The 57,671-nt window shown below is 74.5% G+C and carries 47 protein-coding genes and 1 pseudogene; 29 read left to right on the forward strand and 19 right to left on the reverse strand.

The annotated features are described in order from the left end of the window. The 4 genes from BM093_RS21955 to BM093_RS21970 form a co-directional block, all read left to right on the forward strand. The coding region (locus BM093_RS21955; protein ID WP_143105479.1) for a 3-oxoacid CoA-transferase subunit B at positions 1–648 on the forward strand (648 nt) is incomplete at its 5' end. Continuing rightward, positions 641–1,852: an acetyl-CoA C-acetyltransferase gene (locus tag BM093_RS21960; RefSeq protein WP_093348127.1), complete on the forward strand. Its 1,212-nt coding sequence runs from the start codon at positions 641–643 to the stop codon at positions 1,850–1,852. The genes BM093_RS21955 and BM093_RS21960, both read left to right, overlap by 8 nt. Further along, entirely contained in the window at positions 1,852–3,069 is a 1,218-nt protein-coding gene (locus BM093_RS21965; RefSeq protein ID WP_093348132.1) for a CoA transferase, read from the forward strand. Before BM093_RS21960 ends, BM093_RS21965 begins: the two co-directional genes overlap by 1 nt. 10 nt (positions 3,070–3,079) lie before the next feature. Beyond that, positions 3,080–3,370: a FadR/GntR family transcriptional regulator gene (locus BM093_RS21970; RefSeq protein WP_093348455.1), complete on the forward strand. Its 291-nt coding sequence runs from the start codon at positions 3,080–3,082 to the stop codon at positions 3,368–3,370. 27 nt (positions 3,371–3,397) lie between these two features. On the opposite strand, the gene BM093_RS21975 is transcribed toward BM093_RS21970, so the two are convergent. Beyond that, the gene (locus tag BM093_RS21975) at positions 3,398–4,063 is read right to left on the reverse strand and encodes a TetR/AcrR family transcriptional regulator (protein WP_093348136.1); all 666 of its coding nucleotides are present in this window, start codon (positions 4,061–4,063) and stop codon (positions 3,398–3,400) included. 122 nt (positions 4,064–4,185) lie between these two features. Here BM093_RS21975 and BM093_RS21980 point away from each other — a divergent pair, with 122 nt between their 5' ends. Continuing rightward, positions 4,186–5,328: an acyl-CoA dehydrogenase family protein gene (locus BM093_RS21980; RefSeq protein ID WP_093348141.1), complete on the forward strand. Its 1,143-nt coding sequence runs from the start codon at positions 4,186–4,188 to the stop codon at positions 5,326–5,328. Between the two features lie 31 nt (positions 5,329–5,359). Further along, positions 5,360–7,148 (forward strand): annotated as a pseudogene (locus BM093_RS38385) (AMP-dependent synthetase/ligase). A gap of 37 nt (positions 7,149–7,185) precedes the next feature. Here the strand turns inward: BM093_RS38385 and BM093_RS21990 are convergent. Beyond that, positions 7,186–9,981, reverse strand: a complete 2,796-nt coding sequence (locus tag BM093_RS21990; protein ID WP_093348145.1) for a type II toxin-antitoxin system Rv0910 family toxin — start codon at positions 9,979–9,981, stop codon at positions 7,186–7,188. 115 nt (positions 9,982–10,096) lie between these two features. On the opposite strand from BM093_RS21990, the gene BM093_RS21995 reads away from it, so the two are divergent. Then, on the forward strand, positions 10,097–10,720 hold the full coding sequence (locus BM093_RS21995; protein ID WP_177238633.1) for a TetR/AcrR family transcriptional regulator: 624 nt from the start codon (positions 10,097–10,099) through the stop codon (positions 10,718–10,720). A gap of 15 nt (positions 10,721–10,735) precedes the next feature. On the opposite strand, the gene BM093_RS22000 is transcribed toward BM093_RS21995, so the two are convergent. Together BM093_RS22000 and BM093_RS22005 are read right to left on the reverse strand one after the other, a co-directional pair. Then, positions 10,736–11,143 carry a hypothetical protein gene (locus tag BM093_RS22000; protein WP_093348155.1) on the reverse strand — a complete coding sequence of 136 codons (408 nt, stop codon included), beginning with the start codon at positions 11,141–11,143 and terminating at the stop codon, positions 10,736–10,738. Positions 11,144–11,230: 87 nt separating this feature from the next. Beyond that, a complete protein-coding gene (locus BM093_RS22005) occupies positions 11,231–11,836 on the reverse strand; it encodes a TetR/AcrR family transcriptional regulator (protein WP_218162866.1) in 606 nt (201 codons plus the stop codon). A gap of 76 nt (positions 11,837–11,912) precedes the next feature. On the opposite strand from BM093_RS22005, the gene BM093_RS22010 reads away from it, so the two are divergent. Next, positions 11,913–12,533 carry a hypothetical protein gene (locus BM093_RS22010; RefSeq protein WP_177238632.1) on the forward strand — a complete coding sequence of 207 codons (621 nt, stop codon included), beginning with the start codon at positions 11,913–11,915 and terminating at the stop codon, positions 12,531–12,533. A gap of 38 nt (positions 12,534–12,571) precedes the next feature. Here the strand turns inward: BM093_RS22010 and BM093_RS22015 are convergent, their stop codons facing one another. Next, positions 12,572–13,351 (reverse strand): GAF domain-containing protein, encoded by a 780-nt coding sequence (locus BM093_RS22015; protein WP_143105481.1) that lies wholly within the window; start codon positions 13,349–13,351, stop codon positions 12,572–12,574. Between the two features lie 121 nt (positions 13,352–13,472). On the opposite strand from BM093_RS22015, the gene BM093_RS22020 reads away from it, so the two are divergent. Next, on the forward strand, positions 13,473–13,775 hold the full coding sequence (locus BM093_RS22020; RefSeq protein WP_143105482.1) for a hypothetical protein: 303 nt from the start codon (positions 13,473–13,475) through the stop codon (positions 13,773–13,775). A gap of 43 nt (positions 13,776–13,818) precedes the next feature. On the opposite strand, the gene BM093_RS22025 is transcribed toward BM093_RS22020, so the two are convergent. The 3 genes from BM093_RS22025 to BM093_RS22035 form a co-directional block, all read right to left on the reverse strand. After that, the gene (locus BM093_RS22025) at positions 13,819–14,607 is read right to left on the reverse strand and encodes a carbon-nitrogen hydrolase family protein (RefSeq protein ID WP_093348179.1); all 789 of its coding nucleotides are present in this window, start codon (positions 14,605–14,607) and stop codon (positions 13,819–13,821) included. Further along, on the reverse strand, positions 14,607–16,268 hold the full coding sequence (locus BM093_RS22030; protein WP_093348184.1) for a flavin monoamine oxidase family protein: 1,662 nt from the start codon (positions 16,266–16,268) through the stop codon (positions 14,607–14,609). Before BM093_RS22030 ends, BM093_RS22025 begins: the two co-directional genes overlap by 1 nt. A gap of 94 nt (positions 16,269–16,362) precedes the next feature. Next, complete coding sequence (locus tag BM093_RS22035) at positions 16,363–17,199, reverse strand: SDR family NAD(P)-dependent oxidoreductase (RefSeq protein WP_093348189.1); 837 nt, start codon at positions 17,197–17,199, stop codon at positions 16,363–16,365. Positions 17,200–17,309: 110 nt separating this feature from the next. Between BM093_RS22035 and BM093_RS22040 the strand changes: the two genes are divergently transcribed. Then, entirely contained in the window at positions 17,310–18,449 is a 1,140-nt protein-coding gene (locus BM093_RS22040; protein ID WP_218162867.1) for a cysteine--tRNA ligase, read from the forward strand. On the opposite strand, the gene BM093_RS22045 is transcribed toward BM093_RS22040, so the two are convergent. Beyond that, positions 18,424–19,071, reverse strand: coding sequence for a class I SAM-dependent methyltransferase (locus tag BM093_RS22045; protein WP_342743032.1), 648 nt, complete (start codon positions 19,069–19,071; stop codon positions 18,424–18,426). The genes BM093_RS22040 and BM093_RS22045 overlap by 26 nt on opposite strands. A 41-nt stretch (positions 19,072–19,112) precedes the next feature. Further along, positions 19,113–20,567, reverse strand: coding sequence for an MBL fold metallo-hydrolase (locus BM093_RS22050; RefSeq protein ID WP_245773704.1), 1,455 nt, complete (start codon positions 20,565–20,567; stop codon positions 19,113–19,115). A 337-nt stretch (positions 20,568–20,904) separates the two neighbouring features. On the opposite strand from BM093_RS22050, the gene BM093_RS22055 reads away from it, so the two are divergent. After that, on the forward strand, positions 20,905–21,084 hold the full coding sequence (locus tag BM093_RS22055) for a hypothetical protein (RefSeq protein WP_093348199.1): 180 nt from the start codon (positions 20,905–20,907) through the stop codon (positions 21,082–21,084). Between the two features lie 32 nt (positions 21,085–21,116). On the opposite strand, the gene BM093_RS22060 is transcribed toward BM093_RS22055, so the two are convergent. The 7 genes from BM093_RS22060 to BM093_RS22090 form a co-directional block, all read right to left on the reverse strand. Further along, a complete protein-coding gene (locus tag BM093_RS22060; protein WP_093348203.1) occupies positions 21,117–21,944 on the reverse strand; it encodes a sulfite exporter TauE/SafE family protein in 828 nt (275 codons plus the stop codon). Then, a complete protein-coding gene (locus BM093_RS22065; RefSeq protein WP_218162868.1) occupies positions 21,941–22,759 on the reverse strand; it encodes a GntR family transcriptional regulator in 819 nt (272 codons plus the stop codon). The genes BM093_RS22060 and BM093_RS22065 overlap by 4 nt, the downstream gene beginning before the upstream one ends. Before the next feature lie 156 nt (positions 22,760–22,915). Then, on the reverse strand, positions 22,916–27,421 hold the full coding sequence (locus BM093_RS22070) for a Pls/PosA family non-ribosomal peptide synthetase (RefSeq protein WP_218162869.1): 4,506 nt from the start codon (positions 27,419–27,421) through the stop codon (positions 22,916–22,918). Positions 27,422–27,530: 109 nt separating this feature from the next. After that, a complete protein-coding gene (locus BM093_RS22075; RefSeq protein WP_093348208.1) occupies positions 27,531–27,950 on the reverse strand; it encodes an STAS domain-containing protein in 420 nt (139 codons plus the stop codon). 101 nt (positions 27,951–28,051) lie between these two features. Beyond that, positions 28,052–29,467, reverse strand: coding sequence for a YlbE family protein (locus tag BM093_RS22080; RefSeq protein ID WP_093348212.1), 1,416 nt, complete (start codon positions 29,465–29,467; stop codon positions 28,052–28,054). Further along, complete coding sequence (locus tag BM093_RS22085) at positions 29,464–30,966, reverse strand: AllF/FdrA family protein (protein ID WP_093348217.1); 1,503 nt, start codon at positions 30,964–30,966, stop codon at positions 29,464–29,466. The genes BM093_RS22080 and BM093_RS22085 overlap by 4 nt, the downstream gene beginning before the upstream one ends. Next, the gene (locus tag BM093_RS22090; protein WP_245773705.1) at positions 30,963–31,673 is read right to left on the reverse strand and encodes an oxamate carbamoyltransferase subunit AllH family protein; all 711 of its coding nucleotides are present in this window, start codon (positions 31,671–31,673) and stop codon (positions 30,963–30,965) included. The genes BM093_RS22085 and BM093_RS22090 overlap by 4 nt, the downstream gene beginning before the upstream one ends. 36 nt (positions 31,674–31,709) lie before the next feature. Between BM093_RS22090 and BM093_RS22095 the strand changes: the two genes are divergently transcribed. The 15 genes from BM093_RS22095 (at position 31,710) to BM093_RS22165 (ending at position 52,336) form a co-directional block, all read left to right on the forward strand. Then, positions 31,710–33,068, forward strand: a complete 1,359-nt coding sequence (locus tag BM093_RS22095) for a PucR family transcriptional regulator (RefSeq protein ID WP_093348226.1) — start codon at positions 31,710–31,712, stop codon at positions 33,066–33,068. A gap of 274 nt (positions 33,069–33,342) precedes the next feature. Continuing rightward, positions 33,343–34,755 (forward strand): uracil-xanthine permease family protein, encoded by a 1,413-nt coding sequence (locus tag BM093_RS22100; protein WP_093348471.1) that lies wholly within the window; start codon positions 33,343–33,345, stop codon positions 34,753–34,755. Next, positions 34,752–35,576, forward strand: a complete 825-nt coding sequence (locus tag BM093_RS22105; RefSeq protein ID WP_093348231.1) for an FAD binding domain-containing protein — start codon at positions 34,752–34,754, stop codon at positions 35,574–35,576. The genes BM093_RS22100 and BM093_RS22105 overlap by 4 nt, the downstream gene beginning before the upstream one ends. Beyond that, a complete protein-coding gene (locus tag BM093_RS22110; RefSeq protein ID WP_093348236.1) occupies positions 35,573–36,193 on the forward strand; it encodes a (2Fe-2S)-binding protein in 621 nt (206 codons plus the stop codon). Before BM093_RS22105 ends, BM093_RS22110 begins: the two co-directional genes overlap by 4 nt. Next, on the forward strand, positions 36,190–38,568 hold the full coding sequence (gene cutA / locus BM093_RS22115; protein ID WP_093348241.1) for an aerobic carbon-monoxide dehydrogenase large subunit: 2,379 nt from the start codon (positions 36,190–36,192) through the stop codon (positions 38,566–38,568). The genes BM093_RS22110 and cutA overlap by 4 nt, the downstream gene beginning before the upstream one ends. After that, the gene (locus tag BM093_RS22120) at positions 38,565–39,287 is read left to right on the forward strand and encodes an SRPBCC family protein (RefSeq protein WP_093348246.1); all 723 of its coding nucleotides are present in this window, start codon (positions 38,565–38,567) and stop codon (positions 39,285–39,287) included. Before cutA ends, BM093_RS22120 begins: the two co-directional genes overlap by 4 nt. Beyond that, on the forward strand, positions 39,284–40,687 hold the full coding sequence (locus BM093_RS22125; protein ID WP_245773706.1) for an amidase: 1,404 nt from the start codon (positions 39,284–39,286) through the stop codon (positions 40,685–40,687). The genes BM093_RS22120 and BM093_RS22125 overlap by 4 nt, the downstream gene beginning before the upstream one ends. Before the next feature lie 87 nt (positions 40,688–40,774). Then, positions 40,775–42,853, forward strand: coding sequence for a hydantoinase/oxoprolinase family protein (locus BM093_RS22130; protein WP_093348251.1), 2,079 nt, complete (start codon positions 40,775–40,777; stop codon positions 42,851–42,853). Continuing rightward, positions 42,850–44,808 carry a hydantoinase B/oxoprolinase family protein gene (locus BM093_RS22135; RefSeq protein WP_245773707.1) on the forward strand — a complete coding sequence of 653 codons (1,959 nt, stop codon included), beginning with the start codon at positions 42,850–42,852 and terminating at the stop codon, positions 44,806–44,808. The genes BM093_RS22130 and BM093_RS22135 overlap by 4 nt, the downstream gene beginning before the upstream one ends. A gap of 1,065 nt (positions 44,809–45,873) precedes the next feature. Beyond that, positions 45,874–46,494 (forward strand): NAD(P)H-binding protein, encoded by a 621-nt coding sequence (locus tag BM093_RS22140; protein ID WP_218162870.1) that lies wholly within the window; start codon positions 45,874–45,876, stop codon positions 46,492–46,494. A gap of 122 nt (positions 46,495–46,616) precedes the next feature. After that, the gene (locus tag BM093_RS22145) at positions 46,617–47,570 is read left to right on the forward strand and encodes a carbamate kinase (RefSeq protein ID WP_093348261.1); all 954 of its coding nucleotides are present in this window, start codon (positions 46,617–46,619) and stop codon (positions 47,568–47,570) included. 11 nt (positions 47,571–47,581) lie between these two features. Further along, positions 47,582–48,685 carry a barbiturase gene (gene bar, locus BM093_RS22150; protein WP_093348266.1) on the forward strand — a complete coding sequence of 368 codons (1,104 nt, stop codon included), beginning with the start codon at positions 47,582–47,584 and terminating at the stop codon, positions 48,683–48,685. 46 nt (positions 48,686–48,731) lie between these two features. Then, complete coding sequence (locus tag BM093_RS22155; RefSeq protein ID WP_245773708.1) at positions 48,732–50,330, forward strand: carboxyl transferase domain-containing protein; 1,599 nt, start codon at positions 48,732–48,734, stop codon at positions 50,328–50,330. 48 nt (positions 50,331–50,378) lie between these two features. Further along, complete coding sequence (locus BM093_RS22160) at positions 50,379–51,338, forward strand: NADP-dependent oxidoreductase (RefSeq protein ID WP_093348271.1); 960 nt, start codon at positions 50,379–50,381, stop codon at positions 51,336–51,338. Between the two features lie 29 nt (positions 51,339–51,367). Further along, positions 51,368–52,336 (forward strand): TIGR03557 family F420-dependent LLM class oxidoreductase, encoded by a 969-nt coding sequence (locus BM093_RS22165; RefSeq protein WP_093348276.1) that lies wholly within the window; start codon positions 51,368–51,370, stop codon positions 52,334–52,336. Between the two features lie 32 nt (positions 52,337–52,368). Here the strand turns inward: BM093_RS22165 and mscL are convergent, their stop codons facing one another. Then, positions 52,369–52,929 carry a large-conductance mechanosensitive channel protein MscL gene (gene mscL, locus BM093_RS22170; protein ID WP_143105483.1) on the reverse strand — a complete coding sequence of 187 codons (561 nt, stop codon included), beginning with the start codon at positions 52,927–52,929 and terminating at the stop codon, positions 52,369–52,371. Positions 52,930–53,055: 126 nt separating this feature from the next. Beyond that, a complete protein-coding gene (locus BM093_RS22175; protein WP_093348281.1) occupies positions 53,056–53,781 on the reverse strand; it encodes a FadR/GntR family transcriptional regulator in 726 nt (241 codons plus the stop codon). A 49-nt stretch (positions 53,782–53,830) separates the two neighbouring features. On the opposite strand from BM093_RS22175, the gene BM093_RS22180 reads away from it, so the two are divergent. The 3 genes from BM093_RS22180 to trpA all read left to right on the forward strand — a co-directional run bounded on the left by BM093_RS22180 (position 53,831) and on the right by trpA (position 57,338). Continuing rightward, a complete protein-coding gene (locus BM093_RS22180) occupies positions 53,831–55,054 on the forward strand; it encodes a CynX/NimT family MFS transporter (protein ID WP_245773709.1) in 1,224 nt (407 codons plus the stop codon). 230 nt (positions 55,055–55,284) lie between these two features. Continuing rightward, a complete protein-coding gene (gene trpB / locus BM093_RS22185) occupies positions 55,285–56,535 on the forward strand; it encodes a tryptophan synthase subunit beta (protein ID WP_425439190.1) in 1,251 nt (416 codons plus the stop codon). Next, positions 56,532–57,338, forward strand: coding sequence for a tryptophan synthase subunit alpha (gene trpA, locus BM093_RS22190; RefSeq protein ID WP_093348285.1), 807 nt, complete (start codon positions 56,532–56,534; stop codon positions 57,336–57,338). Before trpB ends, trpA begins: the two co-directional genes overlap by 4 nt. The last annotated feature ends 333 nt before the right edge of the window (positions 57,339–57,671 follow it).

The following is a 57,671-nucleotide window of genomic DNA, read 5'->3' on the forward strand; positions in this document are numbered from 1 at the left end:
ACGCGTGAGGAGATGGCGGCGCGGGTCGCCGAGGAGCTCCCGGACGGCTCGTATGTGAACCTGGGGATCGGGATGCCGACGCTGGTGCCCGGCTACATCCCCGAGGGCCGCACGGTGGTGCTGCACTCGGAGAACGGGATCCTCGGGGTCGGCCCGTACCCGGCCGACGACGAGGTCGACGCGGACCTGATCAACGCCGGGAAGGAGACCGTGACCGTCAACGACGGCGCGGCCTACTTCGGCTCGTCGGACTCGTTCGGCCAGATCCGGGCGGGCAAGCTCGACGTGGCCGTGCTCGGCGGGATGGAGGTCGCGGCCAACGGTGACCTGGCGAACTGGGCCGTCCCCGGCAAGATGATCAAGGGGATGGGCGGGGCGATGGACCTCGTGCACGGCGCGAAACGGGTCATCGTGATGATGGACCATGTCGCCAAGGACGGGTCGGCGAAGATCGTCGAGCGGTGCAGCCTGCCCATCACCGGGCTGGGCTGTGTCACCCGGATCGTCACCGACCTGGCCGTGATCGACGTGACCGGGGACGGGCTCGAGCTGGTCGAGACCGCCCCCGGCGTCAGCGCGGACGAGGTCCGCGAGAAGACCGCCGCCCGGTTGTCCGGGCGCCGAGACGAGGAGGCCGTCCGTGCGTGACGCCGTCATCTGTGAACCGTTGCGAACCCCGGTGGGTGGATTCGGGGGTGGGCTGCGTGATGTTCCCGCGCACACCCTGGCCTCGACGGTGATCAAGGCGGTGCTCGAGCGCACGGGTCTGGACCCGGCCGCGGTCGACGACGTGCTGCTGGGGCACTGCTACCCGACGATGGACGCGCCGGCCATCGGGCGGGTCGCCGCGCTGGACGCCGGGCTGCCGGTGACCGCGACCGGGCTGCAGATCGACCGTCGTTGCGGGTCGGGCCTGCAGGCGGTGCTGTACGCGGCGATGCAGGTCCAGGCGGGCACCTCGGAGGTGGTGCTGGCCGGTGGTGCGGAGTCGATGTCCTCGGCGTCGTTCTACTCGACGTCGATGCGCTGGGGGGTGAAGGGCGGCCCCGGGGTGATGTTGCACGACTCGCTGGCGCGGGGCCGGGTCACCGCCGGTGGGGAGCACTACCCGGTGCCGGGCGGGATGCTGGAGACCGCGGAGAACCTGCGCCGTGACTACGCGATCCCGCGCGCGGAGCAGGACGAGTTCTCGGTGCGCTCGCACCAGCGCGCGGCCGCGGCACAGGAGCAGGGCCGGTTCGCCGACGAGATCGTGCCGGTGACGATCAAGGGCCGTAAGGGTGACACGGTCGTCGACGCCGACGAGCACATCCGGCCGGACTCGAACGTGGAGAAGCTGTCCACGCTGCGTCCGATCCTCGGCAAGAACGACGACGAGGCCACCGTGACCGCCGGGAACGCGTCGGGTCAGAACGACGGGGCGTCGGTGTGCGTGGTGACCAGCCCGGAGAAGGCCGCCGAGCTGGGCCTGCGCCCGCTGGTGCGGCTGGTGTCGTGGGGCCTGGGCGGGGTCCCGCCGAAGACGATGGGCATCGGCCCGGTCCCGGCGACGGCGAAGGCCCTGGAGGTGGCGGGGCTGTCGCTGGCCGACATCGATCTCATCGAGCTGAACGAGGCGTTCGCCGCCCAGGTCCTGGCCTGCACCCGGGAGTGGAAGTTCACCGAGGCGGACTTCGAGCGGATGAACGTCAACGGCTCGGGCATCTCGCTGGGGCACCCGGTGGGCGCGACCGGGGGCCGGATCCTGGCCACGATGGCGCGGGAGATGGGCCGTCGTGACGCCCGCTACGGGCTGGAGACGATGTGCATCGGCGGTGGCCAGGGTCTCGCCGCGATCTTCGAGAAGGCCTGATGGCGCGCCCGCTGGACGGCCTGCGGGTCGTCGAGTGCGCCAGCTTCGTCGCCGGCCCCACCGGCGGCATGACCCTGGCCCAGCTCGGGGCGTCGGTGATCCGGATCGACCCGATCGGCGGCGGCCCCGACCACGGCCGCTGGCCGGCCGCGCACGACGGCACCGGCGACTCCTACTACTGGGCCTCGCTGAACAAGGGCAAGCAGTCGGTCACCGTCGACATGCGCTCCGACGAGGGCCGCGAGCTCGTCCTCGCGCTGGCCACCGCCCCCGGTGACGACCGCGGGGTGCTCGTGGACAACGTCGTCGGGCGCCGCTGGATGGCCAACGAGGCGCTCGTCGCGCGCCGCCCGGACCTGATCCACGTGCGGGTGCAGGGCTACGCCGACGGGCGCCCGGCGGTCGACTACACGGTCAACGCCGAGGTCGGCATCCCCGGGATCACCGGCAGCGAGGAGGGGGCGACCCCGGTCAACCACGTGCTGCCGGCCTGGGACCTGGTCACCGGGCTGAGCGTGTCGACCGCGGTCCTGGCCGCGCTGTACCAGCGCTCCCGTACCGGTGCGGGCGTCTACTCCGAGATCGCCCTGGCCGACGTGGCGCTGGCCGGGGTGGCGAACCTGGGCTGGCTGTCCGAGGCCGAGGAGGCCGGGCACGAACGGCCCCGGCACGGCAACCACGTCTACGGCAGCTTCGGTGTCGACTTCGCCTGCTCCGACGGCGACCGGGTGATGGTCGTCGCGCTGACCCCCGGGCAGTGGAGCGCGCTGGTGTCGGTGACCGGGACCGGTGAGGTGTTCGCCGCCCTGGAACAGGCCCTCGGTGCCGACCTGACCGACGAGACCGAGCGCTACCGGCTGCGCGACACCATCGCGGCGGTGCTCAAGCCGTGGTTCCTGGCGCGGGACTCCGCGACGGTGGAGGAGGAGCTCAACCGGGCCCGGGTGCTGTGGGGCCGCTACCAGGGGATGACCGACGTCGTCACCGCGCACCGCGCCGGCGCGCACCCGCTGCTCGCCGACCTGGCCCTGCCCGGTGGCGCCACCGGCATCACCGCCCGTTCCCCGCTGCGCTGGAACGGCGACCACGGCGACGTGGGCCGGGCGCCGCAGCTCGGTGCCGACACCGACCAGGTCCTGTCCGAGGTCCTGGGCCTCGGCGAGGCCGAGATCGGTGGCCTGCACGACCGGAGCGTCGTCGGTGGCAAACGCGGCTGAGCACCTCACCGTGAGGGACGGGCCGGACGGGCCGGACGAGCAGCACCGGGTGCTGGCCGAGCTCCTGGCGATCGTGCGCAGGAGCAAGCAGGGCGACCGGCTGCCCGCCGAACGACGGCTGGCCGAGCAGCTCGGGGTCGGGCGTTCCGCCGTCCGCTCCGCCCTGCGCGAGCTCAGCCACCACGAGCTGATCGCCACCCGGCGCCAGGCCGGCTCGTTCGTCACCTCGCCCGGCCCGCCGGGCCGCCCCCTGTCGGGCCGGCCTCCGGCGGGCCGGGCGACGGCCGGTTCCCGCGGCTGACCGCACCGTCCACCGACCGGCCACCGGTCACATCCGCGCCGCCGCGGTGAACAGGGCGGTGAGATGGTCCAGCAGCGGGTCCAGGTCGAGGTCAATCTCGTCGGTCATCGGTGCCGGCGACCCGGCCCGGCTCATCAGCAGCTCGATCAACCCGCCGGTCAGCACGGTGGCGCTGGTCGCCAGCTCCTCGTCGCGAGTGCCGGCCCCGTCGCGAGTGCCGGCCCCGTCGTGAGTGCCGGCCTCGTCGCGCAACGGCCGCATGAGCCGCGCGGCGAGCGTGCTGAACGACGCGACGAGCTCGTGCCGCTGCCGGCGGAACTCCGGGGTGGCCAGCGACTCGACCAGCGCGACCTGCACGGCGCGCGGGTCCCGGACGAACCAGTCCGCCAGCGCGGCGAGCACCGCCCGCGCCCGGTCCTGCGGGCCGGGCGCGCCGGCGGCGACCGCCCGGCGGACCGTCTCGCGGACGTCGTCGGCGATCCGGGCGGTCACCGCGCGGAAGAGCTCCTCGCGCGTCCCGAACAGCTCGTAGAAGTAGCGCGGGCTCAGCCCCGCCGCCCGGCAGACGTCGGTGACCGTGCTCGCGGCCCATCCCCGCTCGGCGAACACCGCCAGCCCCGCGTCCAGGAACTGCTCGAACCGACGGGTCGAGCGTTCGTCCGCGCTCAGGCCTGCGTACACCCGTTCCGGCATCGCACCCGCCCTCCTATCGAGAACAGCACTTTACAAGATGAATGACGGCGTTCAAGATCTATCTCCGGCGGGCCGTCCGGGTCCGGTCCAGGTGTCCGACGACGACCGAGGAGTGGCGAGCCATGGGCGGCAACTGGGAGACCGACGAGCGCAGGGCACTGCGGGCCTCCGCCCGCCGGTTCGCCGAGACGGAGATCGTGCCTAACCTCGCGGCCTGGGAGGACGCCGGGGCGGTCCCGCGCGAGCTGCACGCGAAGGCCGCCGCGGCGGGCCTGCTCGGCGTCGGGTTCGCGGAGGAGGCCGGCGGCGAGGGCGGTACCGCGGTCGACACCTGGGTGATCGCCGAGGAGATCATCCTGGCCGGTGGGTCCAGCGGGCTGCTGTCGGCGCTGTACACGCACGGCATCGGCCTGCCGCACCTGGTCGAGGCCGGTGATCCCGCGCTCGTGGAGCGCGTCGCGCGGCCGGTGCTGGCGGGCGAGAAGATCATCTCGCTGGGCATCACCGAGCCCGAGGGCGGCTCCGACGTCGCCGGGCTGACCACCCGCGCGGTGGCCGACGGGGACGACTACGTCGTCAACGGCGCCAAGCTCTACATCACCTCGGCCACCCGCGCCGACTTCTACACCGTCGCCGTACGGACCGGTGGGGACGGCGCCGGCGGCATCTCGCTGCTGCTGCTCGAGCGGGACATGCCGGGGCTGTCGGTCTCGGCGCCGCTGCGCAAGATGGGCTGGCTGTGCTCGGACACCGCCGAGCTGTCGTTCGACGACGTCCGGGTCCCGAGGACCAACCTGATCGGCGCCGAGAACACCGGCTTCTACGCGATCATGGGGCAGTTCGCCGCCGAGCGGCTCAGCATCGCCGTGCAGGCCTACGCGACCGCGCAGCGCTGCGTGGACCTCACGCTGGACTGGGTGAAGCAGCGCCAGACCTTCGGCCGCCCGCTGTCGGGGCGCCAGGTGGTGCGCCACCGGGTCGCCGAGATGGCCCGCCGCACCGACGTCGCCCGGACCTACACCCGCGCGGTGATCGACCGCTGGCAGGCCGGGGAGAACGTGTTCGCCGAGGTCGCGATGGCCAAGAACACCGCCGTCGAGGCCTGCGACGAGGTCGTCGACAGCGCGGTGCAGCTCTTCGGTGGCCTGGGCTACATGCGCGAGTCCGAGGTCGAGCGGCACTACCGCGACAGCCGCATCCTGGGCATCGGCGGCGGCACCAACGAGATCATGACCGAGATCGTGTCCAAGCTCCTGCTCGCCTGAGCGCCCCCGTCCACCTCGATCGGATCGCATCGTGCACGAGTACACCGCCCCGGGCGCCGTCGACATCGCGGACGACGCGTCGCTGGCCGACGCCGTCACCGAGCGGGCCCGGTCGGAGCCGGACGCGGTGCTGCTCCGCCGCCGGGTGGCCGGGACCTGGCAGCCGGTGCCGGCCGCGGAGTTCGCCGCCCGGGTGGCGGAGCTGGCCGCCGGGCTGATCGCCGCCGGGGTGCGCGCCGGGGACCGGCTCGCGATCCTCGGCCGGACCCGGTACGAGTGGACCCTGGTCGACTACGCGGCCTGGACCGCGGGTGCGGTCGTCGTCCCGATCTACGAGACCTCCTCGGCCGAGCAGGCGCGCTGGATCCTGGGCGACTCCGGCGCGGTCGGGGTGGTGGTCGAGACCGCCGCGCACGCGGAGACGGTCGGGGCGGTCCGCGAGCACCTGCCCGAGCTCGCGCAGGTGTGGCAGATCGAGGCCGGCGGCCTCGACGAGCTGGCACGGGCCGGGCGCTCCGTCCGCCCGGCGAGCTCGCGCGGCGGCGGGAGGCGGTCGGCCGCGACAGCCTCGCGTCCCTGGTCTACACCTCGGGCACCACCGGCCGGCCCAAGGGCTGCGAGCTCACCCACGGCAACCTGCTCTACGTCGGGGCGGTCGCGCCGATGCTGATCCCCGGCATGACCGACGACGGCGCGAGCACGCTGCTGTTCCTGCCGCTGGCGCACGTCTTCGCTCGCATCATCCAGGTCGCCTGCATCCAGAACGGCGTGACGCTGGGCCACACCGCCGACGTCGGACGCCTGCTCGACGACCTCGGCGAGTTCCGGCCGACGTTCCTGCTCGCGGTGCCCAGGGTGTTCGAGAAGGTCTACAACGGCGCCCGGCAGAAGGCCGCGGCCGGCGGGCGCGGGGCGATCTTCGACCGGGCCGAGCGGGCCGCGGTCGCCTGGTCCCGTGCGCGCGACGGCGGACGGCTCGGCCCGCTGGGCCGGCTCGAGCACGCGTTGTTCGACGTGCTCGTCCACCGCAAGCTGCGCGCGGCCATGGGCGGGCAGGTCCGGTGGGCCCTGTCCGGCGGCGCCCCGCTGGGCGAGCGGCTGATCCACTTCTTCCGCGGGGTCGGGGTGACGATCCTGGAGGGCTACGGCCTCACCGAGACCACGGGCCCGGCCGCGGTCGGGGCGCCCGGCGCGCTGAAGGTCGGGACGGTCGGCAGGCCTCCGGCGGGGACGTCGGTGCGGATCGCCGGGTCCGGCGAGATCCAGGTGCGCGGCCCGCAGGTCTTCCGCGGCTACTGGGGCCGGCCCGACGAGACCGCTGCGGTGCTGCGGGACGGCTGGTTCGCCACCGGCGACCTCGGCACGCTCGACGCCGACGGCCACGTCACGATCACCGGCCGGCTCAAGGAGCTGATCGTGACCTCGGGCGGGAAGAACGTGGCCCCCGCCGTGCTCGAGGACCATGTCCGGGCGCACCCGCTGGTGAGCCAGTGCCTGGTCGTCGGCGACAACCGGCCGTTCATCGGATGCCTGGTGACCCTCGACCCGGAGGCGCTGCCGGCGTGGCTGGCGGGCCACGGCCGGCCGGCCGACACGCCCCCGGCGGCGCTGACCGACGACGCGGCGGTGCGCGCGGAGATCCGCGCCGCCGTCGACCGGGCGAACAGGAGGTCTCGCGCGCGGAGTCGATCCGCGAGTTCGTCGTGCTGCCGGTCGACCTCACCGAGCAGGGCGGGCACCTCACCCCGTCGCTCAAGATGAAGCGCTCGGTGATCATGGAGGACTTCGTCGACCAGGTGGAGCGGATCTACCGGCGCTGAGCCCGCCGGCCGGTGCGCCACCGGCCGGCGGGGTGGCTCAGCGGCCCTTCCAGACCGGCTCGCGCTTCTCCGCGAACGCCGCTACGCCCTCGGCGGCGTCCTCGGACAGCAGCGCGACCGAGGCGAGCTCGCTCTGGCGGGCGAAGCCCTCCTCGACCGGCCAGTCCGGCGACTCCCGGATGATCCGCTTGCCCACCTGCACCGACAGCGGCGCGTTGGCCGTGATCTCCGCGGCGAGGGCCAGGGCCGCGTCGAGCACGGTGCCGGGCTCGGCGAGCCGGTTGACCAGCCCGAGCTCGGCCATCCGGGTGGCAGGCACCGGGTTGCCGGTCAGCGTGAGCTCGGCCGCGACGTTGCGGGGCAGCCGCTGGGCCACCCGCAGCACGCCACCGGCGGCCGCCACCAGCCCCCGCTTCGGCTCGGGCAGCCCGAACTGCGACTCGGTCGAGGCCACCACCAGGTCCGCGACGAGGGCGAGCTCGAAGCCGCCGGCGAGGGCGTGCCCCTCCACCGCGGCGATCAGCGGCGTGACCGTCGGCCGGGCGGTGATGCCCAGCGGGCCGCCGCGCTCGGTCATCGCGAACTGCCCCGCGGCGGCGGCCTTGAGGTCCATGCCCGCGCAGAACGTGCCGCCGGCCCCGGTGACGACCGCGACGCGCAGGTCCGGTTCGGACTCGATGTGGTCGACGATCTGCTCGAGCAGCTCCGCGGTGCGCAGATCGACCGCGTTGCGCCGGTGCGGCCGGTTGATCGTGACCACGGCGACCGGGCCCCGCTTGTCCAGCAGCACCGGCATCGCGGGCGGGGCGGGCAGCGGGGTGCGGTCGCCGCCGGTGAACGCCAGGTTCGCGGTGTCGGCCACCTCGACCGGCCGGCCGAGCGGGTCGTCGTCGACGGCGGTGCGCAGCACCTCGTCCTGGTGGCTGCGGACCAGCACCCGGGCGCCCTCGGCGGTGAGCACGCTGAGGATCGCGGCCGACGGCGCCCCGTCGCGGCCGTACTGCACGGTGCAGGCCTCGAGCACACCCGGGCCGGTGTAGGAGGTGAGGACCGGACGGCTCGGGCTCGGCGCGAGCACGGGCTGCAGCGACCGGTAGGCGCGGCGCGGCGGTTCGGCCGAGTAGATGCCGACGGCGTGCTTGGTGGCGTACCAGCCCAGCGACGTCGACAGGCCGTAGGACGCCGGGTCGGCGCGGAGCCGCTCGACCAGCGTCGCGACGGCGTGGGTGCCGTAGTTGTTGCCGGGGCCGCCGGCGAACGTGAGCCCGCCGGTGACCGACAGCGGACGGTCCGGGTCGTCGATCGGGAGCCCGAGCTCGCCGGCCGCGATCTGCACCGCCGCCGGGAAGCACGAGTACAGGTCGACGTGGCGGACGTCGTCGATGCTCAGCCCGGCGTGGTCGAGCGCGGCCTCGCCGATCCGCCGGATCGCCGGGGACGAGGCGAGGTCGCCCCGCTCGGAGACGAACCACTCGTCGTAGGCGGCCGCGCCGGCGTGCAGGAACACCCACCTGTCCTGGGTGATGCCGGCGGCCTCGGCGGCCGCGACGCTCGTCACGAGCACGGCGGCGGCGAGGTCCACCTGCAGGTTCGCGCAGAGCAGCTTCGGGTACGGCGAGGTGACCATCCGGTTGTCCGCGTCGGCGGTCGCCAGCCGCTCGGGGGAGTGCGCCTGCGGCATCCAGGCGTGCTCGTTCGCCGCGCCGACCTCGGAGAACGACGACCAGAGCCGGGTGATCCGCTCGGTGTGCTCGGCCGGTGTCGCCCCCGAGCGGGCCCGCAGCGCCGACTCCATCAGCGCGTAGTTGTAGACCGGGACGGCGAGCCCGGCGGCGGTCTCGGCGGCGTTGTTCGGCTCCCGCTCGCTGCCGATCACCTCGTCCGGCACGACATCGGCGGGCTGCTCCGGCCAGCCGAGCTCGACCCCGGCCTTCTGCGCCGCCGCGAGCGTGTTGCCCGCCTCGCCGCCGCACACCAGCACCATCGAGGCGTCGCCGTCGGCGATCGCGCGGCCGGCAGTGTTGATCAGCACCTGGCCGGCGTCGCCGCCGTAGCGGGCCGACATCGCGGTGTGCTGCGGGTCGGCGCCGAGGTGTTCGGCGACCGCGCGGCCGAGGTCGCGGTACCTCCACGAGGCGCTCGCCACCGCGTGAACCCGGTCGATGCCGGTGAGCACGGTGGCGCCGGTGTCGAGCTCGGCCTGCCGGGCCGCCTCGGCGGCCAGCGTCGCCGGGTCGGCCGCCCGGTCCAGGTCGGGGGTACGCCGGGTCACCTGCCCGACACCGACGATCACCGGGGTGCGCGGGTCCAGCAGCGTCCCGGTGCGGGCGTGGCGGACCGGTGCGGCGGCGGGGTCGTGGTCCTCCTGCGGTCCGGCGAGCAGCTCGGCGAGCCGCCCGGCCGAGGTCTGCAGGGCCTCCTCGACGCTCTTCATGACGGTGGCGCCCATCGGGCCGGTGACCGGGTCGCCACCGACGCCCGCGTCCAGCCGCAGCGCGGTGGCCCCGTCGCCGGCCGCGGCGCTGAGCCACAGCCCGAGGGTCAGGCCCATCGGCCCGGTGCCGTGCAGGCCGATCCGGTCCCCGCCGGCCTCGGTGACCTCCCAGGAGATGTCGGCCGGGATGCCCATTAGCGTCACCTGCTCGTCGAAGGTGACGCCCACCGCGGCGCCGGCCGGGGGCGTGCCGCGCCAGCCGGCGTGCAGCGCCAGCCAGTCCGGCAGCCGGGACAGGTCCCCGAGGAGCCGGTGGGCGGCCTCCGGGGCGGCGGGCGTGGTGGCCTCGGCCGAGACGGCCCGGTCGTAGCGGGCGAGCCCCTCCGGCTCAGCGGACATCGTGCACTCCCTCGTCGCAGCGAACAGAAACAGTATGGCCGTACCGTATCTGTCGCTCGCGCGGTGCAGGCGCGGGTATCGAGGACCGCGAACCGTACGGTTGTACTGTCGCGGCGTGTCACGACCGAGGGTGTCCCAGGAGGTGCGCCGCCACCGCATGCGGCAGCGCCTGCTGGAGGCGGCGATCGGCTGCCTGGAGGAGAAGGGCTACTCCGAGACCACGGTGACCGAGGTCCAGGAGCGGGCCGGCGTGGCCCGCGGGACGCTGCTGCACCATTTCCCGGCGAAGGCGCAGCTCATGGTCGCCGCGACCGAGCACCTGGTGCTGGATCGGGTGGAGCAGTTCCGGGCCGCCGCATCGGCCATCCCGGACGAGGCGGACCGGCTGCAGGCGGTCGTCGACCTGGCCTGGACCGACCTGGCGGGCCCGTCGTTCTTCACGGCGCTGGAGCTGTGGGTCGCCGCCCGGACCGACGACGAGCTGCGCGCGGCGCTCCTGCCGGCGCAGAAGCGGCTGTTCGGGGCGTTGCACAACGTGCTGTTCGAGGTGCTGACGCCGCAGCTCGGCGACGACCCGCGTACGGCGACGCTGGTCGAGCTCACCATCGACACCCTCACCGGTCTGGCGATCACCACGATGCTGGGGGAGCGCACCACCAGCCCGGAGACCCTGCTCCGGCGCTGGAAGCGCGCACTGGCCGTGCTGCTGGGGGAGCGCTCCGCCGACGACTGGCTGTGACCGGCCCCGGTGTCCTCACGCGGGGACGGCGACGGCGCGGCCGGCCCGCAGGGCGATGAGCTGCCACTCGACGAACACCGCGACCGCGATCGCCTGCGCGACGAGGAACGCCACCCCCAGCGCCGTCGGTCCCACGACGAGGACGACGCCGACGCTGCCCACCACCCACGCCGCGTTCACCGCCACCACCGCCCAGGCCCCGGCGCGGGGCACCGTCGCCGTCGCCGCCAGCACGAGCAGCCCGGCCGCCCAGACGACGAGGAACAGCCCCGCACCGACCAGCAGCGGGACCGGCAGGCCCAGCACCGGGCCGAGCAGCACGGCGCCCGCGGCGCCGAGCAGGCCGAGTGCGCCGGAGGCGGCCGCGTCGACCCGCAGGGCCGCGCGCAGGTTCGTGGTGACGGGGTGCGTGGAGATGGTCATGATCGCCTCCTGGGCCGGCCCGGGGGACCTCCCCGGTGCTGTACCCACGATCGCCCGGTCGGTGCGGTGAAGCGATGACCTCCGAGGTCATGGGCCGGCGCACGGACCGGCCACCGCGGAGCGGTCCCCCAGTACGGGGAGGATCAGCTGGTCGACGATCTGGACGAGGTACTCCCGGTCCGGCTCCCGGCCGACGTCGATCCAGTGTTTGACGACCATCGCCTCACCGAGGTTCTCGACCAGCGGGGTCACCGAGCCGGGGGCGATGGTGCCGAGTCGGGCGTGATGGTCGAGCACGGTCGCGGTGAAGCGCCGGCCGGACGCGTCGAACAGCTCGTCCAGTCGCGCGGCCAGCTCCGGGTGCGCCCGGCGTTCGGCGAGAATCGCCTGCACGGCACGGGCGGTCGGATGCCGGGCCCACTCCACCAGCAGCTCCAGGGACCGGATCAGGTCCGCCCGCAGTTCGCCCGCGACCGGTGACGGTTCCTCGACCGGGTAGGCCTCGCCGATGGCCGAGAGCAACAGCTCTCCCGGGTTCGCCCATCGCCGGTAGAGCGTGGTCCGCGCCGTCCCGGCCCGCCGCGCGATCCCGTCCATCGTCAGGCGGCCGAGCCCGACCTCGTCGAGCTCCTCGAGCACGGCGCTGTGCAGGGCCTTCACCAGTGCCGCGCCACGGCGGCGGGGACCGGCCACCACATTTCCTCCCCACTTATCGCTACAGTTGTGTATCTTACTCCTGTCACTGCAGCCTTGTGTTCCAGGAGTCGAGATGGTGCCCACAGACCGGCGGCCCGAGGCGAGCGGTCCTGCCGGCGCGGTGATCCCGTCCGACGGGGCGCTGCGCCGCGCCGGTGCCCTGGTCACCGCCTGGTTCGGCATGCTGTGGGCCCTGACCGGCGCCACCGCGCTCCCCGCGCCGCTCCCGGTGGTCATCGCGTCGGTGGCGCTGTCGGTGACGTGCACGATCATCGCGCTGCGTGCGCGCCCGGCCTCCCGGCGACGAGGACTGTCGGACCGGTGGCGGGTCCGGTATCGGACGATCGGCATCGTGCAGGGCGTGGCGATCGCGCTCGTTGTCGCGGTAGCGGTGGCCCTCGCCGCGCCCGGCCTGATCGCTCCGGTGGTCTGTCTGGTGGTCGGGGTGCACTTCCTGCCGTTGGCGCGCGTCGTGGACCAGCCGGAGTACCGGCTCACCGGCGTCGCCCTTGTCGTGGTCGGCCTCGCCGGAGTGGTCGTCCTCGCCGTGGCCGGCCCGGACGCCGCCCGCGCCCTGAGCGGCATCGGAGCTGCGATCACGTTGTGGGTCACCTCCTGCGTCGTGGCGCGGGGGAGCCTGCCTGCGCCGGGAGGGGACGGCACACCGGGCCGGACGGTCCGGGGCGCACCGTAGGAGTCAGCGCACCGAAGGAGTCAGCGCACCCGTAGGGGTCAGCGCACCGACAGCCCCGCCGCCAGCAGCTGCGCGAACAGCCGCACGAGATCGAGGTCCTCCTCGCTCAGGTCACCGGCCCGCAGGGAGTCGAGGGTGAGCAGCCCCAGCGGCTGCTCACCCGCACAGACGGTGACCGCGATGAACGTCCGGTACTCGGAGAGGTCGGTCCAGCCCAGCTGATGCACCTCCTGGACGTCGCGGACGATCATCGAGTCCAGGCTGTTGACCAGCGCGAACACCTGCGAGTCCACCTCGTCGGCCGGGTCGAAGCGGGGCCGGGGCGGCTTGTTGCGGCCGTGCCAGGCACGCAGGCGCAGCGTCCGGGCCCCGGTCGCCGGGTCGTCCTCCAGGCCGTAGAAGCAGGACCGGCTGCGTTCCGGGCCGACGTACTCGGCGGCGAAGTCGACGGTCATCTGGCGCAGCGACTGGCGGGCCTCCCGGCGGGCGGCCCCGCTCGAGGTGGTGAGCACGTCGGTGACGGCCAGCGACAGCGGGATGAGCATGTCGTTGGTCGTGACCTTGTACTCGGCGAGCCGGTCGGCGGCCATCTGCTCGGCGGCCACGATCCGTCCGCGCTCGCGGCGGATCTCCAGTGCGGGCAGCAGCACGGTCAGGGCCGAGGCGAGCACGCCGATCGCGACCAGCGACGCCTGGGTCAGGGCCGAGAGGTCCTCGCTGAAGTAGATCTGCGTGATCCAGGCGGCCGACGAGGCGAGCGCGGGCAGCGGGAGGTTCCACCAGGCCGCCGGTGGCAGCCACCGTCGCCGTCCTGCCACCGTCACCCCTCGACTCGCTCGACCGGCGGACCGTACACCGCGCCGGTCGCCCCGTGACCAGGTGTATGCGGGACCGTGTCGGGTCTATGCTGGGAGCAGGCTCCGGTGGGAGGAGTGACTGATGACGAGCGATACGAACAACAGGGCTGTGGACGCGGGCCCGGCGAACGCGGATCACGTGAACGCGCACGTCGACCTGCGCCGGCGCGCCCTGCTCGCCACCCGGGACACCGCCGGCTACCTGGCCTCCGCACGCGCGCTGCGCCGGCGGGAGGCCGTCGCGCAGGTGCACGGCGCGGTCGATGCGAGCGTCGCCGTGAGCGCCCCCGCCGACCTGTGGCTGCGGACCTCGATCGCGATCACCGTCGTCGGGTGTGTACTGGCCGGGTTCGGCGCCGTCGTCGGCGTGATCGGTCTCGGCTGACTGCGGTTTCGGCTGACTGTCGGTTTCGGCTGACGCACTGCCCTCACGGGCCCTCGGTGAGCCCGCCGTACAGCTCGGGCCGGCGGTCGGCCAGGTACGGGGTGTCCCGCCGGGACCGCTCCAACGCGGCCCGGTCGAGGTCGGCGAGCACCAGCTCCTCCCCGCGCCCGGCGCGCGCCACGAACGCGCCGGTGGGTCCGGCCACACCGGACAGTCCGCCGTAGGTCTGCGCGCCCTCCCGGCCGACGTAGTTCGCGTAGGCCACGTACACCTGGTTCTCGTACGCCCGGGCCGGCACGAGGACGTCCGCCACCACGTCGTAGTCGATCATGTTCGCGGTCGGGACCAGCACGACGTCCGCGCCGCGCAGCGCGAGACCGCGCACCGCCTCCGGGAACTCGGCGTCGTAACAGATCAGCAGGCCCAGGCTCCAGCCGCGGAACTCCACCACGTCCGGCGCGGCCGGCGACGCGCCGAACACGCTCCGGTCCAGGTCACCGAACAGGTGCGTCTTGCGGTACGACGCGAGCGGCACCCCGTCCGGGCCGACCAGCGCGACCGTGTTGAACACCGCGTCACCGGAGCGCTCGGGGTAGCCGTAGAGCACGGCGGTGCCCGTGCGGCGGGCGATCCCCGCGACCGCGGCGGCAGCCGGCCCGTCGGCGGGCTCGGCGAGCTCGCGCACCGCGGCGGTCCCGATGTCGTAGCCGGTCAGGAACATCTCCGGGGTGACGACGAGGTCGGCCCCCGCCGCGGCGGCCGACGCGAGCCGGCGCAGGTTCCCGGCCACGTCGCGCGACCACGACGGGGCCTGCAGCAGCGCGACCCGCATCAGTCCGGCAGCCGCAGCGGCGCCAGGTCGGCGAACCGGTCACCGGGGCCCGGGTTCTGCTCCGGGGCGGCCCCGCCGAGGTGGTGCACGATGCCCCACACCGCGTTCAGCGCGGTCTGCACCGCGCCCTCGGCCCACGCCGGCGTCCACGACACGTCGTCACCCGCCATGAAGATCCCCCGCTCGGCCGCAGGCAGGTCGTCCTGCACGAAGTGGCAGTACATCCGACGGTTGTAGCGGTAGTGGCCGGGCAGCGCACCCTTGAACGCGCCCAGGCTGTGCGGGTCGGACTCCCAGGTGACGGTGATCGGGTCGCCGATGACGTGTGCCGCGACGTCGACGTCCGGGTAGATCTTGCGCAGCGCGCGCAGCGCGAGGTCGACCCGCTTCTCGACCGGGTACGGCAGCATCTTCAGCGAGTCGCTCATCCACGAGTACGACAGGCAGATCACGCCGGGACGGTCGTCGCCGTTGTCGAACAGGTAGGTGCTGCGGGTGAGCCGGTCGGTGAGGGTCATGCTCATGACGTCCCGCCCGGTCACGGGGTCGGCGTCGCGCCAGAACGGCCGGTCCACCATCACGAACGTCTTCGTCGACTGCATGTAGCGGGTCCGGTCGAGCGCCATCCACAGCTCCTGGCTGAACAGCGACTCGTCGGTCTCGATCTGGGTGGTCAGCAGCCAGCTCTGGCAGGTGGTGAGCACGGCCGGGAAGTCGCGCGCGACGCCGTTGACGTCGGTGACCCGGATGGTGTCCGGGTCCACGCGGTCGATCCGCGCGACGCCGGGGCGGGTCCCGCCACCGTGCAACGACGACAGGCTGGTCCCGGCCGGCCAGTGCACGGCGTCGTCCGGCGCGCGCCGCCACAGCCCCTGCGGGAGCTGCTCGACCCCGCCGACGACGAGCAGCTGGTCCTCGTCGCACGCCGTCGTCACCACCCGCAGGATCTCCAGCATCGAGTTCGGGAAGTCCGAGTCCCAGCCGCCGGTGCCGAACCCGACCTGGCCGAACGCCTCACGGTGGCGGTAGCTCAGCCCGGCGAACGCCGTCGAGGTCGACACGAAGTCGTAGAAGGTCCGGTCGTCCCAGCGCGGGACCAGCTCGTTCCACAGCCGCTGCACGGTGGCCGCGTCCCGGGCGCGGACGGCGTCCTGCAGGGCCTCGAACCCGGCCTCGTGCTCCAGCGCGGCGGCCCAGGCGTCGGCGACCTCGGTGAAGAACGCCGGCAGGTCGGCCAGGGTACGGCCGTAGTACGTCTCGCCGTGCAGGTCGATCACGGTGCTCGGGGCGGCGGGGGTGAGCGGGTTGGGGAACGGCTCGGTGCGCAGCCCCAGCAGGTCGACGTAGTGGTGGAACGCGGTGGACGAGCGGGGGAACCGCATCCCGCCCAGCTCGGCGACGATGCCGTCGGCACCCTCGAACGGCTGCGACCGCAGGCGCCCGCCGAGGCGCGACGACTCGTACACCACCGGGCGCAGGCCGAGCCGCAGCAGTTCGTAGGCGGCGACCAGCCCGGCGATCCCGGCGCCGACGACCGCGACCTCGGTCCCGAGCCGTTCCGGCGGGACCCGGCCGAGCCCTGCCGGATGGGAGATCCACTCGTCGTAGGGGAACGGGAAGTCCGGGCCGAAGGCGGTGACCGGGCGCTGCGCGTGCGTCATTCCGGGGCTCCTCGGGGGTGATCGGGGAGTCGTGGCGGATCGGTGCCGAATCCGGCACCGATCCTGCACCATTCCCTGATCACGCTCCGGCCGGTCAGCGTCCCCGGCGCGAGCGCATCACCCCGGTGACGATCCGCTGGTAGGTGGTGGGCAGCAGCCGCACCATCGAGTCGATCGCCCACGCGTCCGGTCCGATGAGGACGCGGCGCCGGTCGCGCCGGACGCCGTCCAGGATGGTCCGCGCGGCCTTGTCCGGCGAGGTGTTCAGCAGCCGTTCGAACTCCGAGGCCGCGGCCCCGGCGGACGTGCCGGTGGCCGCGGCGACGCTGTCGTCGATCCGGGCGGCCCGGGCGATGTTGGTCCGGATCCCGCCCGGGTGCACGCAGGTCGCGGACACCGCCGACCCGGTCAGCTCCAGGTCCTGGCGCAGCGACTCGGTGAACCCGCGCACGGCGTACTTGCTGGCGTTGTAGCCGCTCATCAGCGGCTGGGCGGCGACGCCGAAGATGCTGGACAGGTTCACCACGTGGCCCGCACCCGCCGCCTCGAGGTGCGGCAGGAACGCCTTCGTCCCGTACACCACGCCCCAGAAGTTGATGTCCATGATCCAGCGGTAGTCGTCCTGCGACAGGGACCCGACGGTGCCCGACAGCGCGACGCCGGCGTTGTTCACGACCAGGTGCACCGCGCCGTGGTCGGCGACGACCTGGTCGGCCCAGCCGTACACCGCCTTCTCGTCGGCGACGTCCAGCTCGGCCGTCGTCACCCGGATCTGCGGCCCGGCCAGTGCGGCCGTCTCGGCCAGCCCGGCGGCGTCGCGGTCGGCGAGCGCGAGGTGGCAGCCGTCGCCGGCGAGGCGCAGGGCGAGCGCCCGGCCGATGCCGGAGGCGGCGCCGGTGATCGCGGCGGTGCGGTCGGTGAAGGTCTCCATCGGAGCGCTCCCGGTGCGGACGGCGGTGTCGGATCGGACGCTGATCCTACTCACCGGTAGCCCGTGGTCGCCGGGCCGACCACCCGGTCCCGGCTGGCAGGATGCACCGCATGCAGGCGGTGGACTCGTTCGAGGCGGATTTCCCGGCCGGCGCCGGCCTGGTGCTGGACGGCACCCCGCTGCCGCTGACCACCCCGGCGCGGATCTACGTCTGCGGCATCACCCCGTACGACGTGACGCACCTGGGGCACGCGGCGACGTTCGTGTGGGCCGACGTGCTGGCCCGGGTCGTCCGGATGGCGGGGACCCCGACCGAGGTGACGCGCAACGTCACCGACGTCGACGACGTCCTGACCCGGACGGCGGTCGAGCGCGACGTCGCCTACGACGAGTTCGGCCTGCGCCAGGAGTTCTGGTTCGACCGCAGCATGGCCGACCTGCACGTGCGGCCGCCCGACCACGCCCCGCACGCCCGCCACCACGTCCGGCACGTGATCGCGCTGGCCCGCACGCTGCTGGCCACCGGGCACGCCTACGAGCGCGACGGCACCGTGTACTTCCGGGGCGCCGGGGTGCCCGGCGCGGCGGGACTCGACCGGGGCACCGCGCTGAGACTGGCCGCGGAGTACGGCGACGAGCCGGACGACCCGCGGCGCGACGACCCGTTCGACGTGCCGCTGTGGAAGCCGTCCGACGGCGTGCACCCGGCCTGGCCCAGCCCGTGGGGCCCGGGCCGCCCGGGCTGGCACGCCGAGTGCGCCGCGATGGCGCTGGCCTCGCTCGGCGGGGTCGTCGACGTGCTCGCCGGCGGGGCGGACCTGGCCTTCCCGCACCACGCGTACCAGTCCGCGATGGCCGCCGCGGCGACCGGCGCCGGGCTGTTCGCCCGCCGCGGCTTCCGGGCCGGCGTGGTGTCGGTGGACGGGGCGAAGATGGCGAAGTCGACCGGCAACCTGGTGCTGGTGCAGGACCTGCTCGGCACGGCGTCCGGGGCCGCGCTGCGCCTGCTGCTGCTCGACCGGCCGTGGGCACAGCCGTGGGAGTTCCGCACCGCCGACGTCCACGTGGCGGCCCGGCGGCTGGAGGAGCTCTACGTCGCGGCCGGTCGCAAGCCCGGCTCGCCCGCCGCCGTGGACGCGGTGCGCGACGCGCTGCTGACCGACCTCGACGTGCCGTCCGCGCTGGGCACGGCGCTGGAGGCGGGCGGGGACGCCGCCCGGCTGGTCATCGGGACGCTGGCGCTGCAGTAGCGCGCAGCTGCACGAGCCGGGCGGTCGGCGCCCATGCGGGCCCGACCGTGAGGTGCTCGACCTCGTCGAGGGTGAAGCCGGCCGCGCCGACCGTCGCCGCCGTGTCCCGGTCCAGCCGGCACCCGGCGGCGATCCGCGACCACAGCGGCGCCAGCCGGCGCCGCCACACCGCGGGACGCCCGTCGCCGACGACGTGCTCGAGCGCGACCAGCCGCCCGCCCGGCCGCAGCACCCGGCGGGCCTCGGCGAGCGCGCGCACCGGGTCCGGCACCGTGCACAGGACCAGCGTGAACACCACCGCGTCGACCGAACCGTCGGTGGCCGGGAGCGCGTCCGCACCGGACGGATCGACGGTCAGCGGCACCCGGCACTCGTCCGTGCGGGCGGCCAGGCGCCGCCGCATCGCGGGATCCGGTTCGAGCGCGACGACCTCGTCGGCCGCCCGGTAGTGCGGCAGGTTCGCGCCGGTCCCGGCGCCGACGTCGAGGACGCGCCCGGTCAGCGGCCCGACCAGCGACGCCCGCCGCGGGCCGAGCACCGCCTGCTCGACCGGGGCCGACATGCGGTCGTAGACCGCGGCGAAGATCCGATGCCCCTTCGCGGGACCCGCGCTGTCCGGCACGGGCGTGAACCTACCCGCCGCGGGACGGACGGGCACCCGGTTCAGGTGCCTGCGGGCTGTGGCGCCGCCGGGCCGGCCGCGGGGAGCTCCACCGGGCGCTCGCCCGCGGCCCACGCCCCGAAGCCGCCGAGCAGGTCGTCCACCCGGGCGAAGCCGCGCGAGCGCAGCAGCGACGCGGCGGCCGAGGACCGGTAGCCGCCCGCGCAGTAGACGACGGTCGGCGCGTCGGGGGACAGCTCGCCGAGCCGCGCGACCAGCGCCGGCATCGGGACCGGCCGCGCCCCGGGCACCAGGCCGGACCCGGCGATCTCACCCGGGCCCCGGACGTCGACCACCTGAGTGTGCGGGCCCAGGCCGGCGAGCCGGTCGGCCGTGATCCGCCCGGCCGACCGCAGCCGGGCCGGCGGGACCGCAGGCACGCCGCCGTCGAGGAAGCCCAGCACCCGGTCGAACCCGATCCGGGCCAGCCGGTTGCGTGCCTCGCCCGCGGTGCCCTCGTCGCCGACCAGCACGAGCCCGGTCTCCGCATCGACGAGCTGGCCGACGACCTCGGCGAACCGCCCGCCCAGGCCGACGTTGATCGAGCCGGGCAGGTGCCCGGCCGCGAAGTCCTGCGGGTCGCGGGTGTCGAGCAGCAGCGCACCGGCCGCGACGGCCGCGTCGGCCTCGGCCGGCGAGAGCGCCGGCACCGGGACCGACTCGTCGAGTACCGGGTGCGCCTCCCGGTTGCGGTGCGAGGTGTGCGCGAAGTACCCCGGCGGGACCGACTGCCCCTCGGTGACCGCGGCGACGAACGCGTCCTCGGGCATCGGGGCCAGCGCGTAGTTGGTCCGGCGCTGCTCGCCGATCGTGCTGGACGTCTCGGTGGACAGGTTCTTCCCGCACGCCGACCCGGCACCGTGGGCGGGGAACACGCGGGTGGCGTCCGGCAGCTCCAGCAGCCGGCGGGTGGAGCGGTACAGCGCGCGGCCCAGCGCGTCGGCCGACCAGCCGGCGCCGCCGAGCAGGTCGGGGCGGCCGACGTCACCGATGAACAGCGTGTCCCCGGTCAGCACGCCCCACGGCGGCGCCCCGGCGCTCTCCCGCACGAGCAGGCAGATCGACTCGGGCGTGTGACCCGGGGTGTGCAGCACCTCCAGGACGACCGAGCCGAGCGACAGCGTCCGGCCGTCGGGGAGCGGCTCGATCGGGAACTCGACGTCGGCACCGGCGCCGTAGGAGATCGGGGCGCCGGTTGCGGCGGCCAGCTCGAGGTGCCCGGAGAGGAAGTCGGCGTGCACGTGGGTCTCCAGTACCCGCTCGATCCGCAGACCCTCGGCCGCGGCGTCGGTGAGGTACTGCCCGACGTCGCGCTGCGGGTCGACGACGACCGCGCACCCGGTCCCGCGGTCCCCGACCAGGTAGGACGCCTGGGACAGGCACCCCAGGTAGTACTGCCGGAACACCAGGTCGCCGCTGCGCTGCCAGGTGCCTGCCTCGATCGGGTCCTGCGGCATGACGTCCTCCCGATGCTCCCGCCGGACGGGAAACGCAGATCAAATGAACGTACATTGGGGCGGGTGTCCGGTCGAGGGCTGGACGGACGCACCCGGACGACGTCGCGCTGGTCGTTTCGGACCCGTTCGCCCGTTGCGGTGGCGTCAGGACCGTGGTGCAGTGGACGACGTGTCCACCGTCAGCTCGCCGGCCGATCGCACGTTCGTCGTGTGCCTGATCGCCACCGACCAGCTGTCGATCGACGACCGCCGCTGTCGCCCCGGTTCCTGAGCGGCCCGGCCGTCCCGGCCCGCTCCCGTCGTCCCCGTCGTCCGACGCCCGGAGCCGAGATCCACCGTGACCACCCCTGCCTCGGCGCGCCCCGCGCCCACCGCACCGTCCACCGCCCGCCCCGCCACCCCCGCCGGGCCGCCCCCGGCCGGGGGCGCGGCACCGCCGTCCTCCGGCGGGTCCGGGCTGCTCGCCCGGGTCGCCGCCGCCGTGCGGGCCGCACACGGCGCCCGCGTGCCCCTCTGACCGGCGTCCGGGGCGCATGGCCCCGGCCCGGCTCACAGCAGGGCGAGCACGCTCTCCACCCCGACGAACCCGCCGACCAGCAGCAGCAGCGCGGCGAACGCGCGCCCCAGCGACGCCGACGACAACCGGTCGGAGATCAGCTTTCCGGCCAGGGCCGCCACCACCGCGACGCCGACGAACGGGCCCAGCACTGCCCAGTCGAGGTCGAGGTGCCCGGCCCGCGCGGCCAGTGACCCGCCCGCGTTGAGCGTCAGGACCAGCAGGGAGGTCGCGATCGCGGCGGGCATCGCCAGCCCGAGCACGATCGCGAGCGCCGGCACCACGAGGAACCCGCCGCCGACGCCGAGGAAGCCGGTCAGGAACCCGACCACCGCCCCGGACACCACGACCTGCGCGGCCCGCACGAACCGCCGGGGCGGGGCGAGGACGGTGGTGGCGCCCGAGTCCGGGTCCGCCGCGGCGGTGCCGGCATCCTCCGTACCGTGTGCGGGCGCGCGCGCCGGTGTACTGCGCACCAGCAGCAGCACCGCGATCGCCAGGGTCAGCGCCGAGAACGACAGCAGCAGGACCGGCTGCGGCGCGACCCGGTTGAGCAGCGTCCCGGCCCACGCCGCGGGCACCCCGACCAGGCCGAACACGATCCCGGTCCGCCAGTCGACCGACCGGTCCCGCAGCCGGGTCAGCACCCCGACCGCCGAGACCACCCCGACGATGACGACGCTGCCCGTCGTGGCCGCCCGGGCGTCCTGCCCGAGCGCGTAGACCAGCGCCGGGACGGCGAGGACCCCGCCGCCCCCGCCGAGGGTCCCGATGACGAGGCCGACGACCAGGCCCAGCGCCCCGGCCAGGACGCCGATCACCGGCGCGCCTCCGGGCTGCCGGGGGACCGGCCGGGTGACCCGAGCAGGTCCAGCTGGTAGCCGCCGGCGTCGGCGAAGTCGGCGCGCAGGACGAACCGGTCGCCGCGGACCAGGGTCTGGCGCCACTCGACCGGGCGGCCCTTGGCCGTGCCGAGCCGGCGGATCGCGAACGCCGCGGTGGACGCGCTCCCGCCGAGCAGCCGGTGCTCGGCCGGGGTGGGCAGCACCGGCTGGATCGTCTCCTCGCCGCCGGTGAGCGCGACCCCGCACAGCTCGGCGTAGCGCTCGTACAGCGCGCCGGTCGAGAAGTCGGCGTGCAGCAGCGGCGCGGCCAGCTCGTGCGGCAGCCACACCCGGTCCAGCGCGAGCGGCTCACCGCCGGCGAGGCGCAGCCGTTCCAGGTGGACCAGCGGGGTGGACTCCTCGAGCCCCAGCCGGGCGGCGACGACACCGTCCCCAACGACGTCGAGGGACCGCACGACGCTGCGCTGCTCCAGGCCCATCGCGAGGACGGACTCGTGCAGGCTGTAGAGGGCACCGAGCCGCTGGGCCAGCTCGACCGGCTCGGCCCGCCGGGACGGCCGGCCCCGGGTGCCCACCACGAGGCCCTCGTCGCGCAGGACCTTCACGGCCTGCCGCACGGTGTGCCGGCTGACGCCGTACTCCTCGACCAGGGCGAGCTCGCCGGGGAAGCCCTCGATGAACTCGTCCGCGTCGAGCCGGCGCCGCAGGTCGGTGAGCAGCTGCTCCCAGAGCCGCCGCCCGGGTGTGCGGCGTACCGGGCCCGGTCCGGCCGTGACGGCGTGCTCGCTCACGATGGTGAATGTACGGTCATTTGAGCGGCCGCGCACCTCCCGCCGGTGTGCGTCCCGCCACGCCCGTCCGCGCGCCCCCCTCCGCAGGCTCCGCGCGGGGCCGATGTTCGCTCGGCAGGCTCCGCGCCGGGCCGATGTTCGCTCCGCAAGCTCCGCTCAGTCGACGACGGCGTGCTGGCCGCCCGGAGGACGACCCTGTCCGGCCAGTGCCGGCACCCGGGACCGCAGACCGCGTGGCAGGTGCCGGGCGAGGTCGTCCCGCTCGGGCGGGTCGAGGCTGCGGGCGAGGGTCTCCAGCACGGCGACCGACACCTCGGTCGCCTCCCCGACGTCGCGCGAGCACAGGTGACGCTGCACCCCGGCGAGGAAGACCTCGTCGGTGAACGGCTGCGGCGCAGAAGTCGCGGCTGGTGTGCCGGTGCGGGCGGAGCGGAAGTCCGGGATCGAGAGGTCCTCGGGCTCGGCCGGGTTGCCGCCCCAGCGCTCGCCCGGCCCGACCTGCTCGCCCTTCATCAGGAACGAGTCGGCCGCGAGCGTCGCGCCGTCACCGAGCCCGGTCGAGTGGTGCACGAACGCGCGCACCCCGACACCCGCACCGGCCCCGATCCGGGCCCGCCCGGACTCGAAGCGCCCGTCCTCCAACGAGTGGCACTGGATCACCGAGCCGGCGTTGAGCACGGCGTCGTCGCCGACGGTGACCAGGCTCTTCTCCGGCAACACGGCCCCGTCGTCGAACACCCGCCGCCCGGCGGCGAGCCCGGCGAGGCGGTTGCGCCAGACCAGCAGCGGGGTGCCGGCCAGGACCGGCCGGGCGTAGAGCTTCCACAGCCGCTCGTGGAACCAGAAGTAGCGGTCGTAGATCGACGCGGTACGGGGCTCGAGCGACCGGAAGCCGAGCGTCGCCCGCTCCAGCAGCGCCGACCACACCAGCGCCAGCAGCGGTCCCAGGGTCATCGCCGGGCCCAGCGCCCACACACCCCAGGCCGGCCACAGCGCGAGCGCCAGACCGGTGGGCACCAGCGCGACCGCGACCCCGAGCGCGCGCAGCAGCACCGTCACGACCATCGACGAGGCGTTGTAGCGGTTCTTCGACCGCAGCCGCCGGGCCAGCTCGTCCTCGGTCCCGGGCTGGTTCGGGTGCGGCACCGTGGTCGTGCGCGAGATCTCCATCGGCGGTGACCCGAGCAGCCCGACGTCGCTGCGGACGGGGCCGTCGGTCGGGACCATCACCTTCGTCGCGAGCAGCACGTTGCCCCCGACCCGGGCGCCGGCGGGCAGGTGCACGTCGTTGCCGACGAAGTTGTCCCCGCCGAGGGCGACCGGGCTGACCCGGAACGAGTCGTGCGACAGCTCGGTGTTCATCATCCGCAGTCCGTCGGACACCATCGTGCCCCGGCCCACGTGCACGTGCCGCGGCGACTCCTGGCGCAGCTGGGTGCCGAAGTTCGAGCCGGTCTGGCGCAGGTCACCCAGGTCGTAGCCGAGCGCCGTCAGGTACCCGGTGACGAACGAGCTGTCGCCGAGCAGCAGCACCAGGAACCGGGCGTTGGACACCCCGGTCACGATCTGCTGCGCGAGGTGCCGGACGCCGTACAGCGGGAACGTCCGCCCGGGTGGCACGGCCAGGCCCGCCAGCCGTGGCAGTACCAGGACGGCCGCGACGCCGACGGCGAGCGCGAGCACGACCAGTGCCATCACCGCGAGCGCGCCGATCAGGACGAAGTCGAGCACGCCCACCGTGCCGATCCAGCCGGCGACCGGGGCGGCGAACCGGTCGAACACCGCCACGACCGCGGCGAACACGGCGGTGCCGAGCCCCCAGAGCAGCCCGAGGAGCACCGCGCCGTAGCCGAACCGGCGCACCCGTCCGGACCCGGCGGACGGCACGGGCCGGTAGTCGGAGTCGGACGGGCCCGCGGGGGACCCGTGCCACGCCTCGCCGGCCGGGACGGTGACGCCCGGGCGCAGCGCGGACACGTGTCCCAGCTGCGCGCCGTCCTCCATCCCGGTCCACACGTCCAGCACACCGGCCTCCCCGACGACGCAGTCGTCGCCGACCTCGACCGGGCCGAGCTCGAGCGCGCCGGGCACCGCCCGGTAGGCCTGCAGCGACGCCTCGGGGTGCACCAGCGAGCGCGACCCGACCCGGACCAGGTCGGTCGCGACCGGGACCGCTCCGAACAGGGCCGAGCCGCGCCCGATCCGGGCGCCGAGCAGCCGCAGCCACAGCACGTACGGCGGGGTGCCGGCCAGCGCGGTCATCGGGTTGCTCCGGATCAGCGTGGTCACCACCCAGAACCGGAAGTGCGCCGGGCCCCACAGCCGGATCGTGCCCGGCCGGAACCGCCCGACGAGGATCCACTTGACCGCTACCGGCAGCAGCACGACGGCGGCGGCGACCCCGGCCGTCCAGATCCCGGCCCGGGCCAGCAGCCCGCCCGCGTCGGCCGCGGCGGGCACCCACTGGAACCCGAGCACCAGCATCGCCGCGCCGGCGAACCCGCCTGCCAGCAGGAACAGCACCTGTCCCAGCCCGGTCAGCGCGTGCGCGACCGGACGCGGCGACACGGGGGGCACGTCGGTGGCCTGGTCCTGTGCCGGGGCCGGCCCGCCCAGCGCGGTCGCGAGATCGCGGAGCGTGGGATGGCGGTAGACGTCCTGAGCGGACACCCGCGGGAGGTCGTCGCGGCCGCGCACCGCGGCGGCGAACCCGGCGACGAGCAGCGACGTGGCCCCGAGCTCGTCGAACACGTGCGCGGTCACCGAGATCTCCTCCGGTGCCACCGCGAGCGCGCCCGCCAGCTCCTCGGTCAGGCCGTGCTCCACATCGGAGGCGGCGCCGACGACCGGCCCGGAGGTCGAGACCCGGCTCCCGGTCGGGGCGGGCAGGTTCTTCCGGTCCGCCTTGTCGCTGGTGGTCATCGGGATGCGGTCGAGGTGCTCCAGGTAGGCGGGCACCATGTACGACGGCAGCCGCTGCTGCAGCCGTGCGCGCAGGTCGTCGGGCTCCCCGGCGCCGTCGACCAGGCTGTGGTAGCCGACCAGCTCCGGATTCCCCGACGTCGGCTCGAACGTGTCCACGACCGCGAGCGCGACCGACGGGTGGTCCTGCAGCACCGCCTCGATCTCGGACAGCTCGATCCGGTACCCGCGGATCTTCACCTGCAGGTCGATCCGGCCCCGGTACTCGATCTCCCCGCGGTCGTCGATCCGGCCGAGGTCACCGGTGCGGTACATCAGCCCGGACGGGGCGCCCGGCAGGTCGACGGGGGCCTCGACGAACGACTCCGCCGTCTTCCGGTCCCGGTTGAGGTAGCCGTCGGCCAGCCCGACACCGGCGATGGCGATCTCGCCGGTCTCGCCGAACGGCAGCACCGTGCCCGGGTCCTCCGGGTCCAGCACCAGCACGGCGTAGGTCGGCAGCGGTGTCCCGATCGTGACCGGGCGGTCCGGGTGCAGCTCGGTCCAGGTCGCGGTCACGGTCGCCTCGGTGGGGCCGTAGACGTTGAGGAACCGCCGAGGCGGGCGGTGCCAGCGACGCACCAGGTCCTGCGGGCACGCCTCGCCGGAGACGAGCAGGAACCGCAGGTCGTCCAGGTCACCCGGATCGTCGTCGAGCGTGGCGAGCAGGGTCGGCACGCAGCACAGCGCGCTGACCCGGTTGCGGGTGAGGAACGCGTGCAGGTCGGCGCCGACCAGGGAGACCCCCGGCGGCTTCGGCACGAGCGTGGCGCCGACCAGGAACGTCGTCCAGATCTCCTCGACCGAGAAGTCGAACGCCAGGGTCAGGCCCTGGTACATGCGGTCGTCGGGACGCACGCCGTAGCCGTCCGCGGCGACCCGCACGAAGTTGCAGATGGCCGGATGGGAGATCACCACGCCCTTCGGCCGGCCGGTCGAGCCCGAGGTGTAGATCAGGTACGCGGGGTGCGCGGTGCCGTCGCGCCGGACGTCGGTGTCGAGCCGGCGGGCGGGTCGGCGGGCGATCTCCGCGGCGGTCCGCGCGGCGGCGGGGTCCGTACCGGCGACGCGGAGTACCTCCACGCCGGCCTCGAGCGGCTCGCCGACCTGCTCCAGCGCCGACGACGTGGCCAGCAGCAGGCCGGCCGCGGAGTCGTCGAGGATGTAGGAGATCCGGTCGGCCGGGAACCCGGCGTCCAGCGGGACGAACGTGGCGCCGGCCTTGAGCACCGCGAGCATCGCGGTGTAGGCCTCGACCGGGTCGTCGAGCAGCAGGCCGACCACGTCGCCCGGGCCGGTCCCGCGCTCGTGCAGGTGGCGGGCGAGCCGGTCGGCACGGCCGTCGAGCTCGCGATAGGTCAAGCCGGCGGCCGTCGCCTTGGGGCCTGTCGTCTGCTCGGGGGCGTCCGCGTCGCCGCCTTCTGCACCGGCCGCTCCGGTGTCGACCGCGAGGGCGTCCGGGTGGGCGTCGACGGCCTCCTCGAACACCTCGGCGAGCTGCTCGCCGGGGCGGGTGCGGGGCGTGTCGAGCGTGCTCCCGGCGACCAGGACGCGGCTGTCGAGCGGGGCGGCCCGGGGGTGCGGCGACGGCCGGTAGCCCAGGTCGCGGCGGATCACCTGCGGGCCGGCGCCCGGCTGCTCACCGCGACCGTCGTCGGCGGCACCGCCGGCGCGCGACGATCGGTTGGACACGTCTGACATGGAGTGCGGCTACCCGGGCGACCGTGGTCCGGACACGCGGGAACCCGGTGGCGATCCTCACTCGCAAAGTGGTGAACCGGAGGCCGCGGTCATGCGTAGGGACTGCGGATCAGGGCCGGGAACCGTCCAGCGCGGCGTCGAGGTCCGGGTACCAGACGAGGACCCGGTCCAGGCCGGTCATCCGCACAGGCCGGATCACGGCCCGGTTGCCCGGCCCGGTCACCCCGGACAGCGGGACCCCCGCGGCACCGGCTGCCTGCGAGGACCGGACGACCGCGCTGAGCCCGTGCGAACCGAGGAACCCGACCCCGGACAGGTCCAGCACCGCGCGCTCCGGACGGCCGTGGCCGAGCAGCGCGACCATCCCGTTGCGGATCGCGTCGGCCTCCAGCAGGTCGACCTCGCCGATGACCTCGAGCACCGTCACGCCCGGACGCGGCGAGTGCTCCCGGACCTGCACCCGTGGGGCCGGGTCCGGCCAGCTGCAGGTGTGCGCGGGCAGATCGCGAGCCGGGTCGGTGGTACTCACGGCGCCCCTTCCCACCCGGCGGACGGTGTGGAGCGTAGACGGTACCGGGTGCGGGACCGTTGTCCATCACTCGAACGGCCCGGCCCGGGGCCCCGTCCGGGTCAGCCGCGGGTGCGGGCCCGTGCGGCGAGCCCGGCGAGCGCCGTCGGGAAGATCTCCGCGGGCGGGGTCACCAGGCCGGCGCCGACCTGCCCGACCCCGGCGACCCGGCCCGCCATCCCGGTGTTGATCTGCGGGAGGATGCCGGTCCGGCACACCTTCGTGACGTCGATGCCGCTGGGCACCCCGGCGAACTCCAGCACCGGGACCGACCACCGCGGGTTCTCCCCGATCGTGATCTCGCGCATCCGCCGGGTGGTGGCCAGCGCGTCCGGCACCGTGCCGCCCACGAACCGGACGATCGCCGGCGCGGTGGCCATGGCGAACCCGCCGATCCCGGCCGTCTCGGTGATGGCGGAGTCGCCGATGTCGGGGTTGGCGTCCTCCGGGCCGTAGTCACCCAGGAACAGGCCGTCGGCGAGCTGGGCCGGTCCGGTGAACCACTCGTCGCCGGTTCCCGCGACCTGGATCCCGAAGTCGGTGCCGTTGCGCGCCATCGCCACGACCATCGTCGAGCCGTCGATGTCACGAGCCGCGTCGAGCGCGAGCTTGCAGGCCGGCATGGCCAGGTTGAGGAAGAAGTGGTCGTTGCCGCCGACGAAACGCAGCGCGGCGGCGACGTCGTCGGCGCCGAACCCGGCACCGGCCGCGGCCGTGACCAGGGCGGGGGACAGGTCGCGCAGCAGCATCAGGGTGCCGGCGCGGTTGCGGTTGTGCGCCTCGTCGCCCATCTGCAGCATCTGGGTGAGGATCGCGGTGACGTCGATCGGGCCGCCGATCTCCCGCACGGAGCGGACCGCGGCGCGCAGCAGCGGGCCGAGCACGTCGCCGAGCCAGCGGAGCCGGTCGAGGACCGCCGGGCCGTACGCGCCGTAGCGCAGCACCGTGCCCAGGCCCTCGTTCAGCGAGCAGTAGGTGCGGCGACCGGTGGCCGCGTCCTCCAGCACGAACATCCACATGCTCGGGGTGACGACCCCGGCCATCGGCCCGACGGCCGAGCGATGGTGGCACGGCTCCAGCGACACCGCGGTGCCCGCCTCGAACAGTGCGGGGGCCTGTTCGGGATCGTCGACCAGGCCCTCCAGGGCGGCCCCGCCCATCAGCGCGCCGCGCAGCGGGCCCGACGCCCGGTCCCAGGTGATCGGCGGGCCCGCGTGCAGGAACTCGCCCGGCGCCAGCCCGAGCACCTCGGCGGCCGGTGCGACGTCGACCAGCGTGGCCGTGACACCGAGCATCGCCGCGAGCGCGCGGTCGTTCGCGTCCCGGCGCAGCGGGTCGGTGGCGACGGTCGCGAGGTCGTCGGCGGTGCCGGGCATCGGTGGGCGCCAGTCGACCCGGGTGACGGGGACGGCCTGGCCGGCGACGGCGTCGGCGAGCAGGTCGGTGCCGGTGCTGACGACGGCCTCGGGGGTGGTCACCGGGCGGCTCCGTTCTGCGCGGCGTGCGCGGCTCCCGCGAGCGCGCCCGCGAGGTCGAGGGCCCGCCGGGTGGCACGGGCGTGGGACAGGTGTACCTCCGCACCGGCCGCGACCAGCGCGTCGACCTGGCGGTCCAGGCCCTGCGGGTCGGCCCCGGTCCCGACCACGGTGATCACGACCGGCACCGCGGCGCCGGCGATCGCGGGGGCGAGCAGCGCCGCCGGGTCGGGTTCGGCGCCGTGCCCGAGCACGACGTCGAGCAGCACGGCGCCGGTGTCCGGGTCGGCCAGTGCCGCGGCCAGGTGCTCCAGGCGCAGCGTCGGGTCGATCATCGGATGGGCCCGGCCGGCGGTGTAGGCATCGTCGCCGAAGTCGACGAACGTGTGGCCGGTGCTGTTCTGCGCGGCGTCGACCGGCGTGGTGTCGACCGGCGTGGTGTCGACCGGCGTGATGTCGACCTGCGCGGTGCCGGCGATCTGCGCGGCCTCGGTCGCGAGGGTGCCGCCGACGAACAGCCCGCGCAGGGCCCGGCCGGTCCCGCCCGGCTGCGCACGCCCGTGCACCGGCCACTGCGGCACCGGCCGGCCGAGCCGGGTCAGCACCGCCTCGGCGGCCGCGGTGAGGTCGGGCCGCCCGGCGCCGAGCAGCGCGAACTCGACCGGCGTCGCCAGCTGCGCGGCCAGCTCGCGCAGCCCGTCGGCGACGTCGTCGGCCGGGGGCTTGGAGACCAGCACGATCAGCTCCACCCGGGGGTCGGCGTCGAGCCGGCGCAGCGCCTCCCGGGTCGCTGCCCCGCCGACCTCGGCGGAGAGGTCCCGCCCGCCGACACCGAGCGCGGCGCCCACCCCGACGCCGGCGTGGTCGAGCAACGCCAGCAGCTGCTGGCAGCCGGTGCCGGACGCGGCCACGATCCCGACCGGGCCCGGGGCGACGGTGTTCGCGAAGCCCAGCCCGACCCCGCCGACGACGGCGGTGCCGCAGTCCGGGCCCATGACCAGCAGGCCCCGCTCGGCGGCCACCGTCTTCAGCGCGACCTCCTGCTCCACCGGCACGTTGTCGCTGAAGATCATCACGTCGCGGCCCGCGTCGAGCGCGTCCATCGCCTCGACACACGCGTGCGGACCGGGCACCGAGACGAGCGCGAGCGCGGCCGGGTCGCGCTCCAGCGCGGAGCCGGTGGTGCGGGGCGGGACGGCCGGGCCGCCGTCACCGGAGCCCGGTGCCGGGCGGTTCGCCTCGCGCAGCGCGCGCTCCACCCCGTCCAGCGCATCCGGGAGCGCGTCCGCGCCGGCCAGACGCAGGGCCACCACCAGGTCGTTCGTTCCGGTCCCGGCCGGGACCTCGAACCCCATGCCGGTGAGGACCTCGACGTTGAGCGGGGTGGCCATCGCGACCTGCGCGGCGGTCACCCCGTCGAGACCCTGCACGGTGCGGCTGACCCGGAGCAGGGTGACGGAGTCGGCGTAGGCGCCGGGCCGGACCTCGACGTGCGTCGTCATGCGGCGACCCCTTCGGAGCGGAGAGCGGGCAGGGCGAGCCGGGCGCCGTGCAGCATCCCGGCCCCGGACGTGTGGCCGACGGCGGTGAGCGCCGCCGCGGCCGTGGCGGCGGCCGGTGTCCCGAGGGCGGCGACGAACGCCGCGAATGGCGGCATCACCTCGCCGTCGAGGGCGCAGCGCAGCAGCTCGGCCGACAGCAGCGTGGTGCGGTGCAGGCAGGCGCGGACGGCCGCGTCGACCTCGGGGGTCGGCACCCGGGCCGCGCGGTGTACCGCCAGCCATCCACAGAGGACGTCGTCGCCGAGCGGGGTGAGCCCGTCACCCCGTCCGACCAGCACGGGCACGGTGTCGGCGGTGATCGGGGCCGGGATGTCGGTCACGGCATCCGGCCGGTCGCCGGTCGTCGCGCCGGCGGGGAGGGCGGGGACGCGGGTGTCGGCCAGCCGCCGGACCTCCAGCGGGACGTCGTCGAGGTGCAGCACACCACCGTCGATCCGGGCGGCGGTCACGTCGAGCCGGTCGAGCCGGGTGTGCAGCGCGCACGGGACCGCGACCGCGTGCCGGCCGGTGACGCCGACGCAGCCGTCGCCGACCGCGAGGTAGACCGCGTCCGGCCCGGAGTGCACGACCGTCACCGGGCCGTCGGGTGCCCGGCGGAGCCGGTCCCGGACCCGGACAGGCGCGCTGACGGGGACGCCGGAGGTCACGGATCCGACGTTAACGCTGGGCACACCGCCGATCCGATGTTAACTTGTGCCACCTTCGGCCGGGAGGGACGGCAACTGTTGCTCACCCATGATCGTGACGAGCTCGAGCCGCCCGCGCGGGCCGCGCTCGCCCGGGTCGACGCCCTGCACACCGGCCTCACCCAGATCGCGCTGGAGGGCGGCGACCTCGACGGCATCGCGGCCGAGGTGGGGCGGGTGCTCGGCGTGGGCGTCGCCTTCACCTCCACCGACGGCCGCGAGCGGGCCTCGGCCCTGCCCGCCGACGTCCGCCGGGTGCTGGCCGAGCACGACCTCGTCGACCCGACCGGCCGGCTCCGGGTGGAGCGGATGGGCTCCGGTGGCGTCGCCGTCGCCGGCGGGGAGGCCCGCACGCTGCGGGTCGCCGCGGGCGGGCAGAACCTGGCCCGGCTGGTCTGCGTGCGCCAGGACGGGCGGCTGACCCCCGACGACGTGCACGCCCTGGAACGGGCCGCCGCGGTCGCCGCGCTGCTGATCACCCGGCAGGAGGCCGTCACCGCGGTCGAGACCAAGTACCAGGGCGACTTCCTGCGGGACCTGCTGCTGCGCCGCACCGCCGACGAGGCGTACGTGACCGAGCACGCGGACCTGTTCGGCTGGGACCTGCGCCGGCCGATGGTCGTCGTCTCGGCCGAGCTGGACCCGCCCGACGAGCCGGTCTCCGGCGAGCAGCGGCGGACCTGGCAGAAGCGGTTCTCGGCGGCGTGGCGCCAGGTGTGCACCGGGCTGGGCGACGGCATCCCGACGGTCGACTTCTCCTCCGAGGTCGTCACGCTGCTCCCGGTCGGCAGTGGCAGTGGCAGTGGCAGTGGCAGAGGCAGAGGCGGCGGTGCCGGTGACGGGGCGGACGGCCCGGCGGGGCGGGACGTGGTGGCGCGGGCGGTCACCGCGGTGGCCGGGGACAAGGGCGGTGGCCGCCGCCCGTTCTCGGCCGGGGTGAGCCGCCCGGTCGCCGACGTGGACGCCCTCCCGGCCGCCTACGGCCAGGCGCGACGCGCGGTCGAGGTCGGCCGCCGGATCGGCGGCGGTGGCCGCACCACGTTCTTCGACCAGCTCGGCCTGCACCGGCTGATCGCGCTGATCCCGGACCCGGCCGAGCTGACGTCGTTCGTCCGGGACGCGCTCGGCCCGCTGGCGGAGCCGACCGCGGAGGCCGCCGAGCTGCGCGAGACGCTGCAGGTGCTGCTGGACACCAACTTCAACGTCGCCGAGGCGGCCCGGGTGCAGTTCTTCCACTACAACACGATGCGCTACCGGGTCTCGAAGCTGGAGCGGCTGCTCGGGCCGCTGTCGACCGACCCGAACCTGCGCCTCGACGTCGCGGTGGCCCTGCAGGCACTCAAGATCAGCCACTGAGGCCCGGCGGTCGAGGGCCGAAGCACCAGCACTGAGGCCCGGCGGTCGAGGGCCGAAGCACCAGCCTGCTCGCGGGCCACCTCTCCGGGACCGGGATCTGCAACCTCGTCGCAACCCATGAGGGCACGCACGCGTGTCACGGTGCTCGCGTCATCAATTCGTGCCAGCGGATCCGCCCGACGATCGGCAAGGATCGCCGTCGAGGTGCGACCTGGGTCTCATTAGCTTGAGTCGGGTTCGCGAGGCAGGGAAGCGGAGGGGACCCGAGATGTCGATGTTCAGGTGGGAGGTCGTCGAGCCCGCGCCCGGCGAACCGGTCGGGCCCGCGCAGCGGCTGCCCTGGGGGAGGACCGCCGGGCTCGGCATCCAGCACGTCGTCGCGATGTTCGGGGCGACGTTCGTCTTCCCGGTGGTGATGGGGCTCGACCCGAACCTCGCGATCCTGTTCTCCGGGCTCTGCACGGTCCTGTTCCTGCTGATCTGCAAGAACCGGGTGCCGAGCTACCTGGGCACGAGCGCCGCGTTCGTCGGCAGCGTGGCCGCGATCCGCGCGATGGGCGGCGACTCCGCCGACGTCACCGGCGCGATCCTGGTGGCCGGGCTGGTGCTGCTCGCGGTCGGGGTGTTCGTGCACTTCGCCGGGCCGCGCCTGGTGCACGCGGTGTTCCCGCCCGCGGTGACCGGCGCCGTCGTCATGCTGATCGGGTTCAACCTCGCCCCGGTCGTCGCCTCGGAGTACTGGCCGATCGACCAGTGGACCGGGCTGCTGACCGCGACGTTCCTGGTCTGCGCCGCGGTGCTGTTCCGCGGGTTCTGGGGCCGGATCGCGGTGTTCCTCGCGCTCGTGTTCGGGTTCGTGCTCTCCTACCTGCTCGACCTGCTGTTCGGCCCGATCACCTCGTGCGGCGGCGCCGACTGCACCCCGGAGCCGCACCTGCGCGTCGCGTTCGACGGGATCGGCGAGGCCGCCTGGTTCGGCCTGCCCAGCGGCACCCTCGACGACGGCGTGGCCGCCGTGCACGGCCCGAACTTCTCGCTGGTGTTCGTGCTGCTCGTGCTGCCCGGCGTGATCGCGCTCATCGCGGAGAACCTGGGCCACGTCAAGGCGGTCGCCGAGATGACCGGCGACGACCTCGACCCGTACATGGGCCGCGCGCTCGGCGCCGACGGCGCCGCCACCGCCCTGGCCAGCCTGTTCGGCGGATCCCCGACGACCACCTACGCGGAGAACATCGGCGTCATGGGGGCGACCCGGGTGTACTCCACCGCCGCGTACTACGTGGCGGCCGGTGTCGCGATCGTGCTGGGGCTCTGCCCGAAGTTCGGGGTGCTGATCGCCGCCATCCCGGGCGGTGTGCTCGGCGGGATCACCCTGGTGCTGTACGGGATGATCGCCCTGGTCGGGGCGAAGATCTGGGTGGAGAACGGCGTCGACTTCGGCGAGCCGCGCAACATCGTCGGGCTCGCGGCGGGCCTGGTCGCCGGCATCGGCGGCGTGGCCCTGGACCTCGGCGGCGGCTTCGAGCTCGGCGGGATCGCGCTGGGCACGATCCTGGTCGTCGTCTACTTCCACGCGGTCGCGCTGCGCGACCGCCGCACCGGCCCCGGTGTCGCGCACGGCAGCGATGAGGACCGGATCGATGAGGACAGGATCGATGAGGACAGGGAGGCGAAGGAGGTTCCGTGAAGCCCGCTCCGTTCGACTACGTCCGGCCCGACCGGCTGGCCGACGCCGTCGCCGCGCTCGCCACCCCGGAGAGCAAGGTGCTGGCGGGGGGCCAGAGCCTGATCCCGCTGCTGTCGATGCGCCTCGCCGCACCGTCGGTGCTCGTCGACATCAACGGGCTGCCCGGCCTCGACGCGATCACGGTCACCGGCGACGGGGTGCGGGTGGGTGCGCTGGCCCGGCACACCGCGATGCTGGAGTCGGCGGAGGTCGCCCGGGTGCAGCCGCTGGTGCCGATGGCACTGGCACACGTCGCGCACGCCACGATCCGTAATCGGGGCACGACGGTCGGGTCGCTGGTGCACGCCGACGCCGCCGCCGAGATGCCGGTGGTACTGGCTCTGCTGGGTGGGTCGCTGGACGTCGAGGGGTCGTCCGGACGACGCACGATCGGCGCGGCGGAGCTGTTCACCGGGCCGATGGAGTCGGCGGTGGGGCCGGACGAGGTCGCCGTGTCGGCGTTCTTCCCCGCGCTGCGGCCCGGCGCCGGCGTGGCGTTCGACGAGATCGCCCGCCGGCACGGCGACTACGCCCTGGTCGGGGCGGCGGCGCTGGTCGAGGGGGAGCGGGTCCGGGTCGGCTACCTGTCGGTCAGCGACGTGCCGACCGTCGTCGACCTGACCGGGGTGGCCCCGGACGACCGGGCGGACGCGGCCCTGGAGCGGCTCGACCCGGCCGGGGACATCCACGCCACGGCCGCCTACCGGCGCACGCTGGTGCGGGTGCTGACCGACCGGGTCGTGACGGCGGCGATCGACGATGCGAGGGGAGCGGGCCGGTGAGCGAGACGCTGCACGAGATCCGGCTGCGGGTGAACGGGATCGAGCACGAGCTGCGGGTGCCCGCCCGGCGGCTGCTGTCCGACGCGCTGCGCGGTGAGCTGGGGATGACCGGGACGCACGTCGGCTGCGAGCACGGGGTGTGCGGGGCGTGCACGATCCTGGTCGACGGCGAGCCGGGCCGGTCCTGCCTGATGCTGGCCGTGGCCGCCCAGGACCACGAGATCACCACGGTCGAGGGGCTGGCCGAGCCGGACGGGACGCTCTCGCCGGTGCAGCAGGCCTTCGCCGAGTGCCACGGGCTGCAGTGCGGGTTCTGCACCCCCGGCTTCCTCACCACGGTCACCGCGGGGCTGCGCCGCGACCCGTGCCCCACGCACGAGCGGGCCCGGGACATGATCGCCGGGAACCTGTGCCGGTGCACGGGCTACCAGAACATCGTCCGGGCGGTGGAGCGAGCAGCGACCATCGGCACGGAGCGGGCCGCAACCCTCACTACCGAGCGAGCAGCGACCGTCGGCACGGAGCGGAACGCGACCATCGATACCGAGCGAGCAGCGACCATCAGTACCGAGCGAGCAGCCGCCCTGGCCGACCGGGGGAGCGGGGTCTCGTCGTGACGACCAAGCTGATGGGGCAGCCCGTCCAGCGGGTCGAGGACCAGCGGTTCCTGCGCGGTGGCGGCCGCTACCTCGACGACGTCGCGGCCGGCCCGGGCACCCTGCACGCCGCGGTGCTCCGCTCCCCGCACGCGCACGCCCGGGTCGTCGACATCGACGTGTCCGGGGTGCTCGACGTCCCGGGGGTACACGCCGTCTACACCTACGACGACCTGACCGGCCCGATGGCCGAGCCGCTGCCGGTGCTCATCCCGCACCCCGCGCTCACCCACGGCCGCACCCAGTACGTGCTCGCCCGCGACGAGGTGAACCACGTCGGCGAGGCGATCGCGATCGTCGTCGCCGAGGACCGCTACCTGGCCGAGGACGCCGTCGACCGGATCGTCGTCGACTACGAGGTGCTGCCCGCCGTGGTCGGGATCGACGCCGCCCGCGCCGCGGAGTGCCTGGTGCACGAGGACGTGCCCGGCAACGTCGGCGCCCGCCTGGAGCAGACCGTCGGCGACGCGACCGCCGCGATCGCCGCGGCCCCGCACCGCCTCGAGCTGGACCTGGAGATCGAGCGCAGCGCCTGTATGCCGCTGGAGGGGCGCGGCACGGTGGCCCGCTGGGACCCCGACGCCGGCCGGCTCGTGCTGTGGACCTCCACGCAGAGCTCCACCGGCGTCCGCGCCGCCGTCGCCGCGAAGCTCGGCCTGGACATCGGCCACGTCGACGTGATCACCCCGGACGTCGGCGGCGGGTTCGGTGTGAAGATCGTGCACCCGTGGCCGGAGGAGCTGCTGGTCCCGATGGCCGCCCGGGCGCTGGGCCGGCCGGTGAAGTTCGTCGAGGACCGGCGTGAGCACTTCGTCTCCTCGGCGCACGAGCGCGGCCAGGTCCAGCACGTCGAGGTGGGGTTCGACGACGACGGCCGGCTGCTCGGGCTCGACGTCGAGTTCTGGCACGACCACGGCGCCTACACCCCGTACGGGCTGATCGTCCCGATCATCACCTCGACCCAGCTGCTCGGCCCGTACAAGCCGGGCGCCTACCGCGTGGTGTTCGAGTCGCTGTTCACCAACACGGTGATCGTCACCCCGTACCGCGGCGCCGGGCGTCCGCAGGGCTGCTTCGCGATGGAACGCACGATGGACGCGATCGCGGAGTACCTGGGCCGGGACCGGGCCGAGGTGCGCGCGGCCAACTTCATCGCGCCGCACGAGTTCCCCTACGACCACGGGCTGATCTTCCAGGACGGCCGCGCGCTCGAGTACGACTCGGGGGACTACCCGGCGTCGCTGGAGAAGCTGCGCAAGCTGATCGGCTGGGACGAGTTCGCGGCGTTCCGCCGGGAGTGCGCGGCGCAGGGCCGCACCGTGGGGATCGGGCTGGCCTGCTACGTCGAGGGCACCGGCGTCGGCCCGTACGAGGGCGCGCACGTGCACGTCGAGACCACCGGCAAGGTCAAGGTCGCGACCGGGCTGACCACCCAGGGGCAGGGCCACGAGACGGCGTTCGCCCAGATCGTCGCGGACGAGCTGGGCGTGCCGTTCGCCGACGTCGAGGTGGTCACCGGCGACACCCGCCGGATGCCGTACGCGGTGGGGACGTTCGCGTCCCGGGCCGCGGTGATGAGCGGGTCGGCGATCGTCAAGGCGGCCCGGCGGACGAAGGAGAAGGCGCTGCGCCTGGCCGCGGAGGCGCTGGAGGCCTCGGTCGAGGACCTGGAGATCGTCGAGGGCGTGGTGGGTGTGCGCGGCACGGACCGGTCGGTCCCGCTCGGGACGCTGTCGGTGCTGTCCAACCCGCTGCGCTACGCCTTCGACGAGGCCTCGAAGGCCGCGACCCAGTTCTCGGTCGGCGACAGCGAGGCACCCCCGGTCGCCGAGGGCGAGGAGCCCGGGCTGGAGGGCAAGGACTTCTACAGCCCGGTGCACGCCACGTTCGCCTCCGGCATGCACGCGGCGATCGTCGAGACCGACCCGGCCACCGCCGAGATCCGGATCCTGCGCTACGCCGTCGTGCACGACTGCGGGCACCTGATCAACCCGATGGTCGTGGAGGGACAGATCCACGGCGGGGTGGCGCAGGGCATCGGCGGTGCGCTGTACGAGCGGATGGCCTACGACGAGGGCGGCCAGCTGCTCAACGCGTCCTTCATGGACTTCCTGATGCCCTACGTCACCGAGATCCCGGACGGCATCGAGATCGACCACCTGGAGACCCCGTCCCCGCTGAACCCGCTCGGGATCAAGGGGGCCGGCGAGGCGGGGGTCATCCCGGTCTCCGCGGTGATCGCCGCGGCCGTCGAGGACGCCGAGGGCATCCCGATCCGGGCGATGCCGATCTCACCGTCCGACCTTCACACCCTGCGGGAGGACCACCGCTCATGAAGATCAGCGGGAGCAACGTCGTGGCGCACCCGGTCGAGCACGTCTGGGACGCCCTGCTCGACCCGCGCGTGCTGGTGTCGAGCATCCCCGGCTGCGAGAAGCTGGAGGCCGTCGGCGACCACGAGTACGCCATGACCGTCACCGCGGGCGTGGCCGCCGTGAAGGGCACCTACGCCGGGCGTTGCGCGCTCTCGGACCTGAAGCCGCACGAGTCGCTGGTGATGACGCTGACCGGTGCGGGCGGGCCGGGGACGATCGACGCGGTCGTCGACGTCGGGTTCGACGACCTCGGCGCCGACGGCACCCGGATCTCCTACGCCGCCGACGCCACCGTCGGCGGGATGGTCGGCGGGGTCGGGCAGCGGATGCTCGCGAGCGTGTCCAAGCGGATGGCGGCGGAGTTCTTCGGCAACGTCGGCTCGGCGATCACCGTCCCGGCGTCGGTGCCGATCGACGGGGCCGAGCCGGCGTCCGCCGACGGCACCGGCGCCGCCACCGCCCCGACCGATTCCCCCACCGCCGCCCCGGCCCTGGTCGGCGGCCCCGGCTACACCGCGCCGACCGCGCGGCCCGGGGTCTACACGGCCTCCGGTCCCGCGCCCGGCACGGTCCCCGGCTCCCCGTCCGGCACCGACGAGCTCACCCGCGGCATCGGGATCGGTGCCGCGGTGGCCCTGCTCGGGGTGCTGGTCGGCGCCGCGCTGGGGCGGCGCCGGTGACGGGCGCCCTGTCGGTCGATTCCACGGCCCGGACCCAGGCCGCGGCGCTGCGGGCCAAGGACATCTCGGCACGCGAGCTGCTGGAGCTGCACCTCGACCGGATCGCCGAGCGGAACCCGCAGCTGAACGCGGTCGTCTCGCTGGACCCGGAGCGGGCCCGCGCCGCGGCGGCCGCCGCCGACGACCAGCTGGTGTCCGGTGGGGAGATCGGGCCGCTGCACGGGCTGCCGTTCGCGTTCAAGGACACCCACGCCGCCGCCGGCTGGCGCACCACCTACGGCTCCCCGCTGTACGCCGAGCACGTCCCGGACGCCGACGAACTGGTCGTCGAGCGGATACGGCGGGCCGGTGCGGTGCCGATCGGCAAGACCAACGTCCCGGAGTTCGCGGCCGGCTCGCACACGTTCAACCGGGTCTTCGGCACCACGCTCAACCCGCACGACCCGTCCCGCTCGGCCGGGGGCTCGTCCGGTGGCGCCGCGTGCGCGCTGGCGTCCGGGATGGTGCCGCTGGCCGAGGGCTCGGACATGGGCGGCTCGCTGCGCAACCCGGCGTCGTTCTGCGGGGTGGTCGGGCTGCGGCCGTCGTGGGGGCGGGTGCCGGAGTGGCCGCAGGCCAACATGTGGGAGACCACCAGCACCGGCGGCCCGATGGCGCGCACCGTCGGCGACCTGGCGCTGCTGCTGTCGGTGCTGGCCGGGCCGGACCCGCGGGCCCCGCACGCGCTCGGCGACGCGGGGGCGGCGTTCGCGCCGCCGCTCGCGGCCACGGCGGTGCGCGGGCTGCGGGTGGCGCTGTCGGCGGACCTCGGCGGCGCGTTCGCGGTGGACGCCGACGTGCGGGCGGTCGTCGAGGCGGCCGGGACCGCGCTGGCCGGCGCCGGGGCGGTGGTCACCGGTGCCGTCCCCGACCTGAGCGGTGCCGACGCGTGCTTCCGCACCCTGCGGGCCTGGCACTTCCAGGCGCGCTTCGGCGCGCTGCTCGCCGAGCACCCGGACGGGTTCAAGGCCTCGCTCGCCGAGAACATCCGGGCCGGTGAGTCGCTGACCGGTGCCGACGTGGCGCTCGCCTACCAGCGGCGGACGGCGCTGGCCCAGCGGATGCGGGAGTTCTTCACCGACCACGACGTGCTCGTGCTGCCCGTGTCGCAGGTGCCGCCCTTCCCGGCGGACCAGGAGTTCCCCACGAGCATCGACGGCCGCCCGATGGAGTCCTACCTGGACTGGATGAGGTCGGCGTACCTGATCACCGTGACCGGCTGCCCGGCGATCTCGGTGCCGTTCGGGACCACGCCGGACGGGCTCCCGGTGGGCGTCCAGGTCGTCGCCCGGCACGGCGGGGACCGGTTCCTGCTGGAGGTCGCCACGGCGATCGAGGCACTGGCGAGTTCTGCCAACTGAGCCGAGTTCCATCGGCATGAGTTGACATGTCCTGTGGGTGGGTGTGCCGGTTCAATCGGTTCCGGCCCCACACGCAGGAGGACATCGATGACCCGGCGCATCCGGATCGGCATCGACACCGGTGGCACGTTCACCGACGTCGTCGCCTTCGACGAGGAGGCGGGCGAGCTCGTCACCACCAAGACGCCGTCCACCCCCGCCAACCCGGCCGACGGGTTCCTGGCCGGCATCGACAAGGTGCTCGGCCTGCTGGGTTCCGAGGGCTCCGCCATCCAGGCCGTCAGCCACGGCACCACCGTCGCCACCAACCAGCTCCTCGAGGGCAAGATCGACCGGCTCGGCTTCGTCACCACCGCCGGGTACGAGGCCATGCTGGAGATCGCCCGGCAGTCCGTCCCGGACGGCTACGGCAACTCCTACTTCTGGGTCAAGCCCAGCCGGATCGTGCCCCGGGACCTGGTCAAGGGCGTCGAGGGCCGGCTGGACCACACCGGGGCCGAGGTCCGCCCGTTCGACGAGGACGGTGCGCGCACCGTCGCCCGCTGGTTCCGCGACCGCGGCGTGAACACCCTCGGCGTGTGCTTCCTGCACGCCTACGCCGACCCCACGCACGAGCAGCGGATGCGGCAGATCCTGGCCGAGGAGCACCCCGGGGCGGTCGTGTCGCTGTCGAGCGAGGTGCTGCGCGAGTACCGCGAGTTCGAGCGAGCCACCACGGTGCTGGTGGACGCCGCGGTGAAGCCGCGGCTGTCGACCTACGTCGAGAACATCAAGAACCGGCTCGCCGAGTACGACGACCGCGAGATCCCGTTCTACGTCATGAAGTCCAACGGCGGCGTGCTCTCCGCCGACGAGGTCGTCCACCAGCCGATCACCACCGTCCTGTCCGGACCGGCGGCCGGGGCGCTCGGCGCCGCGATGATCGCGAAGGAGGCGGGCTTCGACAAGGTCCTCACCTCCGACGGCGGCGGCACCTCCACCGACGTCTCCGTGGTGATCGACGGCGACCCGACTCTGACCACGGAGGGCACGGTCGGCCGGTTCCCGTCCAAGATCCCGATGATCGACGTCGTCACGGTCGGGGCCGGCGGCGGCTCGATCGCCTGGATCTCGCCGGAGGGCACCCTCAAGGTCGGCCCGCACTCCGCGGGCGCCGACCCGGGGCCGCTCTGCTACGGGCGCGGCGGCACCGAGGTCACGATCACCGACGCGCACGTGTTCCTCGGCCGGATCCCGCCGCACCTGCTCGGCGGCGAGATCCCGCTGGACGTCGACGCCGCCCGCACCGGGGTCGAGACGCTGGCCAAGGAGCTCGACCTCACCCCGGAGGCGTGCGCCACCGGCATCCTGGAGATCTCGGCCTGGAACCAGGCCAACGCGCTGCGCCAGGTCACCGTCAAGCGGGGCCTCGACGTCCGCGACTTCGCGCTCACCACGTTCGGCGGCTCCGGTTCGCTGCTGCTGTGCCGGCTGGTCGACGTGCTCGGCGTCCCGACCGTGCTGGTCCCGCCGAACCCGGGCAACGTGTCCGCGTTCGGCCTGCTCACCGTCGACGTCAAGAACGACTACGTGCAGACCCACGTGGCACTGGCCGACGCGCTGGAGCCCGCCGATGTCGCCCGGATCGTCGACGACCTCACCGGGCAGGCCGCCGCCGCGCTGGCCCGGGAGGGCTTCGCGCCCGGACAGCACCGGTTCGTGCGCACCGCCGACGTGCGCTACTTCGGACAGGCCTTCGAGGTGCGGGTGCCGGTCCCCGACGGTCCGATCACGACGTCCACCCTGGACACGGTCGCGGAGTCGTTCCACGCCGCGCACCGCGGGCTCTACGGCTACGACTTCGCCGGTGACCCCGACCAGCAGGTCGAGTGGGTCAACCTGCGGGTCTCCGGGATCGGGCCGATCCGCCGCCCCGACATCCCCCGCCACGCCCTGGCCGACGACCCCGCCGTCACCGAGGCGTCGCGCCGCCCGGTCTGCTTCGACGCGGCCGACGGTTTCGTCGACACGCCCGTGTACCGGCGCGCCGACCTGGTGCCCGGCTCGGGGATCGACGGGCCGGCGATCGTCGAGGAGTTCGGCTCGACCGTCCCGCTGCACCCGGGCTTCACCGCCCGCGTCGACGAGTTCCTGAACATCATCGTGACCCGGAAGGCTCTCCCGTGACCGCCGTGGCTTCCCCCGACACCGGATCCCGCCGGGCACCCACCCGGTTCCCGTTCGGCCCGCTGACCGCCGACGCCGGGGCGGGCGCCGACCCCGTCCTCGTCGAGATCGTGCAGGGTTCGCTGGCCAGCGTGGAGATGGAGGTCGAGACCGCCATCGCCCGAACCAGCCGCAGTCCGATGATCCGCGACGCGCACGACTTCCGGGCCGGTATCCACGACCGCAGGCTGCGCAAGCTGACCGGCCGCTCGTACTCCGCGCTGGTGCACCCGATCGCCCGCGAGTTCGGGCTCGAGGAGATGCGCGAGGGCGACGTCTTCTTCCACAACGACGTCTACCGCTCCGAGGGCGGGATCGGGCACCTGCCGGACCTGTGCGTGACCGTCCCGGTGTTCGCCGGACCGTCCGACGACCGCCGGGTGGTCGCGTTCGTGCAGGCGTTCGGGCACCACGACGACATCGGCGGCGCCGTCCCCGGCTCGATGCCGTCCAACGCGACCGACGTGTTCTCCGAGGGGCTGATGGTCCCGCCGATCCGGCTGTGGGAGCAGGGCGTGCCGAACCGGGCCGCTCTGGCGATCATGACCCGGAACTCGCGGATGCCCGAGTCGCTGGCCGCCGACCTCGACGCCGAGTGCTCGGCCTGCCTCATGGGCGCCCGCCGGCTCGGGGAGCTGTTCGACCGCTACGGGGTCGAGGTCGTCGAGTCCTGCTTCGACGCGATCATCTCCCGCACCACCGAGACCTACCGCCGCGAGATCCTCGGGCGGATCCCGGTCGGCACCTGGACCTGGGAGGACTACGCCGAGCACGACGGCGTCGACGACCCGCGGCTGCACGCCCAGCGGATCACCCTGACCCGGACCGGGCCGGACGACCCGGACGGCGAGCGGCTGATCCTCGACTTCGCGGGCACCTCCCCGCAGGCCCGGGGGCCGATCAACCACTGCGGCGACTACTCCGACGGCGTCTTCCTCAAGAAGTGGCTCGCGCCGATCCTGCGCAACCTCGCCGAGAGCCCCGAGCGGATGGCCGAGCTCGACGTCAACGAGGGCGTCGTGCCGCTGATCGAGATGCGATTCCCGCCGCCCGGCACGCTGCTCACCCCGGTGTTCCCGGCCCCGACGAACGCCCGCACGTTCGTCATCCTGCGGCTGCTCGGCGTGCTCGCCGGCGTGGTCGCGAAGGCCGTCGACGGCCGGATGCCCGCCGACCAGGAGACGATCCGCTACACCGGTGTCTACGGCGAGGACCTCGAGGGGCGCCCCTACCTCATGCGCGAGGTGCTCGGCGGCGGCTCCGGCGGCCGGTACTACGCCGACGGCGAGGACACCATCCACGTCGTCCCCGACTCGCGGAACCTGCCGACCGAGTTCACCGAGGCCCGCTTCCCGTTCCGGGTCGAGTCGCTGTCACTGGCCGTCGACTCCGGCGGACCGGGCGAGTTCCGCGGCGGCCTCGGCTACGAGAAGCACATCCGGATGCTCAAGGACGCGCACTTCATGTCCATCGCGGACCGCTCGATCCTGTCCTGCTGGGGCGTGAAGGGCGGCAAGGCCGGACGGCCGTTCCAGGTCACCATCGACCCGGGCGGGCCGAACGAGCGCGAGGTCGACGCCCTGGCCGACGACGAGCCGGTGACCGCGGGCGAGGTGATCCGGATCCGCACCACCGGGGGCGGCGGGTGGGGCGACCCGCTGGCCCGCACCCCGGAGGCCGTCGTGCGTGACGTCGTGTGGCGCAAGGTCTCGCCCGAGGCGGCGCGCGCCGACTACGGCGTCGTGCTCACCGGGTCGCTCGACGACGACACCCTGGGCCACGACCCCGCCGCCACCGCCGCCGAGCGGGCCCGCCGCGCCCCGTGGTCCCCGGACGACGACGCGTTCTTCGACCGCGGCCCGGGCTACGCGACCCTTGCCGGCGGCGCCCCGCACGCCGACGTCGACCGCCTCTGACCCCGCCCCGCAGGCCGGAAGCGTGCATCTCGCCCGGCGCACCCGCACACCCCACCCGCGCCGGGGCGGGAGCGTGCATGTCGAGCCCTGCTCGGCTGTCGAGCTGCACGTTCGCGCCCCCTCGTGGGCGGAAGCGCGCATGCCGGGCGCGTTCGACGGTCGAGCCGCACACTCCCGCCCTGCCGGGGACGACAGCGTGCACGTCGAGCCTGGCGTGGTTGTCGATCTGCACGGTCGCGCCCTGTCATGGGCCGAACTGTGCAGGTCGACGCGCTCGGCAGCCGAGCCGCGCACTCCAGCCCTGCTACGAAGGCGTGCGTGCCGAGCCCGGCTCGGGTGTCGTCCGCCGGGCACTCGTCGACTGTCACCTCAGTGCTCGTGTCCGTGCACCTGTGTGTCTCTCGGCGTGGCAGGGACGGGTCTCGGGCGAGCGTCGTGGCGCTCTCGCTCTGCCAAGGGGCGAAATCGTGCGCGTCGATGCCGGCTCAGCAGTCGAGCTGCACGCTCGCGCCCTGTCGCGGGCGGAAGCGTGCGTCTCGAACCCTGCTCAGCTGTTGATCTGCACGTTCGCGCCTCCTCAAGGGCGGAACTGTGCATGTCGAGCCGGGGAGGGGCGGGAGCGTGCGTGTCGAGCCCGGCTCGGATGTCGATCTGCACACTTCTGCCGCACGCGACGACGGGGGCCGCGGGGCACGGCGACTGTGCCGGGAGCGAGTGTCATGTCAGTCTTCGTGCCCGCGCACCTCTGTGCCAGTCGGCAGCGCGCACGTGTGCAGGAGCGGAACGCAGTCGTCGAGTGTCACGCCAGTGCTCGTGTCCGCGCACCTGTGTGTCATTCGGCAGCGCGCGCGTGCGGCGCGAGCGGCGCGTGCGGATCGCGGGCATCGAGTGTCACGTCAGTGTTCGTGTCCGCGCACCCGTGTGTCATTCGGCAGCGCGTACGTGGGGCACGAGCGGGCAGCGGGGGCGTGAGCGTGGGGCCGCGAGACCGGCAACGGGACGAGAGAGCGGAGGCAGCGGGTGCGTGTGGCGATTCCCGGTGGGAACGGGCGGACGGGGCGGGCGGTGGCGGAAGCGCTGCACGCGCGCGGGGCGACGGCGGTCCCGCTGGGGCGCGCCGATCGGGTGCGGGAGGCCGTGGCCGGCTGCGACGCCGCGTACGTGATCGCCCCGAACATGCATCCCGACGAGCCCGCGCTGGTCGCGGGCGTGCTCGACGAGCTGCGGGTGGCGGGCGTCGACCGGGTCGTCTACCACTCGGTGGCGTCGCCGTACGCCCTGGACATGCCGCACCACCTGGGCAAGGCCCGCTCGGAGGACGTCGTCCGCCGGTCCGGTCTGCGGTGGACGATCCTGCAGCCCGGCGCCTACCTGCAGAACCTCGACCTCACGGGGCCGGTCCGGGTGCCCTACGACGTCGAGGCCGTGTTCGGGTTCGCCGACCTGGCCGACGTCGCCGCGGCCGCCGCGACCGTGCTCACCGTGCCCGGGCACGAGGGCGCGACCTACGAGCTGGCCTCCCGCGTCGCGACCGTCGCGGAGCTGGCGGCCGAGGCCGGTGTCCCCGCCGAGCAGGTACCGGGCCCGTCCGGGCTCGGGGCGTGGTTCGACGCGATGTTCGCCTACTACGACCGGCACGGCCTGCCGGTCGGCACCCGCACGCTCGACGCGCTCCTGCAGCGGTGATCCGGCGACGAGCCGCGGGCCGACTCGAGACGCCGATTCGGCAAGATCTGCCAGTGATCCGGCTCGCTTTCCGTCCCCGGCGACGGTGAGCCACGTCGCACCGCGAACCTAGGTTCATCGGCATGAGGGTTCTGCTGGCGCTCGGCGGCAACGCGATGACCGCCGCCGACGGCCGCGCCCGGCCCGAGGACCAGGTCGCCGCGGCCCGGATCGCCGCCGACGCCGTCGCCGGGCTCCTCGCCCGCGACGTCGACGTGGTCATCACCCACGGCAACGGCCCGCAGGTGGGGAACCTGCTGGTCAAGAACGAGCTGGCCGCCTCGGTCGTCCCGCCGGTCCCGCTGGACTGGTGTGGCGCCCAGACCCAGGGGACGCTCGGCTTCGTCCTCACGACGGCGCTCGACGCGGCCCTGGCCGCCCGCGGCGTCGACCGGCGCACCGCGGCCGTCGTCACCCGGACCGTCGTCGCCGCCGACGATCCCGGCTTCACCGATCCCACCAAGCCGATCGGCCGGTACCTGCCGGCCGAGGAGGCCGCGCTGCTGGCCGACCACGGTCAGATCTGGTCCGACCGCGGGGAGCGGGGCTGGCGCCGGATGGTCGCCTCGCCGGAACCGCGCGAGATCGTCGACGGGCCCGCGATCCGCGCGCTGGTCGACGCCGGGTTCGTCGTCGTCGCGGGGGGTGGCGGCGGCATCCCGGTGGTCCGGGCGGCCGACGGGGCGCTGAGCGGGGTCGAGGCGGTGATCGACAAGGATCTCGCGGCCGCGGTGCTGGCCCGCACCGTGCACGCCGACGTCCTGGTCGTCGCCACCGACGTGCCGCACGCCGTGCTGCGCTACGGCACCCCGTCGGCGGAACCGCTGGGCGTCGTCGGGGTGGAGAAGGTGCGGGCGCACGCCGCCGAGGGGCACTTCGCCGGCGGCTCGATGGGCCCCAAGATCGATGCCGCCTGCCGGTTCGTCGAGCAGGGCGGCCTGCGGGCCGTCATCACCGATCTGGAACACCTCGCCGGGATCGGGCACGACCCCGCATCCGGAACCGGCGACCACGGAACAGTCATCGTCCCGACCTGAGAGGAGCCGACATGCCCGACGCCATCGAGGTGCGCAAGGTCCCGATCCACTCCGTGGCCGACGCGAGCGAGCTCGCGACGCTGATCGACTCCGGGGTGCTGCGTGCCGAGCGGGTCGTCGCGATCATCGGCAAGACCGAGGGCAACGGTGGGGTGAACGACTACACGCGCATCATCGCCGACCGCGCCTTCCGCGAGGTGCTGATCGCCAAGGGGGCCCCGGCCGAGCAGGTCCGGGAGGTCCCGATCGTCTGGTCCGGCGGCACCGACGGCGTGATCAGTCCACACGCGACGATCTTCGCGACCGTCCCGCCGGAGGAGGTGACGCCGTCCGACGAGCCGCGGCTCACCGTCGGCTTCGCGATGAGCGAGCAGCTCGCCCCGGAGGACATCGGCCGCACCCCGATGATCACGAAGGTCGCCGATGCGGTGAGCGAGGCGATGAAGCGTGCCGGCATCACCGACCCGGCCGACGTCCACTATGTCCAGACCAAGACCCCGCTGTTGACCATCCACACCATTCGCGACGCCAAGTCCCGCGGGAAGACGGTGTGGACCGAGCAGACGCACGAGTCGATGGACCTGTCCAACGGCTGTACGGCGCTCGGCGTCGCCGTCGCGCTCGGGGAGATCGAGACACCGACCGACGACGACGTCATGGAGAACCGCGACCTGTACTCGGCGGTCGCGTCCTGCTCGTCCGGGGTGGAGCTGGACCGGGCGCAGGTCGTCGTCGTGGGCAACGCCCGCGGGGTCGGCGGTCGCTACCGGATCGGGCACTCGGTCATGGACGACGCCCTCGACGCCGACGGGATCTGGAGCGCGATCCGCGACGCCGGGCTGGACCTGCCCGATCGCCCGCACCCGTCCGATCTGGACGACCGCCTGGTCAACGTCTTCCTCAAGTGCGAGGCGTCGCAGGACGGCACCGTCCGCGGCCGGCGCAACGCCATGCTGGACGACTCCGACGTGCACTGGCACCGTCAGATCAAGGCCTGCGTCGGCGGCGTCACCGCGGCCGTCACCGGGGACCCAGCGGTGTTCGTGTCGGTGTCCGCCGCGCACCAGGGCCCGGAGGGCGGCGGCCCGGTCGCCGCGATCGTCGACCTCGGCTGAGCGCCGGGGCGGGGTCGGCACCGTCGACCGACCGGAGGAGTGAGTCGTGTCCCGAACCGTTCGTCCGGCCGCCCCGCGCCCGGCGGGCTCCACCGGATCGGCGTCCTACCTGGACACCGTGCTCGACGCGGGTTCGTTCGGGTCGTGGGACGTCCCCGCCGCCCCGCCCGCGGGCACCGACGCCGGCTACCGCGCCGAGCTGGCCCGGGCCCGGACCGACGCGGGGACCGACGAGTCCGTCGTCACCGGCGAGGGCCGGGCCGGTGGGGAGCGGGTCGCGGTCGTCTGCAGCGAGTTCGGGTTCCTCGCCGGCTCGGTCGGCACCGTCGCGGCCGCCCGGATCGTGACGGCCGTCGAGCGGGCCACGGCCGCCCGGCTCCCGCTGCTGCTCGCGCCGGCCTCGGGCGGCACCCGGATGCAGGAGGGCACGGCCGCGTTCCTCGCGATGATCGGGATCGCGGACCGGGTCGCGGCGCACCGCCGGGCGGGGCTCCCGGTCGTGGTGCACCTGCGGCACCCGACCACCGGCGGCGCGTTCGCGTCCTGGGGCTCGCTCGGCTCGATGACCTTCGCCGAACCCGGCGCGCTGGTCGGGTTCCTGGGGCCGCGGGTGTACCGCGCGCTGTATGACCGCCCGTTCCCGCCGGACGTGCAGACGGCCGAGCACCTGCACGAGCGCGGCCTGGTCGACGGGGTGCTGACCGCGGCCGAACTGGCGCCGGTGCTGCGCCGGGTTCTCGTGCTGACCCGGGCCGGCCGGATCACGGGGTCCGACGTGGTCGCGGCGGCCGGCGGGGACTCCCCGGAGCCCCCGCCGCCCACCCCGGCCGTGGAGCGGCTCGCCGACGGGCCCGGCCGCCGGGCGGGCCCGGGGGAGGCGCCGGACCTGGAGCGGCCGCCCGCCCCGGCCTCCGACGCGTGGACCTCGATCACCGCGACCCGCCGCCCCGACCGGCCGGGCGTGCGCGCCGTGCTCGCCGCGGCCGACGACACCGTCGCGCTGCACGGCACCGGCGCGGGGGAGGTGGCGGCCGCGACCGTGCTGACCCTGGCCCGGTTCGGCGCGTCCGCGTGCGTGCTCGCCGGTCAGGACCGGGCCGGCGACGGTGCGCCCGGGCCTACGGACCTGCGGGTCGTGCACCGCGCGGCCGAGCTGGCCCGCGAGCTCCGGCTCCCGCTGGTCACGGTGATCGACACGGCCGGTGCCGAGCTGAGCCCGGCCGCCGAGGAGGGTGCGCTGGCCGGCGAGATCGCCCGCCGGCTGGCCGAGCTGGCCGATCTCCCGGTGCCGGTGGTGTCGGTGCTGCTGGGGCAGGGCAGCGGCGGTGCCGCGCTGGCCCTGCTGCCCGCCGACCGGGTGCTCGCGGCGCGGCACGCCTGGCTGACCCCGCTACCACCGGAGGGGGCCAGCGCGATCGTGCACGGCACGGCCGAGCGCGCCGCCGAGGTCGTCGCCGGGCAGCGGGTGCGCAGCGCCGACCTCGCGGAGCTCGGCGTCGTCGACCGGATCGTCGAGGAGTACCCGGACGCCGCCGACGAACCCGGCGCGTTCGCCGCCCGGGTCGCGGCGGCGCTCGCCGAGGAGATCCCGCGCGCGGCCGTGACCGGGCGGGGACGGCGACTGGGCCGGCCCGGACGGCTGTGACCCGCCTCATCGGGTGAGCCCGGTGTCCGAGCGGGAACCCGGGGACACATGAGCACACGCAACGGCCGGGCCGTGCGGTTCGACCGCTACGGCGAGGTCGAGGAGCTGTACGTGGCCGACGTCGGGTTCGACGATCCCGGGCCGGGACGCGTCCTGGTCGAGGTGCACTCCACCGGGGTCAACCGGGGCGAGGGGCCGGTGTCGATCAGCTCCTGCCGGGGCGCGTTCGCCGGGACCCGGCCGCTGGAGTTCCCCAGCGGCCAGGGCAGCGACTGGGCCGGCGTCGTCGCGGCCGTCGGCGACGGGGTGTCCGACGTGGAACCGGGTGAGGACGTGTTCGGCTGGACCGACGAGCGCGCCGCGCACGCCACCCACGTCGACGTGCCCGCCGAGCAGGTCCTGCACCGGCCCGCCGGGCTGCACCCCGCCACCGCGGGCGCGCTGCACGTCGCCGGGGCCGCGGCCACCGCGTCGGTACAGGCCGTCGCCCCGCAGCCGGGGGAGACCGTCGTCGTCTCGGGGGCGGCCGGCGGGGTCGGGCAGATCGCCGCCCAGCTGCTGCAGCTGCGCGACGTGCACGTCGTGGGGATCGCCTCGGCGGGCAACCGCCACCGGCTGCGGGAGATGGCGGTGACCCCGGTCGCCTACGGCGCGAGCGGCGAGGAGACCCGGGCGAACCTGCGGTCGGCGCTGCCGGACCGGGTGCACGCCTGGGTGGACGTGCACGGTGACGGCTATGTCGACCTGGCCGTCGAGCTGGGCATCCCGGCCGACCGGATCGCCACCGTCGCCGATCCCGGCGCCGCGGACCGGCACGGCGTGCACGCCCGGGGCACCGCGGACGCCGACGGTCGCGAGGACCTCGCGGCGCTCGGTCACCTCGTCGCGGACGGTGCGCTGGAGGTTCCGGTCGTGGCCGGCTACCCGTTGCCGAAGGTCCGGGACGCCGTCGCCGAGCTCGAGCGGGGCCACACCGCGGGCAAGATCGTGCTCCTGCCGCAGGAGTGACCGCCGTCGCCGGCGGGTAGGCCGGTCCCGTGCAGATCGGCTACAAGCTCTTCGCAGAGGGCTTCTCCCCGCAGGAGATGGTCCGTCAGGCCGTGCGTGCCGAGGAGGCCGGCTTCGACTTCGTCGAGATCTCCGACCACTACCACCCCTGGCTGGAGAGCCACGGTCATTCCGGCTTCGCCTGGTCCGTCCTCGCCGCGATCGCCGCGCGGACCGAGCGCATCCATCTCGCCACCGGGGTGACCTGCCCGACGATCCGCTACCACCCGGCGATCATCGCGCAGGCCGCGGCGACGACGTCGCTGCTGGCCGACGGCCGGTTCACTCTCGGTCTCGGCTCCGGTGAGCGGCTCTCCGAGCACGTCACCGGCGCCGGGTGGCCGGTGGTCGGCGTGCGGCAGGAGATGCTCCGCGAGGCGTGCGAGATCATCCGGCTGCTCTGGTCCGGCGGCTACCGCACCTACCGCGGTCGCCACCTGTCCATCGAGGACGCCCGGGTGTTCGACCTCCCGCAGGCGCAGCCGGAGATCGCGATCGCCGCCGGCGGTCCGCGGGCCGCGCGGATCGCGGCCGAGCTCGGCGACGCCCTGTTCGTCACCGAGCCGCGGACCGACCTCATCGAGGCCTACCTCGCCGCCGGTGGCACCGGTGCCCGCTACGCCGAGGTGCCGCTGGCCTGGGCACCGACCACCGACGAGGCGCTGGCGTCGGCGCACGAGCGGTTCCGGTTCGGCCCGACCGGCTGGAAGGTCCAGTCCGAGCTGCCGAACGTGCGCGATTTCGAGGCCGCCACGCGGTTCGTCCGGGTCGAGGACATGGCGGGGGTCTTCGGCGCCGGCCCGGACCCGCAGCAGCACCTCGCGACCGCGCAGGGTTTCGTCGACGCCGGCTACGACCGGCTGGCGCTGATCAACGCCGGTCCGGATCCGGACGGGTTCCTCGAGTTCTTCGAGAAGGAGCTGGCGGCCCCGATCCGGGCCCTGCGCCGCAGCGGGTGAGCCGGTCACCCCGTCGGGCCGTTCCCGGCTGATCAGCCGCGGTGACGGGTGGGGCGTGCGCCGTCCGCGTACGGCGGGGGAGCCATCGCCCGGGTGGGGACCTGGCCCGCCGGGCCCGTGTGGACCGGGGCTCCCGGCGCCATCGGGGCTCCCGGCGCCATCGGGGGCATCGGCCCACGGCCCGGGACGGTCGTCTGCTCCCGCTCCCGCTCGGCCTGCTCCTGGAGCAGGTCCCGGATCTGGGTCAGCAGCTCGCTGTCGGTCTCCGGGGTGTCCTCCTCCTGGCCCCGCTTGCGCCGCTGCTGCAGCCACTTCATCGGGTAGACGACCAGGAAGTAGATGACCGCGGCCGTGATGAAGAACTGGATGATCGCGTTGAGGAACGCCGCGTAGTCGAGCTGCACCTCGTCGGTGAGCGGGATCGTGCCCGGGGGCACCGCTTCGCTGCCCCCGGAGAACAACCGGAGCAGCGGCTCGAGGAACGAGGTCGTGAACGCGGTGACCACGGCCGTGAACGCGGCACCGATCACCACCGCGACGGCCAGGTCGATGACGTTCCCGCGCAGCAGGAATTCCTTGAAGCCCTTCAGCACGCGCGGCACGTTAACCGGAACGTGACCTTCCCGCTCGCCGTCGCCGGGACGGGTGGTCACCGGCTCGGTGGACGCGACGCCGTGCTCGGCGGACGGCTGCGTTCCCCGGTGCGCCCCCGCAGGTGGTCAGGCCCCGGCCGTGTTGCGCCGCTGGGCGATCAACCGGTCCAGGAAGTCGCCGGCCTCCCGGGCGGCGCGCTCCACGTCGCCGTCGGTGATGGCGTCGACGATCCCGGTGTGCGAGACGTCGTCGTCGGTGCCGACGGAACCGGGCATCGTGGCCGCGACGCTGCCGGCGACCGCCTCGACGACCCCCCGGTAGAGCTCGGAGAGCAGGGCGTTGCCCGAGCAGCGCACGACGGCGAGGTGGAAATCGGTGTCGGCGCGGGCGGCCCGTTCCAGCTCGGCCGGCCCCGGCTCGTCGCCCCGGCGGGTGGCGGCGGCGACGGCCTCGACGGCGACGTCGCGCTCGGCGAGGGCCGCGCGCAGCACGACCCGGTCGTCGGCGGTGCTGCGGGCCGCGGCCAGCCGGGCGGCCTCGACCTCGAGGGTGCGGCGCACCTCCAGCACCTCACGCAGCTCCGCCCCGCACAGCGTGCGCAGCGCACCGGACAGCTCGGTCGTCGCGCGCACGTAGGTGCCGTCGCCCTGCCGCACCTCGAGCAGGCCGCCGTGCGCGAGCGCCCGTACGGCCTCGCGGACGGTGTTGCGGCCGACCTCGAGCGAGGAGGCCAGCTCCGACTCCGGCGGGATGCGCGAGCCCACCGGCCACTCGCCGGTGGAGATCGCGCTGCGGAGCTGGTCGATGACCTGGTCGACCAGGCTGCCACGACGTGCTGTGACCAGAGGCACCGGATCATCCTTCCATCCGAACATCCTACGTCTGTAACAATACTGTTTCGTGAGCATTGCTGAGCAGGGGACCGGTTCGGAGGGCGCCGTCGGCGAACGGTCGCGGCACGCCGCGCTGCTCGGCACCCCACTGCTCGTCATCGGCGTGGCGCTGGCCGCGGCGAACCTGCGCCCCGCCGTCACCAGCATGGCCTCGGTGCTCGGCGAGGTGCGCGACGACCTCGGCGCCTCCGCCGCCTGGACCAGCGTGCTCACCGCGGTGCCGACGATCTGTTTCGGGCTCGCCGCGATCGCCGCCCCGTGGCTGGGCCGCCGCTTCGGGGTGGCACGCGCGGTCGGCGCCGCACTCGCCGTCCTCACCCTGGGCCTGGCCCTGCGGATCGTCGACGGTCCGTGGGTGGTGCTCGGCGGGACCTTCGTCGCCACGGCGGGCATCGCGATCGGCAACGTGCTCATCCCGGTCGTGGTCAAGGAGTCGTTCCCGCACGCCGTCGGCCGGGTGACCGGCATCTACACCGCGGCGCTCGCCGCGGGCGGTGGCTTCGGGGCGGCGCTGACCCCGCCGCTGGAGCCGCTGGTCGGCGGCTGGCGCGGCGCGGTCGGGGCGTGGGCGCTGCTGTCCGCGGCCGCGCTGGTGGTGTGGCTGTGCGGTGCGCGGCACGGCACGACGACCGACGCGCCCGCCCCGGCCGGCGCCGAGCCGCGCCGCTCGATGCTGCGCCGCCCGCTGGCCTGGGCGATCACCGCGTTCTTCGGGCTGCAGGCCTGCGTCGCCTACGTCGCGATGGGCTGGCTGTCCGAGCTGTTCGTCGAGGAGGGCATCACCCGCACCGACGCCGGCCTGATGCTGGCGGTGATCAACCTGATCGGGATCCCGCTGAGCTTCGTCGTGCCGCCGATCGCGCTGAACCGGCCGTCGCAGTCCGGCTGGATCGTCGGTCTGGCCTCGTGCTCGCTGGCCGCGATCATCGGCCTCACGGTCGCCCCGGCCGCCGCGCCGTGGCTCTGGTCGGTGCTGCTCGGGGTCGGCATGGGCGTGTTCCCGCTGGCGCTGGGTGTGATCACGCTGCGCAGCCGGGTGGCGTCGGAGACGACCGACCTGTCCGCGATGGCGCAGGGCGTCGGGTACCTGGTCGGCGCCGCCGGGCCGTTCCTGTTCGGGATGCTGCACGGCGCCACCGGCAGCTGGACGGCGTCGCTGGTCCTGCTGGGTGTGGTGGTCGTGGTCGAGATGGTGGCCGGCTGGACCGCCGGACGTCCCCGCTACGTCTGAGCCGAGCGCCGCCCCGGCCCTGCTGTCCCGAGGGGCACCCTCGGGGCCCGGAGCGCTACGAGGGTGCCCCTCGGGACACGGCGGCGGGCGCGTACGTCGTGCATCGCGCGTGGTGGGCGCGGTGTACCGTCGGACGCACCCGATCGACCCGGCCGCCGCCCGTGACGCGCTCCGCCGACGATCGCGGGTTCGCGCAGATCCGTCAGGGAGTACTCGTGACCGACACCGTCATTCCCCCGGCCGGGGGTGCGGCGCGGCTGGTCGACCAGACCGGCCCGTACTTCGGCCGCTTCGGCGGCCGCTACGTCCCGGAGGCGCTGGTCGCCGCGTTGGACGAGCTGGAGCAGGCCTACCACGCGGCCATGACCGACGAGGCCTTCCAGGCCGAGCTGGCCGAGCTGCACCGCACCTACTCCGGGCGGCCGAGCCTGGTCACCGAGGCGCCGCGGTTCGCCGAGCACGCGGGCGGGGCGCGGATCCTGCTCAAGCGCGAGGACCTGAACCACACCGGCTCGCACAAGATCAACAATGTGCTGGGTCAGGCGCTGCTCACCAAGCGGATGGGCAAGACCCGGGTGATCGCCGAGACCGGCGCGGGCCAGCACGGTGTCGCGTCGGCGACCGCGGCCGCGCTGCTCGGCCTGGACTGCGTCGTCTACATGGGCCAGGTCGACACCGAGCGGCAGGCGCTCAACGTCGCCCGGATGCGGATGCTCGGCGCCGAGGTCCGGCCCGTCGCCTCCGGCACGCGCACCCTCAAGGACGCGATGAACGAGGCCATGCGCGACTGGGTCACCAACGTGGCCGACACCCACTACCTGATCGGCTCGGTCGCCGGCCCGCACCCGTTCCCCGCGATGGTCCGCGACTTCCAGCGGATCATCGGCGTCGAGGCGCGGCAGCAGGTCCAGGAGCTCACCGGCGCGCTGCCCGACCTGGTGTGCGCCTGCGTCGGCGGCGGGTCCAACGCGATGGGGATCTTCCACGCGTTCCTCGACGACACCGGTGTGGAGCTGGTCGGTTTCGAGGCCGGCGGTGACGGCGTCGAGACCCCGCGGCACGCGGCCTCGATCGGCGGGGGAGACGTCGGGGTCCTGCACGGGTCGCGCAGCTACATCCTGCAGGACGAGGACGGCCAGACCCGCGACTCGCACTCCATCTCGGCCGGACTGGACTACCCGGGCGTCGGCCCGGAGCACTCCTGGCTCAACGACCTGCACCGGGCCCGCTACGAGTCGGTGACCGACGCCGAGGCGATGGAGGCGTTCCGGCTGCTCTGCCGGACCGAGGGCATCATCCCGGCGATCGAGAGCGCCCACGCGCTGGCCGGGGCGCTGCGCGAGGGACGGCGCCTGGGCGAGGGCGCGGTCGTGCTGGTGAACCTGTCCGGACGCGGCGACAAGGACGTCGACACCGCCGCGAAGTACTTCCGGCTCGTCGACGACCAGGGCAATGCGGTGACCGACGGGGAGGTCCGATGACCAGCGGGCGTGGAGTCGCGGCACGGATCGAGGCAATCCGGGCGCAGGGCCGGGCGGCCCTGATCGGTTACCTGCCGGTCGGGTACCCGGACGTGGCCGGGTCGGTCGAGGCCATGCGCGCGATGGTCGAGGGCGGGGTGGACGTCGTGGAGGCGGGCCTGCCCTACTCCGACCCGCTGATGGACGGCCCGGTCATCCAGCGGGCGACCCAGCAGGCGCTGGACAACGGCGCCCGCACCCGGGACGCGTTCACCGCGATCCGCGGGGTCGTCGAGACCGGCGCACCGGCGGTCGTCATGACCTACTGGAACCTGATCGACCGCTACGGCATCGACCGGTTCGCCGCCGAGCTCGCCGAGGCGGGCGGGTCCGGGCTGATCACCCCCGACCTGCTGCCCGACGACGCCGACGAGTGGCTGGCCGCGTCCGAGCGCCACGACCTCGACCGGATCTTCCTCGTCGCCCAGACGACCACGCCCGAGCGGATGCGGCTGACCGTGGAGTCGAGCCGCGGGTTCCTCTACGCGGCCTCGCTGATGGGGGTCACCGGGGTCCGCTCGGTCGGCGCCGAGGCCCGCGACCTGGTCGCCCGGGCCCGCGAGTTCGCGACCCTGCCGGTGTGTGTCGGGCTGGGCGTGCGGACCGCCGAGCAGGCCGCCGACGTGGGGTCCTACGCCGACGGCGTGATCGTCGGGACCGCGTTCGTGCAGGCACTCGAGGCCGGTGGGCCGCCGGCGGTGAAGGAACTGGCGCAGGAACTCTCCGAGGGCGTCCGGTCGGTCGCCCCGGCCGGGACCGCCTGACCCGCAGGGCGGACGTCTCGGCGCGACGGGCCCGGCTGCACCACGGTGCGGCCGGGCCCGTTCGCATCTCCGGTGCACCTCGTCCGCGCCGCTCCGGTGCGCTCGTCGTCGCTCCGGTCGGTGAGCGGTGAGCACCTGAGAGTGCTCGACGGCGGATGGACGGACGTACGTACTCCGACCGGACCGATCGGGTGCCGCTCGGCCGCTTCACGGTGCCGGACGGCGGTGACCCCTCTCAGGAAGGCAACCTCGGGGCCCTCGCGGTTCCTATGGTCGTCGCTGCCGCCCGCGGTCCGCTCCCCACGAGCCGCGGCGGTGGCCGGGACCCCCCGC

It is taken from the genome of Pseudonocardia ammonioxydans (genome assembly GCF_900115005.1).
GTDB classification, from domain to species: domain Bacteria; phylum Actinomycetota; class Actinomycetes; order Mycobacteriales; family Pseudonocardiaceae; genus Pseudonocardia; species Pseudonocardia ammonioxydans.

Bases quoted from the DNA above. Each gene is read 5' to 3' on its own strand.
- BM093_RS21965 (WP_093348132.1), top strand. From the start codon at position 1,852: ATGGCGCGCCCGCTGGACGGCCTGCGGGTCGTCGAGTGCGCCAGCTTC.
- BM093_RS21975 (WP_093348136.1), bottom strand. From the start codon at position 4,063: ATGCCGGAACGGGTGTACGCAGGCCTGAGCGCGGACGAACGCTCGACC.
- BM093_RS21980 (WP_093348141.1), top strand. From the start codon at position 4,186: ATGGGCGGCAACTGGGAGACCGACGAGCGCAGGGCACTGCGGGCCTCC.
- BM093_RS21990 (WP_093348145.1), bottom strand. From the start codon at position 9,981: ATGTCCGCTGAGCCGGAGGGGCTCGCCCGCTACGACCGGGCCGTCTCG.
- BM093_RS22000 (WP_093348155.1), bottom strand. From the start codon at position 11,143: ATGACCATCTCCACGCACCCCGTCACCACGAACCTGCGCGCGGCCCTG.
- BM093_RS22010 (WP_177238632.1), top strand. From the start codon at position 11,913: ATGGTGCCCACAGACCGGCGGCCCGAGGCGAGCGGTCCTGCCGGCGCG.
- BM093_RS22020 (WP_143105482.1), top strand. From the start codon at position 13,473: ATGACGAGCGATACGAACAACAGGGCTGTGGACGCGGGCCCGGCGAAC.
- BM093_RS22025 (WP_093348179.1), bottom strand. From the start codon at position 14,607: ATGCGGGTCGCGCTGCTGCAGGCCCCGTCGTGGTCGCGCGACGTGGCC.
- BM093_RS22030 (WP_093348184.1), bottom strand. From the start codon at position 16,268: ATGACGCACGCGCAGCGCCCGGTCACCGCCTTCGGCCCGGACTTCCCG.
- BM093_RS22035 (WP_093348189.1), bottom strand. From the start codon at position 17,199: ATGGAGACCTTCACCGACCGCACCGCCGCGATCACCGGCGCCGCCTCC.
- BM093_RS22040 (WP_218162867.1), top strand. From the start codon at position 17,310: ATGCAGGCGGTGGACTCGTTCGAGGCGGATTTCCCGGCCGGCGCCGGC.
- BM093_RS22050 (WP_245773704.1), bottom strand. From the start codon at position 20,567: ATGCCGCAGGACCCGATCGAGGCAGGCACCTGGCAGCGCAGCGGCGAC.
- BM093_RS22070 (WP_218162869.1), bottom strand. From the start codon at position 27,421: ATGTCAGACGTGTCCAACCGATCGTCGCGCGCCGGCGGTGCCGCCGAC.
- BM093_RS22085 (WP_093348217.1), bottom strand. From the start codon at position 30,966: ATGACGACGCACGTCGAGGTCCGGCCCGGCGCCTACGCCGACTCCGTC.
- BM093_RS22095 (WP_093348226.1), top strand. From the start codon at position 31,710: ATGTTAACTTGTGCCACCTTCGGCCGGGAGGGACGGCAACTGTTGCTC.
- BM093_RS22100 (WP_093348471.1), top strand. From the start codon at position 33,343: ATGTTCAGGTGGGAGGTCGTCGAGCCCGCGCCCGGCGAACCGGTCGGG.
- BM093_RS22120 (WP_093348246.1), top strand. From the start codon at position 38,565: ATGAAGATCAGCGGGAGCAACGTCGTGGCGCACCCGGTCGAGCACGTC.
- BM093_RS22130 (WP_093348251.1), top strand. From the start codon at position 40,775: ATGACCCGGCGCATCCGGATCGGCATCGACACCGGTGGCACGTTCACC.
- BM093_RS22145 (WP_093348261.1), top strand. From the start codon at position 46,617: ATGAGGGTTCTGCTGGCGCTCGGCGGCAACGCGATGACCGCCGCCGAC.
- bar (WP_093348266.1), top strand. From the start codon at position 47,582: ATGCCCGACGCCATCGAGGTGCGCAAGGTCCCGATCCACTCCGTGGCC.
- BM093_RS22160 (WP_093348271.1), top strand. From the start codon at position 50,379: ATGAGCACACGCAACGGCCGGGCCGTGCGGTTCGACCGCTACGGCGAG.
- trpA (WP_093348285.1), top strand. From the start codon at position 56,532: ATGACCAGCGGGCGTGGAGTCGCGGCACGGATCGAGGCAATCCGGGCG.